Here is a 45,190-nt window from a genome sequence, read left to right as displayed (position 1 = left end):
CCCCCCCCCCCCCCCCCCCCCCCCCCCCCCACGGGGCGGCCTCGATTCACCTCAGCTCATGAGGCGCGCTGGAGCATAAACCGACCTGAAACGCAGCGTCAACTCACGTAGCTGGGAGCACGCGGCGACGTCCACCTGAGCTGCGACGATCAGTATGCTGTCGGCCATGCCCGGGGACACCGCCAAGCGGGATCTCGCCGCGAAGGTGGATCACCTCTTCCGCACGGTACGGCCGCGGGGCGGTGGCGAGTACTCCTTCGAGGACGTCGCCGAGGGCGTCCGCGCCAAGGGCGGCCCCACGATCTCCGCCACCTACCTCTGGCAGCTGCGCAAGGGCAAGCGCGACAACCCGACCAAGCGGCACCTCGAGGCACTGGCCGACTTCTTCGGCGTCCCGCCGGCGTACTTCTTCGACGACGCCGCGGCCGAGCGCATCGACGCCGAGCTGGCGCTGCTCGCCGCCCTGCGCGACGCGCCCGTCCGCCAGATCGCGCTGCGCGCCAGCGGGCTGTCCGCGAAGAGCCTGGAGACGATCGCGGAGATGGTCGACCGCGTGCGCGAGCTGGAAGGTCTGCCGACGGACGACAGCCGGTGAAAGGTGACCGGCAGCTCCGCAAGCGATGCGCCGCGATCGTCCGGGACCTGCCGATGCCGGTCCCGTTCGACGCGCGCACTCTCTGCGAGACGGTCGCCGCGCGCCGCGGCCGGCCGATCCGGCTCGTGCCGATGGACGGGCTGACCGGGGTATGCGGCCTGTGGGTGGCCACCGCGGCCACGGACCTCATCTGCTACGAGCAGGTCACCACGCCGCCGCACCAGGAGCACATCATCCTGCACGAGCTGGGCCACCTGCTCTGCGACCACAACCGCGGTGCGGCGGCGCTCGGGGCGCACGAGCTCCTGCCCGACCTCGACCCGGAGATGGTGCAGCGCGTGCTCGGCCGGGCCGGCTACACCAGCGAGGAGGAGCGCGAGGCGGAGCTGCTCGCGTCGATGATCCGCGAGCAGGCCCGGTCGTCCGGCCACGGCACGCTCACCGGCCGCCTGCACGCCGCGCTGGCGGACGACGGCGATGGGTGAGCTCCTGTACCGGTACGGGCCACCCGCCCTGGCCTGGGCGTTGTTCCTCTCCCGCCGGCCCGGGGACGACCGCGCCCGCCGGTGCGTGCGGTGGGTGCTGCTCGGCCTGGCCGTCTCGCTGACCGCGCTGACACCGCCCGTCTACGCGTTCGTCGGGAACCTGTCGGGCATCGGGCACCTGGCCCGGCCCATCGGCCACGGCGGCATGCTGTTCGCCGCGTGGGCGGCCCAGGAGTTCCTCGCCAGCATGAACGGCCTCGCCCGCGGCGCGCGGTGGCACGCCTGGTGGGTCGGTGGCGCGTTCGCCGTCATGTGCGTGCTGTTCGCCCTCGCGCCCGGCCTCTACCCCGACGAGCCGGGCGTGCTCGAGTACTGCGTCGTCTACCTGCTGGGCCAGGCCCCGGCCTTCGGCAACGTGATCCGGCTCGGGCTGCGCTACGCCCGCGCCGCGGCCGCGCCCGCCCTGCGGATCGGTATGCGCCTGGTCGTCGCCGGCGCCGCCCTCGCGCTGCTGTACCTGGTCAACAAGGTGGTGCTCACCGCGGCCGCGCGGTTCGGCTTCGCCTACCCCGCGGGTGACACGTTCGTGATCAGCAAGGTGCTGCCGGCCGCGGCGCACGTCCTCGTGCTCGTCGGCGCGACGCTGCCGGCGATCGTCGGCTGGGCCCGCCGCTACGGCCACTACCAGCGGCTCGGCCCGCTGTGGCGCGCGCTCTACCAGGCCGAACCCGCGATCGCCCTCGATCCGCCCGCCGGCCCGGACGTGCTGCGGGTCCGTGGGCTCCGGCTGCGGCTGTACCGCCGGGTGATCGAGATCCGCGACGGTCTGCTGGCGCTGCACCCCTACCGCGAGCACGACGTCGCCGCCGCCGCGCGCCGGCACGCGACCAGGGCGGGCATGCGCGGGCGCCGGCTGGAGGCCACCGTCGAGGCCGCCGCGGTCGCCGCGGCGCTCCGGGTGCGCGCGGAGGGCGGCCCACCTTCGGAGACCGCGGTGCCGGTCACGGGCGGTGGCGATCTCGACAGCGACACGGCGTTCCTGAGTGAGGTCGCCCGCGCGTACCGCAAGAACCTCGGCTGAGTGGGTACCCCGGTACCGGCACGCGGAGCATTCCGCCCTCCGCCCCCGCCCCGGGCGGCGCGTGGTCTCTAGAGTGTGGGGCGGGTCGTCGGTCGAGTCGGGGTGTGAGAGTCATGAGCAGGCGGAGGAGTTCACTACTGGCGTGCTGTCTCGCCGTCGCGATGGCGCTCGGCGCGTGCACCTCGGCCGACGAGGGCTCGCCGGTGCCCCAGAAGGGCCAGGAGCACCAGCCGAAGATCGTGCTGAAGCCCGCCGACGCGACCGAGAAGGTGTCGCCCGTCGACCCGGTCGAGGTGCGCGTGTCCGACGGCGCGCTCGACTCCGTGACCGTCACGAACCCGGACGGCAAGGAGATCAAGGGCAGCCTGTCCGAGGACAAGACCACCTGGCGGTCGGCGGAGCCGCTCGGCTACGACAAGAAGTACACGATCAAGGCGGCGGCCAGCGGGAAGGGCGGCAAGTCCACGTCCGAGGCGTCGTTCACGACCGTGGCGCCGGACCAGACCGTGTTCCCCTCCTTCTTCCCGCCACCGGGCAAGCCGGCCACCGTCGGCATCGGCCAGCCCGTCGCGGTGATCTTCGACAAGGCGCCGGCCGACCGCGCGGCCGCGGAGCGCGCGCTGAAGGTGACCGCCACCCCCGCCCAGGAGGGCGGCTGGTACTGGTGGGACGACCGGACCCTGCACTACCGGCCGAAGTCCTACTGGAAGCCGGGCACCAAGGTCACCGTCGACGCCAGCATCTACGGGGTGAACCTCGGCGGGGGGATGTACGGCGAGACCGACCGCTCGCTGAAGCTGACGATCGGGCCGGCCAAGATCGCCACCATCGACGACAAGGCCCACAAGATGGTCGTCACCGTGAACGGCAAGGCCGTGCAGACGTTCCCGGTGAGCATGGGCCGCCCGGGCTCGACCACCGGCAAGGACGGCAAGAAGATCTCGTTCGTCACGCCGAGCGGAACCTATGTGGCGCAGGAGAAGTACAAGGTCAAGCGGATGAACTCGAGTTCCTACGGCCTGCCGTCGAACGCGTCGCTCGGCTACGACGAGAAGATCCCGCTCGCCGTGCGCATCTCGAACAGCGGCATCTTCGTCCACTCGGCGCCGTGGTCGGTCGCCGACCAGGGGCACCGAAACGTCTCGCACGGTTGCATCAACCTCAGCCCCACCGCCGGCAAGTGGTTCTACGAACACTTCGGCTACGGCGACGTCGTCACGATCAAGGGCACCGGCACCCGCCTGGACCCCACCGACGGCTTCGGCGACTGGAACATCCCCTGGGCCACGTGGCTCGAGGGCAGCGCGCTCAACTGACTGCCCCGTTCCCCGCATTGCCCCTGCCGATCGGGTTAGGCCGATCGGCAGTACCGGCGGATTAATTCTCAAATGGCCCGGGGTCGTATATGCGCATGATTCTGGAACTTGAATAATTCCAGTCTGCGGTCACGGTAAACGTTTTCCAAGTCGCTGTCTGTACGCGGGTGCAAACAGTTCCCGGTTGATCTTGACATAAGAGTGGAGTTGGTTAGTCTTTGCTGCGCACGACGTCCGCCTGGTAGGCACGCGTGTCTGAGGCCGACCCCGCTGCCACGGGCCCTCAAGGAGCCGGCATCGATGAGCACCGATCGTCTACAACAGAATACCCAGCAGGACTACAGGCCGGAGACGTATCGGCAGCGACGTCCGGTCGGTTCCGTTGACGCGTTTTTCCGGCTCACCGAACGCGGCTCCACAGTCGGGCGCGAGGTTCGCGGCGGCTTCGCGACCTTCTTCGCGATGTCCTACATCGTGGTGCTCAACCCGCTCATCATCGGCACGGTCGTCGATGCGAACGACTCGCTGATCGTGGGTGGTGACGACGTCGGCGAGAGCACGATCGCGGTCGCCGGCGTCACGGCGCTCACCGCGGGTGTCCTCACCATCCTCATGGGCCTCATCGGACGGTATCCGTTCGCGCTCGCCGTCGGCCTCGGGTTCAACTCCTTCCTCGCCGTCGGCGTGGCGAGCCAGATGTCGTGGCCCGAGGCGATGGGTCTCGTCGTCGTCGAGGGCGTGCTGGTCATCCTGCTGGTGCTGACCAAGGTTCGAACCGCGGTGCTGCACGCCATTCCCGGTGATCTCAAAACCGCGATCAGTGTCGGCATCGGTCTTTTCATCGCGTTCATCGGACTTGTCGACTCCGGCATCGTGCGGCGCATTCCCGACGCCGCGGGAACAACTGTGCCGGTGACATTCGGAATCGGCGGTGAACTTCAGGGCTGGCCGACGATGGTGTTCATCTTCGGCCTCACGGTCACCACGATCCTGGTGATGCGCCGGGTGCGCGGCGCGATCATCATCGGAATCATCAGCTCGACCATTCTCGCGATCATTCTCGAAGCGGTTTTCCACCCGGGGCCCTCGATCGTCGACGGGCAGCCGTCACCGACCGGCTGGCGCCTCAACGTGCCGACGGTGCCGACGGACTGGTTCGCATTCCCCGACCTGCAGCTGCTCGGGAACTTCGACGTGGTCGGCGGCTTCACCCGGATCGGCGTGCTCGCCGCGACGATGATCGTGTTCGCGCTGCTGCTGTCGGACTTCTTCGACACGATGGGCACCGTGGTCGGCCTGAGCAGCCAGGCCGGCCTGATGGACAAGCAGGGGCACATCCCCGGGGTCGGCCGCGTCCTGTTCGTCGACTCGCTCGCCGCGACGGCCGGCGGCCTGGCGTCCAGCTCGTCGAACACGGCCTACATCGAGTCGTCCGCGGGTATCGGAGAGGGCGCGCGAACGGGAATCGCGAGCCTCGTCACCGGCGGGCTGTTCCTCGTCGCGATGTTCAGCACGCCGCTGGTGACGATCATCCCGTTCGAGGCGGCGACCCCGGCGCTGGTGGTGGTCGGCCTGGCGATGGTCTCGCAGATCCGGCGGATCAACTTCACCGACGTGGCGATCGTGGTCCCCGCACTGCTGACCGCCGTGCTGATGCCGTTCACCTACTCGATCTCGGTGGGCGTCGGCACCGGCCTGATCAGCTACGTCGTCCTGCGGACGTTCCAGGGACGGGCGCGGGAGATCCACGCGCTGCTCTGGGTCGTGTCCTTCTTGTTCCTTCTCTACTTCGCGGTGCATCCTTTGAGGGAATTGTTCGGAATCGGAGGCTGACAGAGGTCGGCCAGAGTGGGCGCCTGTGGATCTGTTCGGCATGTACGGCTCGCGATCGGACGGCGAGCCGGACGATGCTGCGGAAGCCCAGCAGCAACCACCGGCGGAGGAGGAGCGTCTGGACCACGATGACGTGCTGGAGCCGGAAGAGATCACTCAACCGATTCAGATCGTCACCGAGGTCGAGAAAGAGGACTCCCTCATCGTCCCGACCCAGCTCACCCCCTCCACGGCCGAGTCCGTGGCAGCCTACGTCGCCGAGATCGGCACGGTCATCGACGAGAGCATGCTGCTCCGCCCGTACGTGCGCACCGGCGGCCGCACCCACGCCGACGCCGACCTCGCGATGGAGGCGCTCGTGATCGGCGTGCCGATCGACACCGAGCGCACCCGCCTCTCGCCCGAGCACAAGCAGGTGCACACGCTGTCCGCCGAGCCGCGGTCGGTGGCCGAGATCGCCGCCTACACCAGGCTGCCGATCGGCAGCGCGCGCGTGATCATCGCCGACATGCTCCATCTCGGCCTGCTGGTGCAGTGTTCGAACGACGCGCCGACGGACTCGCCGTCGATGGACCTCATGGAGCGGGTCCGCAACGGCCTGCGCCACCTCTGAGCACCACGGACGACGCCGCGCCGGATTATCCGGAAACGCCGCAATGTCCGGGATCTGTCCGAACTGGAATTCCGGTCGTGGACGCTGCGTGACAACCTCCACTACGGACGGTTCGGCGCGCGGTTTCTCGTTGGAGTAAATAACTCACCCGATCGCTGTAACAATACTTCTGTTCAAAGGGCCGAACATGTAAGAATCCTCCACCGCGCGGGTTGGAGGGATGCGGACGTGAGTAACCGGTTCAGCGAGGTCGAGGACACCCGCTTATGACCGGAGCGTCCCTCGTCGTCATCGGTACCGGGTCACTGGCACACGCGACGTGCGACGCTCTCGCCACCGTCTCCCCCGAACCCCTCGACGTGGTCGTGGTCGGCCGTACCCGCGGCAAGGCGGACGGGGTCTGCTACCTGTCCGGCACCCGGGCCGCACTCGACGGCACCCGCGTCACCTTCCAGCCGGCCGTCGCCGGCACCGACGACCACCTCGCCGGCATCCTCGCCGAGACCCGGCCCGCCGGCGTCTACGTCTGCGCGTCACATCAGTCGCCGTGGGAACGGTCGGCCACGCCGTCCGCGTGGACCGACCTGCTGGCCCGCGCCGGGTTCGGCCTGGCACTGCCGCTGCACGCGGACATCGCCGCCCGCGTCGGCCGGCTGACCGAGGCACACCGTCCCGGCGCGTGGCTGGTCAACGCCTGCTTCCCCGACGCGGTCAACCCGGTGCTCGCCGCGCTCGGCATCCCCGTTCTCTGCGGCGTCGGCAACGCCGGCACGCTGGCCGCCTCCCTGCAGGCCGCGCTCGGCCTGCCCGACCAGCGCCGGTTACACCTGCTCGCCCACCACGCCCACCTGCACGCCCCCCACGAGGCGGCGAACGAGGCGCGGGCGTGGCTCGACGACACGCCGCTACCCGACGTCACCGCCCTGCTCGCGACACAGCGCGCCACCGACCGCGCCCTGCTCAACCGCGTCACCGGCCTCACCGCCGCGCTCGTCCTCTCCGCCCTGCTCACCGGCGCGGACACCGACACCCACGTGCCCGGGCCGAACGGCCTGCCCGGCGGCTACCCCGTCCGGCTCGCCGCCGGCCGGGTGTCGCTGCGGTTGCCGGCGGGCGTCACCGAGGCCGAGGCGATCGCGTTCAACGCCGCCGCCGCACGCCGCGACGGCGTGCGCGTCGAGGACGGCAAGGTCCACTTCGAACCGGCCGCCGTGGCCGCGCTGCCGCCGGCGATGGCCGGCCGCCACAGCTTCGGCGCGGCCGAGCTGTCCGGCGTCTGCCGGGACCTGCTGGCCCTTCGCGCCGAGCTCCGCACCGAACCCACCGACCCAGCGCAGACCGCCTGAACAGGGCCAATGAAGGGACACTGATGATCTCAGACCCGCCGGCAGCCGGTGGCACCGCGACGATCGAGGCGACCCCGACGACGTCCGGCAACCTGCTGACCGACTACCTGGACCTGATGCCTCGCTCGGTCGCCGCGTGCGTGGCCGACCCCGCCCCGGTGACCGGTGACCCGGCAAGGTTCTCGCCCGGGTTCGCGCTGCCGGAGCTCACCGACGCGGTGCGCGAGTACTACTCCGCGGCGACCGTCGGCTGGCGCTCGCTCGGCGAGTACGCCGGGCACCGGCTGTCCCTGCTCGACCTGGCCGGCAACCCCGGCACGCACACGACGAAGACGTTCCCCTCGCTGCTGATCGTGGCCCGCGCGGTCGAGTACATCCGCCGCACCGGCGAGCCCGTGACGATCTTCTCCCCCACGTCCGCGAACAAGGGCACGGCGCTGCGCGACGCCGTCCTGCGCGCGATCGAGGCGAAGCTGGTGGACCCGGACCAGCTGCGGGTGGTGATCCTCGCGCCCTGGTCCTGCCGGGACAAGCTGCGCGCGAGCCGCCTGTCGACCGACCCGGGGCTGCGCGAGCTGAACCCGCTGCTGCTCTACCCGGGTGCCGAGCCCGAGGCCGTCAAGCGCATCGGCCGCGAGTTCGTCGACACGCACGCCGCGGAGCTGAAGCGACGCGGCACCAACCTGTGGTTCTCCCTCGAGCTGACCAACTACCTCGTGGCCGACACGGCGCGCGCCTACTTCGAGCAGGACGCCGACCCCACCGACGCGGCGGACCGCCCGCGCTTGCACGCGCACGCCGTCTCCAGCGCGTTCGGCCTGCTCGGCTACCACCGCGGCCGCGCGGTGCTCGAGAGCGGCGGCCAGGCGAGCGCGGCGTCGCGGCCGGCGAGCCTGCTGGTCCAGCACATGGCGACCTCGGACATGGTCCTCTCGTTGCGGTACGGCTGCTTCGACCGGGACAAGCTGCCCGGCTACCGGCGCGATCCGGTGACCGGCCTGTACCACCAGGACGCCGACGCCCCCGAACCGCACTTCCCCGCGACGATCCACGACCCAGACGAGGTGCTGGACCCGACCTTCTACACCCGCCGGCCGGTCACCACGACCGAGATGAACGACATCATCGGCCGGTTCGGCGGCGACGGGATCGTGGTGTCGCTGCACGAGTGCCTCGAGCGGTACCCGGCCATCCGCGCGCGGCTTGCCGACCACGAGCGCGGGCTGCCGGCGGACTTCCGGACACTGCGGGAGTGGTCGCTGGTGATGGCCATGACCGGCGTGTGCAACGCGATCGACCGCGGGCTGGTCGAGCCCGGCGCGGACGTCGTGGTACACGGCTCCGGCTGGTACGCGACGACCGACTACCAGCCGCTGGACCTGACCACGACATCCACCGTCGAGTCCGCGGCCGACGTCGCGGCGGCGGTGCTCGGCTGAGGAACGAACGCGCGCGCGACATGACCACGATTCAGCAGAACTCCCCAGCCGAACCCGCCGACGCCGGCCCCGCTCTCGCCGAGACGATCACCGCGGGCTTCGCGGCCCAGGTCGCGGCCGTCCCGGACGACCCCGCGGTCCTCGCCGACGACGGCGTGGTGACCTACCGCGAGCTCGCCGCGAATGCCGGCGCCGTCGCCTCGCTCCTGCGGGAGGGCGGCGGGCCGGTCGCGCTCCTGTGCCGGCACGGCGTCACCATGATCAGCACGATGCTGGGCGCCCTGGCGGCCGGCCGGCCCTACGTGCCGCTCGACCCCACGTTCCCGGTCCGCAGGCTGGCCTTCCAGCTCGCGGACTCCGGCGCCACCGCACTGCTGACCGACGCGGACAACGCCGAGCTCGCCCGGTCCGTCGCGGGCGAGGCGGGACCGGCACCGGTCGACGTCGACCCGGCACTCACCGAAGTGTCCACTGTGGACCTCGCGGATCTGGCGGGCGCGGCCGGCCCGGACGACACCGCCTACCTGCTCTACACATCCGGTTCCACGGGGACACCGAAGGGCGTGCGACAGAGCCACCGCAACGTCGTGTTCGGCGCGCGCAACCACATCCGTTCGTTCGGCATCACGCCTGCCGACCGGACGAGCGTGCTCACGTCGTTCGGCTTCGACATGGCGGTGACCGACACGTTCGCCGCGCTGCTGTCCGGCGCGGCCGCCGCACCGATCGACATCCGCGCCCGGGGGCTCGCCCACCTCGCCGGCGCGCTCGGCGAGCGCGGCGTGACGATCTACCACTCGACGCCGACCGTGTACCGGTACCTCGTGGCGAGCCTCGGCGAGCGCAGGCTCGAGCGCGTGCGGGTCGTCGTGCTCGGCGGCGAGGACGTGACCGCCCGTGACGTGCGGCTGTGCCGAAGCCACATGGGATCCGGCTGCGTGTTCGTCAACGGGTACGGCGCCACCGAGGTCAGCTTCATCGCCCAGCACCACCTCCCGCCCGGCGCGCCGGTCGGGGACGGCGTCGTGCCGATCGGCCGGCCGCTGGCGGGCATCGAGGTCGTGCTGCTCGACGGCGACGGGAACGAGAGTGCCGCTGAGGGCGAGATCGTCGCGCGCAGCAGGCACGTCGCCCTCGGCTACCACGGCCGGGCCGAGCTGTCCGCCGCCCGGTTCGGCACGCTGCGCGGCGAGCGGACCTACCGCACCGGCGACCTCGCGCGCCGCTCCCCCGACGGCACGCTGACGTTTCTCGGCCGGGCCGACCGGCAGGTGAAGGTGCGCGGCTTCCGGGTCGAGCTGGGCGAGATCGAGACCTGCCTGGCCGACCTGCCTTCCGTGGCGCAGGCGGCGGTCGTCGCGCGGCGCGCGGACGCGGGCCGGGGCGAGACCGAGCTCGTCGGATATGTCGTGCCGCGGGACGGCGGGTTCGACGAGGCCGATGTCAAGGCGGCACTCGGCGAGCGGCTGCCGGAGTACATGGTGCCGCGTGCGGTCGTGGCGCTCGCGGAGCTACCGCTGACCGTCACCGGCAAGCTCGACGAGCGCGCCTTGCCGGCCCCGGCACCACCGCCGCCGACGACGACCGGCGGCGAGCTCGACGGCGTGGCGGCGGTGATCGCGAACGCCTGGTGCACGGTGCTGGGCCTGCCGGCCGTGGGTCGCGACGACAACTTCTTCGACCTCGGCGGCCACTCGCTGCTGATGGCGCTGGTGCACGAGGACCTCGAGGGCACGCTCGGCCGCCGCATCCCGATGTCGGAGCTGTTCGCATATCCCACCGTCGGCGGGCTGGCCGCGTATCTGTCCGGTGTGGACGACGACACGACCGTGGCCGACGCTGCCGAGCGGTCCGCGCGCCGGCGGCAGGCGCGGGCCCGGCGGGCGGGACGGTGACCGCCACCGTGGACGACGAGCTCGAGGACGCCATCGCGGTCGTCGGCATGGCCTGCCGGGTGCCCGGAGCGGCGGACGTGGCGACGTTCTGGCGCAACCAGCTCGACGGGGTCGACTCCGTGCACCGCGGCACCGGGCTCCGCGAGTCCGGTGTGGACGATGCGGCTGCGGCCGATTCGTACTACGTGCCGGTATACGGCCGTCTCGACGGGCTGGCCGACTTCGACGCCGAGTACTTCCACTACACCGACGAGGAGGCTGCCCGCGTCGACCCGCAGCACCGGCTGTTTCTCGAGGTGGCCGCCACCGCGCTCGCCGACGCGGGCCACGACCCGGCCGCGTCGGACGGCACGGTCGGCGTGTTCGCGGGCGCGGCGGCCAGCCGGTACTTCCTGTTCCACGTGCTCGACCACCTGCCCCGCGCGCAGTGGGAGGACGCGATCCCGGGCAGCACGCCGGACTTCATGCCGGCCCGGGTGGCCTACAAGCTCGGGCTCACGGGTCCCGCCGTGGCGGTGCAGACCGCGTGCTCGTCCTCGCTCGTCGCGGTCTGCGAGGCGGCGCAGAACCTGCTCGACTTCCGCTGCGACGTCGCGCTCGCCGGCGGGGCCGCGGTCATCGCCACCGACCAAGCCGGCTACCGGTACCGGCCGGGCGGTTCGCTGTCGCCCGACGGCGTCTGCCGCGCGTTCGACGCGGCCGCGAACGGCATGGTGTTCGGCAACGGGGCGGGCGCGGTGGTGCTCAAGCGCCTGGCCGACGCGGTCGAGGACGGCGACCACGTGGACGCCGTGCTGCGGAGCTGGGCGGTCAACAACGACGGCGCCCGCCGCGCCGGCTTCACCGCGCCGGGCCGCGACGGCCAGGCCGCGGTGGTGGTCGAGGCCCTGGCCGGCGCCGGGATCGAGCCGGAGTCGATCGGGCTGGTCGAGGCGCACGGCAGCGGGACGGCCGTCGGCGACGCCCTCGAGGCCGCCGCGCTCGCCCGCGCCTTCCGCACGCGGGCGACCGGCTTCTGCGCGCTCGGCTCGGCGAAGACCAACATCGGCAACCTCGACGCGGCCGCCGGCGTGGTGGGCCTGGTCAAAGCGGTCTGCGCGGTCCGCGAGGGCCTCATCCCGCCGCTGCTGCACTTCACCGAGCCCAACCCCGAGATCGACCTGACCGGCGGGCCGTTCTACGTCAACACCGAGCTCGCCAAGTGGCCGGCCGGGCATGCGGTGCGCCGGGCCGGGGTGAGCTCGTTCGGCCTGGGCGGCACCAACGCCCACGTGATCGTCGAGCACGTCCCCGGGCAGGGCGAGCGGCCCCGCCGGCCGCTCCCCCGGTTCCGTCGTCGGCGGCACTGGATCGACCCCGCACGCCGACCGGAGGAGCGCCCATGAGCGACGACGCACCGCACCTGACCGAGCTGCCCGGAACCGAGTGGCGGGTGTGGCGCGACGGGCTGCTGCGCTCGGCCGGCTTCCCGGTGGACGTGCTGGAGAGCTTCGCCGCGCCCGCGTGCGCGGCGGTGGCCGACGCGTACCTCGACGGGGAGGCGGACGCGGACGCGTACGCCGCGGCGTTCGACCGGGCCACCGCCGAGCTGGGCCAGGCGGTCTACGACATCTCGGCCGACCCGCGCTTCCGCGAGGCGATCGTGTGGCAGAACCCCAACGCGCTCAACGGCCCGGCCGGCGTGGTGCGCGACGGGCCGGCGGCGCGGCGGAACGAGCGCAGGCGCCGTCGCGAGGAGGTCGTCGCGAAGTACGCCCAGCGCTACAGCGGCAAGAACGACACGATCGGCTTCTTCGGTCCGATGTGCTGGGTCACCGTCGACGCGGACGCGCCGCTGGTGAGCGGCGGCCACGGGGCCGGCCTGACCCGCGTGCGGCGGGTGTTCTTCGAATGGTGGGCACTCGTTGCGGTGGCCGAGCGCATCGCGGCCGACCCGGCCGTGCGCCCATGGCTGCGCGTCACGCTGCAGCCGCACCTGTGGGTGGACGGTCGCCGGCTCGCCACCCCGAACCGGCCGCCCACCGAGCTGTCCGCGGCGCAGGCCGCCGTACTGTCCAGATGCGACGGCCGGGCCACCGCGCGGGACGTGGCGCTCGCGTGCGTGGCCGACGCGGACGCGCGCCGCGAGGCCGACGTGTACGCGACGCTCGACCAGTACGTGCAGCAGGAGATCGTGCGGTGGGAGTTCGTGCTGCCGATGAACCTGGCCGCGGAGTCCGCGCTCGCCGACCAGGTGGCGGCGATCGGCGACGAGCCGGCGCGGGAGCGAGCGCAGGAGATCCTCTCGCGGTTCCGGGCGACGAAGGACGCGCTCGCCGCCGCCGAGGGGCCCGACGCGGTGGCCGCGGCCATGACCGCCATGGAGGCGGAGTTCACCGCGATCACCGGGCTCGACACCCACCACCGAGACGGCGAGACCTACGCCGGCCGGACGCTGTGCCACCTGGAGACCACCCGCGACGCGCGGTTCACGTTCGGCCGCGAGGTGCTGGCGGCCCTCGCGCCGCTGGACCCGCTGCTGCGCTCCACCCGGTGGCTGACGAGCACGCTGTCGGACACCTACCGCGCCGAGCTGACCCGCCTCTACACGGAGCTGTCGGCGGAGCTCGGCACGGCGGAGGTGCCGTTCGCCCAGCTGTGGTACCTGGGCCTGGGCCTGTTCTTCGGCACCGACCGGCCGGCCGACGCGGTGGTCGAGGAGTTCGGCCGGCGCTGGACGAAGGTGCTCGGGCTGGACGAGATCGCGCCGGGCACCGAGCGGCTCGAGCTCACCAGCGGCGAGCTGACCGCGGCCGTCCGCAAGGAGTTCGACGCGGTCGCCCCCGGCTGGGCGACCTCGCGGCTGCAGTCACCGGACGTGCACCTGTGCGCGCCGAGCGCGGACGCGCTGGCCCGCGGCGAGTTCACGGTCGTGCTCGGCGAGGTGCACATGGGCATGCCCGCCCTGGACACCGACTTCTTCCGCGTTGGCCACGACGACGAGGCCCGGCTGCTCGCCGCGATGCGCGCCGACGTCCCGTTCAGCCGCGCGCACCCGCTGGTGCCGGCGGACTGGCCGCGGCAGTGCGCGCGCAACGCCGACTGGATGTACGGCGCCGACGACGTGCAGCTCGGCTTCACGCCCGCGCCCGGCGCCGACCCGGACCGGCTGCTGCCGATCACCGCGCTGACCGTCACCACGGACGACGACACCGACATCGACACCGACGGCGAGCTCGTGGCGCGCGCGCCCGACGGCCGGCAGTGGCCGCTGATGGAGATGTTCGCCGACTTCGTCGGCACGCACGCGTTCGACACGTGGAAGCTCGCCGGCACCGACGGGCACACGCCGCGGATCAGCGTCGACGGACTGGTGCTCGTCCGGCGGACGTGGCGCTGCACGGTCGCGGAGACCGGGCTCGCGGACGTCTCCGGCGAGCGGGACCGCTACCTCGCCGTGCGCCGGTGGGGCCGCGCGCTCGGCCTGCCGCAGCGGGTCTTCGTCCGGGTCGGCACGGAGATCAAACCGTGCTTCGTCGACCTCACGAGCCCGGTGTTCACCCGCATCCTCTGCACGCTGCTGCGCTCGGCCCGGCGCACGGGCGGCGACGACACGAGCGTCGTGGTGACCGAGATGCTGCCGACGCCGGACCAGGCCTGGCTGACGGACTCCGAGGGCCGGCGGTACTGCTCGGAGCTGCGGCTGCACATGTACGACCGGGGTGGCGCGGCCGATGGCTGACGAGTTCGTCGTCCCGGTGCCGCGCCCCGGCGCGGCCGCGATCCTGTTCTGCCTCCCCCCGGCCGGCGGCGGGCCGACCGCGTACCGGACGTGGCCCCGGCTGTTCCCGTCCACGGTGGAGGTCCGGGTGCTCGCCCTTTCCGGGCGGGAGCGGCGGATCACCGAGGTGCCGTCGATCGACATCGCGGCCATCGCCGACGCCGTGCGCGCCGCGGCCGACCGGCCGTTCGCCTTCTACGGGCACAGCCTCGGCGGGCGGATCGCGTTCGAGGTGACCCGCGAGCTGCGCCGCCGCGGCGCACAGCTGCCCGTGCGCCTCTACCTCGGCGCGTGCCGGCCGCCGCACCAGCGCGACCCGCTGTCCGCCGTCGCGCTCGCGCCGGACGACGAGCTGATCGCGGCGATCCGGGACATGGGCGGCGTGCCGCCGGAGGTGCTCACGCACCCCGAGCTGGTCGCGCTCATGCTGCCGGTGATCCGGTACGACCTCACGTGGTACCACGACTACGTCCTCATCGACGAGCCGCCGCTGGACGTCCCGCTCGTCGTGCTGGCCGGCGAGCGCGACGAGGTGACCCGCCCGGAGCTGGCCGGCGAGTGGGCGCGGCACACGACCGCGTCGTGCCGCACGCACGTGCTGGCCGGCGACCACTTCTTCTTCCAGTCGGCCGCGCCGCAGGTCACCGAGCTGGTCGCGACCGACCTCGCCGCGGCCCTCGAGCCCCCGGGCGTCGGGCTCGTGCCGCTGCCCGGCACCGAGTGGGAGGTCTGGTCGTCGGGCATGCTGCGTTCCGCCGGATTCCCCGCCGACGGGCTGGATCTGCTCGCCGTCCCGGAGTGCGCGACCGTGGCGGACGCGCACCTCGACGGCGCGGCCGGCCGGGAGGAGTTCCTGGCCGCGTTCGACGACGCCGCCCGTGCGGTTGGTGCGCGGCTCGCCGGAGTCGCGGCCGACCCCGCGTTCCGCGAGGCGGTCGCCTGGCAGAACCCCGGCGCGATGACGGCGCTGGACAAGCTGGCCGCGGCCGACCCGGGCGGGCCGAGCACGAGCAAGCGCCGGGAGCGGGAGAAGATCGTCGCCCGGTACTGGTCGCGCTACTGCGGGAAGAACGACAGCATCGGGTTCTTCGGGCCGGTCTGCTGGGTGTCGGTGACCGGCGGCCCGGAGGCGGTGCGCGGCGCGGCGGGCCCGGACCTGGTGCGCAGGCGGGTGGTGCACTTCGAGTGGTGGGCGCTGACCGCGTTCGCCGACCACTACGCTGACGATCCCGTTGTCCGCCAATGGTTCCCGCTGCACCGCCAGCCGCACCACGAGCTGCGCGACGGCGTGCTGGCGCGCCCGGGCCACCCGCCGCTACGGCTGCCGCGGGCCGACGCGGCGGTGCTCGCGCTGTGCGACGGCCGGCCCGCCAACGAGGTCGCTCGGCTGGCGGTCGCGGATCCGGACTCGGGGCTGCGCAAGGAGAACGACGTCTACCTGCTCGCCGAGCGTCTCGCCGGCCAGGGCCTGCTGCGGTGGCGGCTGGACCTGCCGTACGACCTGACCGCGGAGGCCCACCTGCGCTCCTGGGTCGCCGGGATCGGCGACGAGGTCGTGCGGCACCGTATCGACGCGGACCTCGAGCGCCTCGGCAAGGCACGCGACGCGGTGGCCGGTGCGGCGGGCGACGCGGGTGCCGTCCGCGCGGCGATCCAGCAGCTGGACGCGGAGTTCGCCGCGGTGACCGGGCTCGAACCGCGCCACCGCGCCGGCGAGACGTACGCGGGCCGCGCCCTGTGCTACGAGGACACCGAGCGGGACCTCGACCTCGTCGTCGGCGAGCCGGTGCTGGCCGCGCTCGCCGCCCCGCTCGACATCCTCCTGCGTGCCGCCCGCTGGCTCACCGGGGCGATCGTGGCCGCGTACCGGGAGGCGTTCCGCAAGCTGTACAGCGAGCTGGCCGCCGAGCTGGGCCGCGCGGACGTGCCGCTCGGCGAGTTCTGGTTCCTCGCCAACGGACTCGTGTACGGCGTCGGCGAGCGGCCGGTCGACGCGGTGATGGCCGAGTTCGTGCGCCGCTGGGCGGGGCTGCTCGGCCTCGACGACCTGCCACCGGGCACCACGCGCGTGGATCTGGCGGCGGCCGACCTCGCGGCCCCGGCGGCGGAGGCGTTCGCGGCGCAGCGGCCGGGCTGGTCGGCCGGGCGGCTGCACAGCCCCGACCTCAACCTGTGCGCGGCGAGCCTGGACGAGCTCGCGCGCGGCGAGTTCACGGCCGTGCTCGGCGAGCTGCACGCCGCGTGGCTGACGTGCACGTCGGGCTTCTTCGTCCAGTTCCACCCGGATCCCGCCGCGCTCGTCGCCGCGGCCCACCGCGACCTCGGCCGCCGCACGGTTCCCTTGTACCCCACCGACTTCCCGACGCTGACCGCGCGGCTGGCCGACATGCTCCTCGGCCCCGGCGACCACCGCGTCGGCCACGCGCCGGCCCCGGTGTGGGACCGCGAGCAGGTCGTGTCCGTCAGCGCGCTGACGGTGTCCGATGTGGATGGCGAGCTGGTCGCCCGGGACGGGGACGGCCGGAGCTGGTCGCTCGTGGAGCTGTTCGGCGAGTTCCTCGGCACGTTCGCCGCCGACGCCTACAAGCTCGTCGGCGCCACCGGGCACACCCCGCGGGTCACCATCGACCGGCTCGTCGTGGCCAGGGAGACGTGGCGCACGACGATCGGCGCCACCGGCCTCGCCGACGTGGACCGCTACGCCGACCGCTACCTGACCGCGCGGCGGCTGCGCCGCGAGCTCGGCCTGCCGGACCGGGTGTTCGCCAAGGTCGGCACCGAGATCAAGCCGTGCTATGTGGACCTCACCAGCCCGGTGTCGATCTCCGCGTTCTGCACGATGCTGCGCACCGCCCGCACCGAGCACGGCCCGGACGTGCCGGTCACGCTCACCGAGCTCCTGCCCACGCCCGGACAGGCGTGGGTGCCCGACGCCCATGGTCGCCGCTACTACTCCGAGCTGCGGCTGCATGTTCGCGACCCGCGGACCCCGGCCCGCTCATCTCATCAGGGAGGCCCCCAGTGACCGAGCTACCCGAGCCAGACGACTTCGGCGCGGTCGAGCGGATCGCGATCATCGGGATGGCCGCGCGGGTCCCCGGCGCGGCCGACGTGGCGCAGTTCTGGCAGAACCTGGTCGGCGGCGTCGAGTCGCTGACGCGGTTCAGCCGCGAACGGATGGCCGCGGCCGGGGCCACGGAGTCCGAACTGGACGATCCCGGCCTCGTGCCGGCGGGCTTCGTGCTCGAGGACACCGACATGTTCGACGCGGGCCTCTTCGGCATGACCCCGCGCGAGGCCGACGTCACCGACCCGCAGCACCGCGTGTTCCTGGAGCTGTGCCACAGCGCGCTCGAGGACGCCGGCTACGACCCCGCCCGGTACGCCGGCGACATCGGCGTCTACGCCGGCCGCGGCACCGAGCGCTACCGCTGGGAGCACGTGCACCGCAACCGCGGGCTGCTCGCCACGACGCCGTCGATGGCCGTGGGCATCGGCAACCTGTCGGACAACGTGACGACGCTGGTGTCGTACAAGCTGAACCTGCGCGGGCCCAGCGTCGGCGTGTTCACGGCGTGCTCCACGTCGCTCGTCACCGTGCACATGGCCGCCGAGGCACTGCGGGCGGGCGAGTGCGACATGGCGCTCGCCGGCGGCGTGAGCATCGAGTTCCCGCAGGACCGCGGCCACGTCCACCACGAGGGCGGCGTGGCGTCGGCCGACGGCCACGTGCGCTCGTTCGACGCGGCCGCGACCGGCACGATGTGGGGCTCGGGCGGCGGCGCGGTGCTGCTCAAGCGGCTCGCGGACGCGCAGCGGGACGGCGACCGGGTGAGCGCGGTCATCCTCGGCAACGCGATCAACAACGACGGCGCCGGCAAGGTCGGGTTCACCGCGCCCAGCGTCGACGGGCAGGCCGCGGTGATCGCCAACGCGCTGGCGCAGGCCGACGTCGACCCGCGCACGATCAGCTACGTGGAGGCGCACGGCACCGCGACCCCGCTCGGCGACCCGATCGAGATGGCCGCGCTGACCCGCGTCTACGCGCGCGGCACCGAGGACCGCGGGTGGTGCGGGGTCGGCTCGGTCAAGTCGAACGTCGGTCACCTCAGCCAGGGCGCCGGCGTCGTCGGCGTGATCAAGACCGCGCTCGCCATGGAGCACGGGCTCATCCCGCCGAGCCTGAACTACGACAGCCCCAACCCGGCGATCGACTTCGCCGCGAGCCCGTTCTACGTCAACGCCACGCTGTCCAAGTGGGAGCCGGACACCGGTCCGCGCCGGGCGGCGGTCAGCTCGTTCGGTATCGGCGGCACCAACGCGCACGTGATCCTCGAGGAGGCGCCCGCCCCCGGCGAACTCCGCGATCTCGGCGCCTCCCCCGGACCCGAGCTGCTGCGGGTGTCCGCGCGCGACGCGACCGCGCTCGCCGCGGGAGCGGAGCGGCTCGCCGAGCACCTCGCCGCGCAGCCGGACCTGCGGCTCGCCGATGTCGCGCACACGCTGCGGGTCGGCCGCGCCGAGCGCGCCCACCGCGGGTTCGTCGTCGCGTCGAGCGCCGGCGAGGCCGCGGCCGCGCTGCGGGAAGCCAAGCGCCGCAACGAGCTGACGATCCCGGACACGCCGCCGGCCGTCGTCTTCCTGTTCACCGGGCAGGGCGCGCAGTACGGCGGGATGGGCGCGCGGCTGTACGAGCGCGAGCCCGTGTTCGCCGCCGCCGTCGACGAGTGCGCGGCCGTGCTGCGCGGCGAGCTCGGGGAAGACCTCCGCACGCTGATGTTCGCCACAGGTGCGGAGGCGGACGCGCGGCTGGCCCGGACGGAGCTGACCCAGCCGGCGCTGTTCACGCTGGAGTACGCGCTCGCGCGGCTGTGGGAGTCGTGGCGGGTCCGGCCGGACGGCATGATCGGCCACTCGGTCGGCGAGTACGTCGCGGCCACGCTCGCCGGGGTGTTCGAGCTGCCCGACGCGCTGCGGCTGGTGGCGGCGCGCGGCCGGCTGATGGGCTCGCTGCCACCTGGCGCGATGGCCGCGATCTCCCGCGACGAGGCGGAGATCGCGCCGCAGCTGCCCGAGGGCCTGTCGATCGCGACCGTGAACGGCCCCGGCACGTGCGTGGTCGCCGGGCCCGAAGACCTGCTGGCGGAGTTCACCGGCGGGCTCGGCAGGAAAGTGAGCGCGAAGCGGCTGCGCACCTCCCACGCCTTCCACTCGCCGATGATGGACCCGATCCTGCCCGAGTTCGCCGACGCGGTCGCCGCCGTGCCGCGGCGCGCGCCGGCGCTCCCGTTCCTGTCCACCGTGTCCGGTGAGCCGATCACCGCCGTGCAGGCGACCGACCCCGGCTACTGGGCCAGGCAGCTGCGCGAGACGGTCCGCTTCGGCGCGTCCGTCGCGGCGCAGCTCGCCACCGGCCCGTCGCTGTTCGTCGAGTGCGGGCCGGGGCGTCAGCTCGCCGGCCTCGTGCGGATGCAGACGCGCGGCGGCGGCCTGCCGGCGGTGCCGAGCCTGCCCGGCCCGGCCGACAAGCTGGGCGACACCGAGACGCTGTACACGGCGGCCGGGAAGCTGTGGACCCACGGCGTGCCCGTCGAGATGCCGTCCGGGGGGCGGCGGGTGTCGCTGCCCGGCTACGCCTACCAGCGCAAGCGGCACTGGGTGGACGCCGACCAGGCCGAGCTTCTCGCGCAAGCAGCTCCGCGGGCGGGCGAGGACCGGCTGCCGCCGGCGCGCCGGTTCGCCGTGCCGAGCTGGCGCCAGCTGCCCCCGTCCGCGACACCCGAGCTGCCCGCCTCGTGCGTGCTGTTCGCCGCGGACGACCTGGGTTCGGCCACGGCCGGGCTGCTGCGGGCGTACGGCTGCGCGGTCACCGAGGTCGTGCCGGGCGAGGAGTACGGCCGCACGGCGGCCGGGTACACGATCCGGCCGGACGAGCCGGCGGACTACGCGGCGCTGCTGGCCGACCTCGGCGAGGTGCCCGGCCGGTTCGTGCACGCATGGTCGCTCGCGGGCGAGCCGGCCGGCGACGACGTGGCCGCCACGTGGGCCGCGCAGCAGGTCGGGCTCTTCAGCGTGGTGCGGCTGGTGCAGGCGCTCGCCGGCGCCGGCCGCACGGCCGACATCGACGTGGTCACCGCGGCGACCCAGCACGTGGCCGGCGACGACCTGCTCCGGCCGGAGCACGCGACGGTGGCCGGCGTGGTCCGCTCGGCGCCGTTCGACGTGCCGGGCATGCGGCTGCGGCACGTGGACTGCACCGCGGCCACCGGGCCGGCCGAGCTGGTCGGCGCGCTCGGCCGGCCCGCCGGCGACGCGCTGCTCGCCGTCCGGGACCGTCGGGTGTGGACCGTCGGCTTCGACCAGGTGGCGCTGCCCGAAGCCGGCCCGGATGTCCTGCGGGACGGCGGCGTCTACCTGATCACCGGCGGCCTGGGTGGGCTGGGCCTCGTGCTCGGGGAGAGCGTCGCGCACACCGGCGCGAAGCTCGTGCTGACCTCGCGATCCGGCCTGCCACCGCGCGCGGAGTGGGACGAGTACGTGCGCTCGCACGGCACCCGCGACCGCACCGGCCGGGCCATCCGGGCCGTGCGGCGGATGGAGTCGGCCGGCGCCGAGGTCCTTCCCGCCGCCGTCGACGTGTCCGATGTGGACGGGCTGCGGAGCCTGCGCGCCGAGCTGCTCGGCCGGTTCGGCCGGCTGGACGGCATCGTCCACGCGGCGGGGATCGCGGGCGGCGGCCTGGTCGAGACCCGGGACATCGCCGACATGCGGGCCGTGCTCGCGCCGAAGGTCGCCGGCGCCGTGGCGCTGCGCGCGGTGTTCGGCGCGGACGAGCTCGACTTCGTGTCGCTGTTCTCCTCGGTCACCGGCACCGCGGGCGGCCTCGCCGAGACCGACTACTGCGCCGCGAACGCCTACCTCGACGCGCACGCGTGCGCGCCCGGCTGGCGCGCGCCGGTGCGCTCGCTCGGCTGGGCGGGCTGGCTCGAGGTCGGCATGCTCGCGGACATGCTCGAGCCCGGCGCCAAGCCCGGCGACGGCGCGAGCGGACCCGCGGAGCCGCTCGCGCACCCGCTGGTCACGGAGATCCGCCGGGGCGAGGACGGCACCGTGACCGGCCACGGCACGCTCGCCGCGGCCACGCACTGGGCCCTCGACGAGCACCGCATCGACGGCGTGCCCGTGCTGCCCGGCACCGCGCAACTCGAGGCCGTCCGGGCCACGGCCGCGACCGTCGCGGACGGCCCGGTCGAGCTCACCGACGTGCTGTTCCTCGAGCCCTTCGAGGTCCCCGACGGCACGTCCGCCGACCTCCGCGTCACGATCGGCCCGCGCACGGACGGCGCCGCGCAGGCCACGCTGGCCGGCGACGGCACGACCTACTGTCGCGCGACGGTCGCCTGGCCCGCCGTGCCGCGCGGGACGCTCGAGCTGGACGCCGTCCGGGCCCGGTGTACCGCGCGGCCCGACCTCGTGGCCGGCAGCCACCAGCCACCGGGCGCGCTCGTCGGTTACGGCGCGCACTGGCACACGGTCCGCGAAGTGTGGCGCTCGGCCGGCGAGCAGCTCACGCTGCTGGAAGTGCCGGCGGACCAGCGAGGCGACCTGCCGGGCTGGGGCTTCTCCCCCGCCGTGCTCGACCAGGCGACGTTCGTGTTCGACGGCGGGGGCGGCGGCGCGTTGCCGATGGGCTACGGGCGGCTGGTCGCGCACGGCCGGCTGCCCGCGCGGGTGTGGGTGCACCGCACGCTCGGATCCGCCGATCCCACCGCGGACATCCGGACCGACAGCTTCACCGTGCACGCCGACGACGGCACCGAGCTCGTGTCGGTCACGGACTTCATGTTGCGCCGCATGGACTCGGTGCGGCCGGCGGCACGCGGGGTGCCGGCCGCACCGAGCGACGCCGGCCAGCGCTGGCTCGCGCCCGCCGAGGGCGTCGACGCGTTCCTGCGCAGCCTCAAGGCCGACATCGGCGGGCACGTGGTGATCACGCCGCGGTCGCTCGCGTGGGTGGTCGAGCAGGTCACCCGCGACGCGCGGCAGGCGCTCGGCGGCGGTCCGGCGCCGGACGAGTCGCCGGCCACGCCCGCCGCGGTCGACCCGGGCGCGAACCCGACCGAGGCGATGGTCGCCGAGATCTGGTCGTCGGTGCTCGGCGTGACCGCGGTGCACGCCGACAGCGACTTCTTCGACCTCGGCGGCAACTCGCTCGTGGCCGTGCAGCTGATCGCGCAGATCCGCGAGGCGACCGGGGTCCGGCTGCCGATGCGGGCGATCTTCGAGACGCCGACGGTCGCGGAGATGGCAGCCACGATCACCTCGATGCGCGACGGCTCGTCGGCGCAGCCGGAGGCCGCGCCGTCGATCCGCCGCCTCGCCCGCCGGGACCCGGCATGACCGAGGCGCACATCTCCCAGTCCTTCGCCGGTGCGGTGGACGAGCTCGCGAAGGCGTACGAGGCGGTGCCGTTCTACGGCCGGCACCTCGACGCGGCCGGGCTGCGGCCGTCGGACGTCCGGAGCCCGGCCGACTTCCGCCGCGTGCCGGCGACGAGCAAGGCGGACTACCGCCGGCACTTCCCCGCGGGCGTGCTCGTGCGCGGCAGCTCGATGGCCGACGACTTCGTGTTCCGCAGCCGCAGTTCCGGCACCACGGGCGAGCGGCTGGTGACGCTGGCACACACGTTCACCCTGGCGCAGCGGCAGATGCGGACGACGTCGGTCAACCGGGACATGCTGCGGGTGTTCGCCGGCGCGCGCCCGCAGCGGGTCTGCCGCTACGCCCCGCCTGCCTGCTCGGACGTCGAGTGCGCGACCCCGTTCACGACCATGGAAAGCCGCACGCTGGAGGACGGCACGCTGGTGCTGCCGGTCGCACACGACCTGCTCGCCACCCCGCCGGAGATGGTGGCGCAAGCGGCCCGGGAGCTGCAAACCCACGCTCCACAGTGGATCTATGCGGACCCGGCACACCTCGCGTTCCTGCTCGATGCGATGGCCGGCCGCGGCCTGCCGGTCCCGCCCGCCGGCGGGGTCGTGCTGGCCTACAACCTCGCCACCGGCGCGGCGTTGCGGCGGATCCGCGCGCACCTGCCCGCGGCCACGGTCGTCGTGGAGGTCGCCTCGATGTCCGAGCTGGGCTGGCTCGGCATGACCTGCCCCGAAGGCGGCCTGCACCTCAACACCGACAGCTTCTACCTCGAGCTGCTTGCCCACGGCACCGACCGGCCGGCCGAGCCGGGCGAGCTCGCGGAGCTGTACGTGACCAGCATCGGCGACCAGCTCAGCCCGCACATCCGCTACCGCACCGGCGACGGCTACGTGCTCGTCGCCGGCGACTGCCCGTGCGGGCACCGGTTTCCCCGTGCCGTCCACCATGGACGGTGCCGCGACTACCTCGTCGCGGACGGCGAGGTAGTGCTGACGCCACGCGTGCTCGACGACCTCCTCGGGCCTGCCGAATGGCTCACGTTCTACAAGCTCACCCACGCCGATGGCGGCCCGCTGCAGTTCCGGTACATCCCGGTGCCGGGCGTCGACCACGCCGGGCCCGCGACGGAGCTGGCCGCCGCGATCGCGGCGCGGACCGGCCGCGAGGTCACCGCCACGGCGGTGGGCCACATCGAGTCGGAGCGTTCGGGAAAGTTGTTCGGTTGCGTCCGGGAGGCGCCATGACCATGCGTGCGGACGTCCGCGCGGACTTCCCCGTGCTGGACCGCGAGGTCGACGGCGTGCGGGTGACCTATTTGGACAGTGCGGCCACCTCGCTCAAGCCGCGGCCCGTGATCGACGCGGTGACCCGTTACTACACCGAGGTGAGCGCGAACATCCACCGCGGCAAGCACATGCTCTCCGAGGAGGCGTCCGACGCGTACGAGGCAGCCCGCATGCGCGTGGCGGCGTTCCTCGGCGTGCGGGCCGCCGACGTCGTGTTCACCACCAACACCACGCACGGGCTGAACATCCTCGCCGCCGGCCTGGATCTCGCCCCGGACGACCTCGTCCTGGTGTCGCGGGACGCCCACCACTCGCTGCAGCTCCCGCTGCGCGAGCGGGCCCGGGTGGAGTGGCTGCCGGTGCACGCCGACGGCACGATCGACCTCGACGCGTACGCCGGCCAGCTTGCCCGGCGCCCGGCCCTGGTGGCGATCACCCACTGCTCGAACGTGACCGGACGGCACGCCCCGGTCGCGGAGATGGCCGCGCTCGCCCGCGAGAACGGCGCGCTCACCGTCGTCGACGCGGCGCAGTCGGTGCCGCACCGGCGGGTGCGGCTGGCGGAGCTGCACGCCGACGCGATCGCGTTCTCCGGACACAAGATGCTCGGCCCCACGGGGATCGGCGTGCTGGCGATGACCCCGGAGCTCGCGGGCCGGCTGCGGCCGCCGGCGCTCGGCGGCGGCGTGGTGGACTGGGTCGACGACGAGAGCTGGGTGCTCCGCCGCGCGCCGCACCGGTTCGAGGCCGGCACGCCGCACATCGCCGGCGCGTACGGCCTGCGTGCCGCGGTCGACTACCTCGCGGCGCTCGGCATGACCGCGGTCGCCGAGCACGACAGGTGGCTCGCCGACCTGCTGTACACCGAGGCCGGCAAGCGCGATTACCTCACCGTGCTCGAGCCGGGTCCGGGCGAGCGCAGCGCGACGCTCTCGGCCGCCGTGCGGGGCGTCGACGACCTGACCGAGCTCGCCCGGGCCCTGTCGGACAGCTACGGCGTGATGTGCCGCAGCGGCCACCTGTGTGCCCAGCCGCTGGTCGACGGCCTCGCGGGCGGGGCGGTGCTGCGGTTGTCCGCGTACGTCTACAACACCGCCGACGACGTGCGCCGCGCGTTCGACGCCCTCGACGAACTCCACCCGTTCCTGGCCGGTGCCTGACGCCGCGAAATTCGGTACGCGGGCATTTTGCAAAGGTTTGCTCGGGGGCGTGCGACGCCGTCAGCCGGTGTCGCTAAGGTCGAAGGGACAGGCGAACGTCTGCGGGGCGGCGAAGGGACGATGGCGACCGTGCGGAAAGGCACGTGGGCGGCATATCTGGGGGTCGGTCTCGCCGTCGTGGTCGGCTATTTCCTCGCGCTCTCGCTCGATGCGCCCGCGTTCGTGAAGGTTCTCGTATACTGCCTGGTCAGCGCCTCGTCCGCGGTCGCCGTGCTGTACGGCTGTTACCGCTACCGGCCCGAGCCGATGCTGCCGTGGCTGTTGCTGGGGCTCGGCCAGGTCGTCTACGCGGCCGCCGACACCAGTTTCTACGTCATGCATTATCTGACCGGCGACACGAGATATCCCGCGCTGGCCGACGCGTTGTACCTGGCGCATTATCCGATGGTCGTCGCCGGTCTCCTGCTGCTCATCCGGCTGCGCACGCCCGGCCGCGACCTGCCCAGCCTGCTCGACGCGGCGCTGCTCGCGGTCGTCGCCGGCATGCTCTCCTGGCTCTACATCATGACGCCGACCGCGCAGGCGCAGGTGCCGACGCTGACCAAGATCGTGTCGCTGGCGTACCCGATGATGGACCTGGCGATGTTCGCGGTGGCGCTGCGGCTGATCCTCGGCGTGGGCCGGAGGCCGGCGGCGTTCTTCCTGCTGTCCGCGAACCTGCTGGCCATCCTCGCCGCGGACAGCGTCTACGTGCTCCAGCAGCTGAGCGGCACGTACACGACGGGGAACTACCTCGACGCGATCTGGCTGACCGGCAACCTCGTGCTCGGCGCGGCCGCGCTGCATCCGACCATGTCCCGGGTCGGCGAGCCGGCGGACCTCGTGCACGACCCCGGCCCGGGGCCGCTGCGCATCGTCGCGCTGTGCGTGGGCGCGCTCGTCGCGCCGGCCACGCTGCTGGTCGAGTACGCGCGGGGCCACTACGACGACATCCCCGTGATCGCGGTGGCGTGCGGGCTGCTGTTCCTGCTCACGATCGTCCGGCTGGCGGTGCTCGTGGCCCAGCAGCGGTGGCTCGCGATCACCGACGTGCTCACCGGGCTGCGAACCAGGCGCTACTTCGAGACCCGGCTGGCCACCGAGGTGGCGCACGCCCGCCGGGCGAAGTCGTCGCTCGCCGTGCTGATCGCGGACGTCGACCACTTCAAGTCGATCAACGACTCGTTCGGCCACCCCGGCGGAGACCGCGTGCTCGTCGAGATCGCCTCGCGGCTGCGCCACGGGATCCGGCAGGACGACGTGCTGTCCCGCTACGGCGGCGAGGAGTTCGCGATCATCGTCCGCGGCGCGTCCGCGGACGACCCGCTGGTGATCGCGGAGCGGCTGCGCCGGCGGGTGAGCGGCAGCCCGGTCGCGGTCGGCGAGGGCGGCTCGGTCGAGGTGACGATCTCGGTCGGCACGGCCACGTTCCCGCTGCACGGCACCACCCCGGCCGAGCTCGTGCTGGCTGCCGACCGGGCCCTGTACGTGGCCAAGTGCCACGGGCGCAACCGCATCGACGTCGGGTCCGCCACCGCGGCACCTGACGGAACCACCGGCATGATCGCCTACTTGCAGCACATCGCCGACGTGGTCGACGCCTGGCAGTCCGGTCAGGAGCACAGCCGGGCGGTCAGCCGATGGGCGGCGCTGACCGCGATCGAGCTCGGCCTCGACGACGACCGGGTCCGGCACGCCGCACTCGGCGGCCAGCTGCACGACGTCGGCAAGATCATGGTGCCCAGGGAGATCTGGGCCAGGCCCAGCGATCTGTCCGAAGAGGACTGCCGGGAGATGCGGCGGCACCCGGAGGACGGCTACCGGATGCTCGCCGCGGTGCCCGGTCTCGCCGTCGCCGCCGACGTGGTCCGCCAGCACCACGAGCACTTCGACGGCGAGGGCTACCCCGCCCGGCTGGCCGGCGAGCAGATCCGGCTGGAGGCGCGGATCGTCTCGGTGTGCGACTCGTGGGCCACGATGCTCGCCGACCGTCCGCACCAGGCGGCCCGCACCGAGGAGCAGGCCCGCGAGGAGCTGCTCCGCCGCCGGGGCTGCCAGTTCGACCCGGACGTGGTCGACGCCTTCCTACGCCTGCACGAAGCCGGCCGCCTGGGCACGCTGGAGCGACTCCCCGCGCCGACGCCGCGCTAACAGTCCAGCTGGTCCGCGATCGTGTTCCAGAACATCAGCTCGTAGGCCTGGAACAGGCGGCCGTACCGGTGCGCGGTGCGCTCGTCGCCGCGGCCGGCGTCCATGCCGGCCTGCGCCGCGGTGATGGCTTGCTCGACGGCGTCCGGGATCGGCTCGGCGAAGAAGTCGAAGAACGCGCACGCCTCGTCGTCGAGGCCGTACTTCTCCCGCATCGCCCGGGCGACCCGACCGCAGTAGTCACCCCAGGCGCCGAAGTTCGCGACGACGCCGAGGATGACGTCGGCGGCCTCGCCGTTCATCGCGAGCCACGCGAAGTAGGCCGGGTACGCCTGGCAGCCCGCCATCGGCTCGTAGGCGCGCAGGCCGTCCTCGTCCATGCCACCGGCCGCGGCCAGCGCCGGTAGCTTGGTCAGTGCGATGCCCTCCCCGGCGGCGAGGCCGGCGAAGAACTCGCGGGCGTTGCGCTCCTCGTACCGCGAGGCCAGCAGGTGCATGCTGCGCCAGTCGCTGCGACAGATGTGCGACTCCTCGCCGGCGATCGTGGCGAACACCGAACGCGGGGCGTCGCCCTTCTCGATCAACGGCACCAGACGGTTGTCGCCCTCCAGTGGCGCCAATTCCTCGCGAATCGACTCCAGCAACTCTCGTGCGGACCCAGCCACCGCGCGAACTCCTCCCGACTCCGGCTTGGAACTACGACCGTTCCGCAGCCTAGATCAAGTCGGCGGACCGGTCGGCGGCGGACCATCGCCCACCGCCGACCGGACGAGGCTCAGCTCGGACTCTCGCCACCCGGCATCTCGTCCTGGCCGTCGTCGATCGCCGCCGTGGCACGCAGTTCCGCCATCCGCGCGCGCATCCCGGCCATCCGCCGGCGGGCGGCGTGCACCTGCCGCCGCCGCGCGACCGTACGTGTGCGATAACTCCCGAAGTGGTGCAAGCTGTGCTCGTTCATGACCCGACCCCGATCTTCGACCGACTTTGCCCATGCCGGCGAATGTTCGAGTACCCCAACGCACCCAAGATCACGCATATATGGCGGAAATTCCCGCTGTTCCTCCACTGTGGACGGATGGATCAGGCCTTGCCGAAATCCTGCGTCCAGTACATGCCGTCCTCGTCGAGACCGATGCCGACGTAGGAGAACTCGCAGTTGAGGATGTTGCTGCGGTGCTCCTCGGACGCCATCCAGCTTGCCATGACCTGCTTCGCGTCCGGCAGCCCCCGCGCGATGTTCTCGCCGGTTCCGGGGTTGGCGAAGCCCGCGGTCTGGATCCGGTCCCGGAAGGTGACGCCCTCGGGCGTGGTGTGGTCGAAGTAGTCGCGCCGGGCCATGTCGCGGCTGTGTGCCTCGGCGGCGTTGTCGAGCCGCTCGTCCACGAACAGCGGCTCGCATCCGGCCTCGGCGCGCTTGCGGTTCGCGATGTCGACGACCTCGTCCTCCATCATCGAGTGTGACTCGGCCATCGCGACCGGAGCGCCGTCGGAGATCGCCGAGTCGGTGATGCCGTACGCCACCGTCGCCGCCGCGGCGGCCACGATGCCGACCGTGGCGGCAAGGAGCGCGGGAACCAGCCGCCCGCGTGTACGCCCCGACGTCACGTTTCGAACGGTAACACGAATGGGTGACTCTCGCAGACCGAACCGATCACTTCGCGTAGCCAGCGAGGTTCACGGCTCGCTTTACCATGGCCGCACCAGCACACGGCTCGCCCGGTGCGACCTGCGGCGGAACCTTCCGGCTGCCTACGCCGGGCCTGCCCGCAGCCCCGCCAGCCGGCCGCGCTCCAGCGGCGACGGCGGTCGCCGGTCGAGCCGGGCGGAGAGCACGGCCGCCGCCTTCAGGTGCCGTCCGGCCGACGCGAGCGCGTGCACGTAGGTGTCCTCGATGACCTCGCGCTGCGCCGCGCTGCCGCCGAGCCGATCGACGTGCGGGCGCACGGACTCGAGCTCGGTCACCGCCGCATCCCAGCGCTTCGCGACCACGTTCGCCAGGCCGTCGCACAGCGGCGCCACGACCTGCCGGTACACGTCCGAGTCGTGCCCGGCCGCGTAGGCCGCGAGCGCGTGCAGCCGGTCCTCGTCCCCGGCCGCGGCCATGGCGATCGCCGCGTGCATGGCGGCGAACGACGTCGCCGGCCGCGCCAGCATGTCCTGCGGCGAGACGCCGAGGACCGCGGCGGCGCCGGCCCGGGCGTCCCAGTTCCGGGTGATCTCGCAGCGCCAGAGCAGCGACCCGGAGTCGACCAGCGCGCGGGGACCGGCTACCGCGGGCGGCGCGAGGTCGCGATCGTAGCGCCGCCGGACCGCGGCGTCGTCACCGAGCATCAGCTCGTGCAGCGCGGCGTGCCAGGTGAAGTGCACGCGGCCGTCACTCGCGTCCCCCCACCTGCCGATCCAGTCGTTGAGCCAGGTGAGGCCGGCCTTGTGCTCGGCGGTCTCGTAGAAGACATGCGTGCGGGCGTGCACGGCGTGGCCGGAGGAGGGCTCGAGCGCCAGCGCCCGGGCCGAGAGCGTTTCGGCCTCGTCCCAGCGGCCCTGGTCCTGGCGGACGAACGCGAGCTGGCTCAGGTACCACCAGTCCTCGCCGTAGTCCCGCCGCAGCCGCTCCACCAGCGCCCACGTCTCCCGGTCGCTCGTGATGCCGCCGAACGAGATCGTCGGCACCGCGACGTTCACGGCCAGCGCGTCCCGCGGGAACGCCTCGATGTGGCGCAGCAGCGCCTGGCCGCCCGCGTGCAGGTCGGCCGCGCGGGCGGCCACCGCCGCGACGAAGCTCCGCTCCCGCGCGTCACCGGCCAGGGCGTGCGCCTGCGCGTCGCACACCCGCGCCTCGACGTCGACCGGTGCGCCCCACTCGAGGCCGAGCAGGCCGACCACGGCGTGGCCGAGCGCAAACCCCGGGTCGGCGTCGGTCGCGGCGACGAGGAGGTCGAGCGCGTCCTGCTGGCCGCGCAGCACCCGGTCCATGCCGGCGGTGAACGCCTCGGCCGCCTCGCGGGTCGTGCTCAGCGGCAGGCCGTACCGGTCGCGCGGCCGTGCCGGGCGCCTGGCGCGCGCGTACTCCAGCACGGACGCCGCGACCGTGCCCGCCTGCTGGCGGATCTCCGGGAACGCCGTCGACTCCCACAACGTGCCGACCCGCGTCGCCCCGAGCGTCCACAGTGGAGCACCGGGGAGCCGGCCGTCCGGCTCGGTGGCGAAGCCGAGCCCGAGCGGGCCGGGTGTCGCGAGGCCGTCCGCGAGCAACGCCGCGACCAGCGGGTTTCCGGACCGGCGCGGGTCGAGGCTCGGGCCGGTGCAGTTGACCACCGAGCGCACCCGGAGTTCCTCGCCGGTGGACAGCTCGACGCGCAGCCCCGCGCCGTCCGGTCGCGCGGCGACGACCTCGCCGGTGTGCATCCGCAGCCGGCCGGCCCGGCGGATGCCGCGGAGGCGGTCGGCGGCCGCGGGGGCCATGCGGTGGCGGTAGCAGTTCCAGTAGCGGGCCTTCTCGGCCAGGAACCGTGCGCGCTCGGCGTCGGAAAGCTCGCCCCAGATCCGGGCGGTGGCCGGGCGCAGCCCGTCGACCGCGGCACGCCAGCCGCGCCCGCCGGACACCGCCTGCCACACCGCGTCCAGCCCGTCCGTGCCCGCCACGCCGCCGACGTCGAGCCGCGGCGGCGTCCGGCCCGGCACGTGACGGCGCGGCAGCAGCCCGGTGCGGGACACGACATGCATCGTCCGCTGTGGACGGTCGTGCTGGATGGCGAGGTCGACCATCGTCAGGCCGGAGCCGACGAACAGGACGTCGCCCTCGTCGTCGAGCTCGGCGCCGGGCGCCCACGGGTCGGCCACGAAGGCGGGTGAGCTCCGGAGCTCGCCGGGTGCCCAGCCGCAGTCCGGCGCCGCGACGCCGACGGCCAGCACCGCGGCGGCGGCGTCGATCGTGCCGCCGGCCGCCAGCCGCAGCGTCACGCCGTTTCGCGTCCGGCGGACCGAGGTCACGCGGTCGTGCACGCGGCGGCATCGCCCCGCCTCGCCCAGCAGCTCGCCGAGATAGGAGCCGAACAGGTGCCGGGGCAGGAACTCGCCGGGATCGACGGCGCGGCCGAGGTGGTCGCTCGCCCAGCGCGCGAAGTGGCCGGGGTCGGCGTCGTCCGCGCTGAGCCGGCCGGCGGGGACGTTGAGCAGGTGGGTGGGCTCGCGCGTCGAGTAGGCGACGCCGCGTCCGGTGTCCTCGGCGGGGTCGATGAGGACGACCTCGAGGTTTCGTTCGAGCATGCGGAGCGCCGTCAGCACGCCCGCGGCACCGGCACCGACCACTGCCACGCCGCACGTTCCCATCGGCCCTCCTAGCAGGTCCGCTCGTAATCTCTACTTTTCTCATAGAATTTATCGGAGTATGAGACTAACACGATGTGTGGCGCGTGTGACGGCATGATTGGGGACTAAAGTTCTCCCGAAGGGGGACCGCCGGATGAGAGTCACTGCCAAGGTCGACTACGCCCTGCGAGCGATGGCGCAACTTGCCGCCGACTCGTCGGGCGGGCCGGTCGCGGCCACCCGGCTGGCCGAGCAGCAGGCGATCCCGTTGAAGTTCCTGCACGGGGTGCTGGCGGACCTCAAGCGCGCGCGGCTGGTGCGCAGCACCCGCGGCCCGGTCGGTGGCTACGAGCTCGGCCGCCCGCCCGGCGAGATCACGATCGCGGACGTGTTCCGCGCGGTCGACGGCCCGCTGGTGACCGTGCGGGACGGCGAGTTCTCGGAGCTCGAGTACGCCGGCCCGGCGAAGACGCTGCTCGAGGTGTGGATGGCGGCGCGGGCGAGCCTGCGGTGGGTCTTCGAGCGGGTGACCCTGGCGGACCTGGTCGCCGGCGAGCTACCGCCGGCCGCGACCGAGCTCGCCGACCAGTACAAGGCCGACCAGCGCTACCGAACCTGACCCGGCGGCCGCTCTTCGCGCGCCCGGCCCCGCGCGGTGGCGGCTACGCGGCGGCCTCGTCGAGAGCGGCCCACAGTTCGTCGGCCGCGGCGGGGTGGCAGATGACGATGTCGGGCAGCCACGGGTCGGCGCGGTTGTACCGCGGCGCGGACCCGTCGAGCCGGCGGACGCGGAACCCGGCGGCCACGGCCACGGCGACGGGCGCCGCGGTGTCCCACTCGTACTGGCCGCCGCCGTGCACGTAGGCGCTCGCCCGGCCAGCGAGCACCGCCCCGGTCTTCGCGCCGGCGGACCCCATCGGCTCCGGCGTCGCCGGCCACCGCGCGAGCACGGCATCGAGCACGGCCGGCGGCCGGCTCCGGCTGACCAGCACGACCGGCTCCCGCGGCGCGACCGGCGTGGCGGGCGGCTGCCAGGTCGAGTAGGCGGCCCCGGTGGCGGGCAGGCTCACCGCCCCGGCGGCGAGGTACCCGTCCACCCAGAGCGCGACGTGCACGGCCCAGTCCGTACGCCCCGGCTCCGCGTACTCCCGCGTCCCGTCCAACGGATCGACGATCCACACCCGCTTGGCCCCGAGCCGCCGCCCGTCGTCGGCCGACTCCTCGGACAGCACGGCGTCGTCCCCGCGCTCCTCGCCGAGCCGGTCCAGCAGGAAGCGGTTGGACCGCCGATCCCCCGCCGCCCGCAGCGCGTGCCCCCGAAGCTCCCCCCGCATCCCGACGAGCAACTCCCCCGCGGCCACGGCGAGCTCGTGCGCCAGCCGGTGGTCCGCGGGATCCGGCGCCGCCCGGTATACCTGCTCACTCGCCTGCTCGGGCGGTACCGCCATCGACACTCCCCACCATCCGGACGTCCTCGTGGACGGCCAGCATATGTGCGGGCGGGTGGCTGCTCAGCGGGTGGTGAAGACCGCCACCGTGCGGGCTGGGACCGCGAAGGTGCCCGTGCCGGAGGAGTACGTGGACGTGCGGACCACCGGGTCCGTGCCGCTCGCCTGGATCGGGTGCAGGCGGTAGTGCGCGCCCGCCAGTGACGGCACCGTCTGCGACGTCGCCGTGGCCGAGGCGTTGAACACCACCACGATGCCTTCCGCGCGTGGGTCGAGGTCCGGGCCCACCCGGTCGGACAGGGACATGACGATCACGCCCGGCGTCTGGGCCGGGCCGCCTACCGGGAAGGTGACCCGGCGTTGGATCTCCGCCGCCGAGCCCAGGCGGAACAGCGGCGAGGAGAAGCGGATCCCGAGCAGGTCCAGCGCGCGCTGGTGCGCGGTGGAGATGTCGGCCGGGCGCGGCGCCAGGGCCGGATCCGACAGCAGCGGCCGCATGTACGGCCACTTGGACTCGTTGTCGCCGCGCGGGGGCAGGCCCGAGCCCCAGGTGGACTCGGTGCGGGTCCAGTCGATCCGGTTGAACCAGTCGCCCGAGTTGAAACTGTTGCGGTCCAGCGACTTCGACCGCAGCAGGTCGTTGCCCGCGTGCCAGAACGACGGGCCCTGCGCGAGCGCGGTCGTCGCCAGCGACACCGTGTTCATCCGCACGCGGTCGGCCATCGACGTCGCCTGGGGCAGCTTGTACTGCTCCACGTCGAACAGCGTCTCGTTGTCGTGCGCGTCCACATAGGTGATCGTCTCGCTGGGGTCGCCCGCGTAGCCCGCCGGCTGGCCGTTGTAGTCCACACCGGACCCCGGCACGACGTCGCCGTTGCGGTCGGTGAACCGGTAGTCGCGCAGGTTGCCGGCCAGGCCCACCTTGATCTGGTCCTGGTAGAGCAGCAACCGCGCCCGCTGATCGGCGGGCGTGCCGTTCACCGCCGCGCCGTTCGGGTCGGTGAACAGGCCCGTGCCGAAGCCCTGGATACGCGGGTCCTCGTCGAACGGGCCGCCACCGCGCACGGCGTCGCGCAGCCGGTCGGAGAACGTGCCGATGCCGGTGTTCGCCATGTTCAGCTGCGTTGCCTGCACGAACCGCGCGTCGTTGGCGACCTCGCCGAAGTTCCAGCCCTCGCCGTACAGGTAGATCCGCTTGCCGTCCACGCCGTCGCGCGCCGGGGTCAGCTTGTCCAGCGCGGCTCGGACGGCCAGCATGTTCGCCTTGGAGTGGTGGCCCATGAGGTCGAACCGGAAACCGTCCACCTTGTACTCCCGCGCCCACGTGACGACGGAGTCCACCATGAGCTTGCCCATCATCAGGTGCTCGGTGGCCGTGTTCGCGCAACACGTGGAGTTCTCCACCGCGCCGGTGGCCGACAGCCGGTGGTAATAGCCGGGCACGACCCGGTCCAGGATGGAGTGCGGATCCTGGCCGGACGCCGGCGTGTGGTTGTACACCACATCCATGACCACGCGCAGGCCGGTGTCGTTGAGCGCGCCGACCATCCGGCGGAACTCGCGAGTGCGTGTCGTGCCGTCCGGGTTCGTGCTGTACGAGCCCTCGGGCGTCGTGTAGTGCAGCGGGTCGTAGCCCCAGTTGAAGCCGTCGGTGTCCCGGATCGGGTCGAGGCATGCCTGCTGGTCCTCGGCGGCCGGGCCGAACGAGGAGAGGTCGCACGACGGCGTCTGCTGCGCGTCGCGGCGCTCCTCGACGCTCGCGATGTCGTTGGTGGGCAACAGGTGCACGGTGTTCAGCCCGGCGCGGGCGAGGTCGCGCAGCTGCCGCATGCCGGCGCTGTTCCTGTCGGTGAACGCGAGGTACGTGCCCCGGTGGGCCGCCGGCACCGACTCGTCGGTGATCGAGAAGTCGCGCACGTGCAGCTCGTAGATCGTCGAGTCCTCGGGCCGGGCCAGCCCCGGCTTGCGCTGCCGGTCCCAGCCGCCCGGCTTCAGCGCCGGGCCGTCGAGGTCGGCGAGGACCGATCGCGCCGAGTTCGTCGTGAGCCCCAGCGAGTACGGGTCGGTCACGACGTTCGTGACGACCTCGTCGAGCGCCGGCACGTAGACGCCGACCTCGAACGCGTACCGGGCGTCGCGCCAGCCGCGGTCACCCCGCGCGTGCCAGACGCCGTAGGCGTCGCGGGTCATCGCGACCCGCCGCTCGCCGGCCGGTCCGGCGGGGTCGAGCAGCAGGCCGACGCTCTTGGCGGTCGGCGCCCACAACGCGAGCGACGGAGTGCCGTGTGCCCACGCCGGGCCAAGGTGCTCGCCCGCCGCGCCCGCGTAGACGTCGTCGAGCACGCCGGGAACCTGCACGCCGGTGGCGTCGACGAGCCTGCCGTCCGCGTCGTAGGCGGCGACCGCGAGCTGGCCGGTGAGCAGTCCGGCGACGTCGGCCGCGGGCACCCGGAGCGCGTCGTACGCGGCCAGGTGCGGGTACTGCGTGCGAAGTTCGGCCGGCAGCCCGGCCGGGTCGAGCGTCAGCGGCAGCGAGTCGCCGCCGGACACGCCCTCGCCGGTGGCGACCAGCCCCCCGTCGGGCGCGTGGTAGAGCCGGAACGACGCGGCGTTCGCCGGCGCGTCGAAGGCGACCACGTCGTGGCGCAGCCACTGCGCCCGCGCGGAGCGCAGGTCCGGCGGTGCGATGCCGGCGGAGACGGTCAGCACGTGGGTGGCGAGCTCGTAGGAGAACGAGGTGCGGTCGCCGTCCGCGGTCACGGTGAACGGGATGTTCGCGCCGTCGCGCGCGCCGCCCGCGCCGTAGTTCTCCGTCCACGACAGGCCGTGTGCGACCTTGACCTCGTACTGCCCGGCCGGGATCGCGGTGGTCGAGAACGTGAAGACGCCGTCGCCGTCCGGGTCCTGCAGCCACGAGCGCATGCAGTCGGGCGCCCAGTCACTGGAGCAGCCGAGCTCGCTGGTGAAGCTGCCGGGCGCGGTGACGATCGGGCCCTGGGCGTCGCTGGTGACCCAGTGGGTGGCGTGGTCGTAGTAGAAAGAGACCGACCCGTCGGACTCGTAGGCGATGTTCGCGCCGCCGGCGACGCCACCCGCGCCGTAGTTCTCGTCCCACGCGTTGTTGATCGCGGCCTTGTACTCGTAGCTGCCGGCCGGCACCTGGAAGGTGCCCTTCCACACGCCGTCGTTCGGGTCCTGGGTGAGCTGGGCCTGCGCGCAGTCCGGCTGCCAGTCGCCGGGGCAGCCCATCTCGGTGTTGTGCGAGCCGGGCACGGAGACCGCGTTCGGCGGTGGGGTGTGGTCGGCGCCGGCGGGCACGGCCGGGCTGAGCGCGACCACGGCGGCCGCGGTGGCGATGCCGGCCAGGGCCCGGCGGCTGATCGAAGACACGGCGGCTCCCGACGCTGGGCCCGTGGGCGGAGCAGGTCAGCTCACACTCTGCCCGGGGATTCGCGCGCGTCAATCGGGCGTTCGGGCTACCCGTTGCGGGGCTTCTCGCGGACGACGAGCACCGGGCAGGTGGCGTGCTCCATCACCGCGCGGGTGGTCGTGCCGAAGAGGACCTCGCTGACGCGCCCGTGCGAGTGGGTGCCCACGACGATGGCGCGCGCGTCGCGCTCGACGGCCAGGTTCAAGAGCGTCTCGGCGACCGTGCCCGCGTCGGCGACCGCCAGCCCCTCGGCCTTCAGCCCGGCGTTGGTCGCGAACTGCGCCCCGCGCTCGGCGATGCGCACGGCCGCCTCGTACGCGGCCTGGTCGGCCGCGAACGCCCCGCTGAGGTCGAGGCTCTGGACGGGGTGGTCGAACCCGGTGGAGGGGTTCTCGGCGAGGTCGATCGCCTTGCCCGCCTCCCACACCATGACGACGAGCACCTGCTGCCCGAGCAGCAACGGCGCGGTCTCGTCCAGCGCGTGCAGCGCCGCGCGCGTCCCGTCGAACCCGATGATGACCGGTCCACCATGCATAGCTGTCAGACGCTACGCCTCGGCGGCGACCTGCGCAGGGGTGCGGCTGAAACGCATCGAGCCGTCGTCCAGCCGGCCATGGCGGAGGGTGACGACGTCGTGGGCGTAGCTCATGCCGAGCTGCCACGGCGCACGCGAGCCGGCCCGCGGGAACTCGTCGATCGAGCGCAGCACGTAGCCCGCGGCGAAGTCGAGCAGCGGGCGTTCGGTCACCGTCGGGTCGTCGTTCGCCGGGACGCACCGGGTGTAGCCGTGGGCGTCCATGTGCCGCAGCAGGCGCATCACGTACTCGCTCACCAGGTCCGCCTTCAGCGTCCACGACGCGTTCGTGTAGCCGATCGTGAAGGCGAGGTTCGGCACGTCCGACAGCATCATTCCCTTGTAGGCCATGGTCTTCGGCAGCTCGACCGCCCGGCCGTCGACCGACAGCTCGATGCCGCCGAACGCCAGCAGGCGCAGGCCGGTCGCGGTCACGACGACGTCCGCCTCGATGTCGAGACCGGACCGCAGGCGGATGCCGGACGGCGTGAACGTCTCGACCTCGTCGGTCGCCACGCTCGCCCGGCCCGAGCGGATCGCGGCGAACAGGTCGCCGTCGGGCACGAGGCACAGGCGCTGGTCCCACGGCTGGTAGCGCGGCCGGAAGTGGGTGTCCACGTCGTAGCCCGCCGGCAGCTGCTGGACCGTCAGCTTGCGGATCAGCTTCTTCACCACAGCCGGCCGGCGCCTGCTCAGCTGGTAGATCAGCGTGCCCATCAGCACGTTCTTCCACCGCGTGAGGAAGTAGCCGCGCCGCATGCCGAGCACGCGCTTCAGCCGGTTCGCGAGCTTGTCCACGGCGGGCAGCGCGAGGATGTACGTCGGCGAGCGCTGCAGCATCGTCACGTGCTCGGCCGTCTCCGCGAGGGCCGGCACGAGCGTCACCGCGGTCGCACCGCTGCCGACGACGACGATCCGCTTGCCCGCGTGGTCGAGGTCGGCCGGCCAGTGTTGCGGGTGGACGATCGTGCCCGCGAACTCCTCACTGCGGGGGAAGTCCGGCGCGTGCCCGGCGTCGTAGTGGTAGTAGCCGCTGCACAGGTACAGGAAACGCGCGGTGAACGTGACCGGACGACCCTCGTGCACCGCCTCTACGGTCCACAGCGAGTCCGGTGTGGACCAGCTGGCACGCACGACCCGGTGGCCGAAGCGGATGTGCCGGTCGATGCCTGCCTCGGTGGCGGTGTCGCGGACATAGCGCAGGATCGACGGCCCGTCCGCGATCGCCTTCGCGTCCGTCCACGGGCGGAACCGGTAGCCGAGCGTGTGCATGTCCGAGTCCGACCGCACGCCCGGATACCGGAACAGGTCCCACGTCCCGCCGATCGCGTCGCGTGCCTCGAGGATCGTGTACGTCCGGTGCGGGAACGCCGCCTGGAGGTGGTGTGCCGCGCCGATGCCGGACAGCCCCGCGCCGACGATCAGCACGTCCACGTCCACGTCCGCGGGCCGGGCCGTCACACGGTCTCCTTCGCCCGCTCGCGCAGCCGCGACTGCAGGGCCGCGATCACCGAGTAGTACCGGGTCGGGGCGATGCGGGCGAGCGCGTCGAACACGTACGCGTCGGGGCCGACCAGGATGCGTGCCTTGCCGCGCTCGACTCCGCTGTGGATGATCGCGGCCGCCTTCTCCGGCGAGGTCATCGTGACCGCCTCGAACTGGGCAGCCATCTGCTCCTTGGTCCGGCCCAGGCCCTCGGGGTCCTTGCGCATGCGCGCGTTGCGGGCGATGTTCGTGGTGATGCCGCCCGGGTGGACCGTCACCGCGCGCACGCCCGTGCCGCGAAGCTCCTGGCGCAGCGAGTCGGTGAACCCGCGGACGGCGAACTTCGCCGCGCAGTACGCACTCTGGTGCGGCATGCCCACGAGGCCGAAGACGCTCGAGGTGTTCACGATGACGCCGGAGTCCTGTGCCACCAGCATCGGCAGGAACGCCCGCGTCCCGTTGACCACGCCGTGGAAGTTGATGTCGTGCAGCCACTGGTCGTCCTCGGGCACGGCGTCGAGGACGGTCGAGGTCACCGCGACGCCGGCGTTGTTGAACACCGCCGCCAGCGGTGCGGGCAGCCAGTCGCGCACCTCGCCGGCGAACCGGCGCTGGTCGGCCGCGTCGCGGACGTCGAGGACGCGCGTCAGCACGCGGCCGGTCAGCAACGCGGCGGTGTCCTTCAGGCCGGCCTCGTCGATGTCGGCGATGGCGACCGGCGAGCCGAACCCGTTGAGCCGGCGGGCGAGCGCGCGGCCGATGCCGGACGCGGCACCGGTGATCATCACCGGGTTGCCGGCGAGCCTAGGACGTGGGGGCATCGGTGCTCCTTGCCGTGACGGGGCGGGCGTGGGTGTCGATGAGATCCAGCAGGGTCGGCCACGCGCCTCGCGGGAGGTCGTGGCCGAGGCCGACGACGGTCTCCAGGCGGGCGCCGGTGATCGCCCGGACCGTGGCCGCGCCTCCGGTCGGGTGGACCATCCGGTCGCGGTCGCCGTGGATCACGAGCGTGGGCGCGGTGATCGCACGCAGCCGCCTGGTCCGGTTGCCGGACTTGAAGATCGCGCCGAGCTGGCGGCCGATCCCGGCGAGCGACGAGTCGCGGTCCCAGCTCGACCCGGCGAGCTCACGCACCCATTCCTCGTCGGGCGGGAAGCCGTGCGAGCCGACGTGCCGGAACATCAGCGCCGCACGGTCCATCGCCTCGTCGCGGCTGCGGGGTGGCGGCGCCATCATCCGCCGCCACGTGGACAGTGCCGGCCGCCCAACCCAGCGCGACCCGGTCGTCGACATGATCGACGTCAGGCTCCGCACGCGCGCCGGGTACACCGCGGCGACCATCTGCGCGATCATGCCGCCCATCGAGATCCCGACGACGTCCGCGGTCTCGACCCCGATCGCGTCGAGGAGCCCCGCGGCGTCGGCGGCCATGTCCGCGAGGTCGTACTGCTCGGGCGAGAAGCGTTGCAGGAACATGTCCTTTGGCCGCGGCGGGCGGAAGGACATGTGTGTGGACCGGCCGACATCGCGGTTGTCGAAGCGGATCACCCGCCGGCCACGGGCGGCGAGCTCGTCGCAGAACGCGTCCGGCCAGCTGTGCAGCTGCTGGCCGAGGCCGGCGACGAGCACGATCGGGTACGCGTCGCGGTCGCCGATCTCCTCGTACGCAAGGGAGATCCCGCGACCGACGTCCACTGTCCGCTCGGTCACGAGCGCGCTCCCCCCGCCGACGCCTCGGCCGCCGGCGGCGCGTGGACCGTGCGGCGGTGCACGACCGCGACGCCGCCCTTGCCCGGCGCGTACGCCACGCCGCGGGAATGCCAGCGCTCGTCCGGCTCGGTCGTCGGCACGAGCGTGTAGTCACGCAACATCGTGGCGAGCACCACGTTCATCTCCATGTTCGCGAATGCCGCGCCCAGGCAGCGCCGCGTGCCGCCGCCGAACGGGATCCACTGGTAGAGGTCCGGCCGCGAGCCGACGAACCGGCTCGGGTCGAACGCGCCGGCGTTGGGGAACACCGCGTCATCATCGTGGATCAGCGCGATGCTGACGAGCACCGCGTGGCCCTTGGGCACCGTCCACCGGCCCAGTCGCAGGCTCTCCGCGCGGACCTGCCGGCCTACCATGTCGATCACCGGGCGAGTGCGCTGCACTTCGAGGACGGTCGCCTCGCGCAACGTCTTTCCGCCGGCGTCGACCTCCTCGACGAGCGCGCGCAGCACGTCCGGGTGCCGGCGCAGCCGTTCGACCGCCCACGCGAGCGTCGTCGCGGTCGTCTCGTGCCCGGCGGCGAGCAGCGTCAGCAGCTGGTCGGCGATCTCGCCGCGGGTCATCGGGGCGCCGTCGTCGTAGCGGGCCTGCAACATCATCGAGAGCACGTCGTCGCGGCCCTCCGGACCCGTGTCACCGTGGCCGGCCTTCGCCACGAGCCGGTCGATCACCGCGTCGTACCGGCGGCGCAACTCGCGGAACCGGCCCCACGGACCCCACCGGCCGAACCGGTCCGGCACCGGCAGCACCGCCAGGCGCGAGCCGACGGTCACCAGGCGCGGCAGGAGCTCGCGCAGCTCGGCGAACTCCGCGCCCTCGGCGCCGAACACCGCGCGCAGGATGACGTTGAGCGTGATCCGCATCGTCGACGGCAGCGTCGGGAACGGCTTGCCGTGCGGCCACGACGCCATCTCCCGCACGGTCTCGTCCTCGACGATCCGCTCGTACGCGGCGAGCCGGCGGCCGTGGAACGGCGGCACGAGGAGCTTGCGCTGGGCGCGGTGCTCCTCGCCCGACAGCGCGAACATCGAGCCCGGGCCGAGCACGCGGCCGAGGTTGCGCTCGAGGTTGTCCGCGACCTCCGGGTTGGTCTGGAACAGCTGCTTGATCTCCGCCGGATCGCTGATCACCAGCGCGCGGCCGAAGATCGGCACGTCGACGGTGAAGGCGTCGCCGTAGCGTTCGCGCAGACGGTGCATCCCGCGCATCGGCATCAGCAGCGCGCGGGCGCCCTGGACGAACCGGGGCGCCGTCGGACCGGGCGGAAGCGTCACAGTCGTCATCGAGGGAACACCTTCCCGTGGCGTTGCCGTGGTACGCGGCCGTACCATCGGCACGGTACGCCGATGTACCATTCAGCACAAGGGCGCTGCCGACGAGAGGTATAGCGTGATGCCAGTGACGACGGCGAACGTGGAGACGACGACGAGCTTCCGCCAGCGGCTGCTCGACGGTCTCGCCGAGTCGATCATCGAGGACGGCTACCGCAACACGACGGTGGCCGGCATCGTGCGGCGCGCACGCACTTCCCGGCGGACCTTCTACGAGCACTTCGCCGACAAGGAGGCGTGTTTCGTCGAGCTGCTGACCGAGGCGAACGCCGAGATGATCCGGCAGATCTCCGCCGCCGTGGACCCGAAAGCGCCGTGGGCGACGCAGGTCGGGCAGGCGGTCGAGGCCTGGATCACCTGTGCGGAGGCGCAACCGGGCATCACGCTCAGCTGGATCCGCGACGTGCCCTCGCTCGGCGAGCGGGCCCGCACGCTCCAGCGCGAGGTCATGGAAGCGTTCGTCACGATGATCCAGACGTTGTGCGACACGGAGGAATGGCGCTCGATCGGCGTCGGCCCGGTTCCCCGGCAGCTGGCGATCATGCTGCTCGGCGGGCTGCGCGAGCTGATCGCGACCACTGTGGAGGATGGCGGTCGCGCGCGGGACATGAGCGAGGTGGCGGTCCGCGCGTCGATCGCGCTGCTCGGCCCGCGCAACGTCCACTGAGGACAGCCGCATACCGGGTCAGTCCCAGGCGCCCAGCCACTTCGGCACGGCGAGGTCCACCTCGGCGGCGAGGTCGCGGGCGTCCTGGCGGAGCTTGGCCAGCTCGTCCTCCGGGTCCGTCGCCGCGCGGACCGTGTGCAGGACCTCCGCCAGGGCCAGCGAGTCGTGCTCGCGGGCGGCCGCGCGGATGTCGGCCGGCACGGTCGTGTCGTAGGCGACGTCGAAGCGCTGCAGGCCCGATCCCGCCCGCGCGCACGCCGCGCACCCGCAGTCGGTCAGCCCGGCCTTCAGGTCGATCCCCCGCTGCCAGTGCAGCAGCCGCGGCACGAAGACCTGCGGGCTGCGCTTGGGCCGCACGCCGTCCGCCCGCCGCGCCACCGGGCCGCCGAGGTGGCGGGTCGACGAGGAGAGTCCGATCGCGGCGAGCGAGGCGCCGGTCGCGATCGCGGGGATGCCGATCGGCCCGGTGCGCAGCAGCTCCAGCGAGCGGCCGGTCCGCGCGCTCCATCGCAGCAGCCGCCGCAGCCCGAGGACCTTGTACGACGAGTCCACCGGGTCGAACGGCGCGCCGAGCACCAGCGACACGTCGCGGTCGGCCGCCCGCAGCTGCTCGGCGAGCACCCCGCTGTGCTTCGACCCCAGCCAGCCGCCGTCCAGGGCCAGCGTCACGGAGACGGGCACCGGGTACTCGCGGTCGAGCTCCGCCTTCAGCTCGTCGAGCTGCCCCACCCGAAGCCGCGGGCCCGAGGTCCGCACGACCGGCAGCCCCAGCTCCGCCTGCGCCTCCACCCAGTCGAACGCCGGCAGGTCGAGGTCGAGCCCGAGCTGGCCCGCGACGACCGGCGGCCGCGCCTTGCCGCGCGTGAGGTAGGCCGCCGGGTCGAGGTCGACGCCGGTCAGCTCCCCCGCCCGGGCCAGCACGCGCGCGACCCGCAGCCCGGACACGCCCTGCAGCGTCACGCCACCGAACCGGTCCCGGTTGGCGACCGCCTCGCCCGTGCCGCACCGCCCGAGATAGGCCTGCACGCGGCCGAGCGAGGCCCGCCCACCGCGTACCCGCCGACTCGCCATGGGACAACGGTAGCCGCTTGACAGAATACTTAGCGGCGAGGCTAAATATCGGCCATGTCCGAACCGATCACCGCAATCGCCCACTACCGCGTCCGCGACGGCCACGTCGACGAGTTCCTGGACCTGGTCGGCAGGCACGGGCCCATCCTGCGCAAGCTCGGCCTGGTCACCGACGAGCCGACCCGCGTGTACCTGGGCCACGAGAAGGAGTCGGCCGATCCACTCGTGATCGAGATCTTCGAGTGGATCGACGACGACGCGGCGGGCCGCGCGCACACCCATCCCGAGGTCAGCGAGGTGTGGGAGGCCATGGATCCGTTGTGCGAGGAACGCGCCGGCCGCCCGTCGATGGAGTTCCCGCACCTGCGAGCGGTGAGCGTCTCCTGACCGAGCGCCGCCCGCAGGGCCTGACCGATCTCGACGACCTCGACGCGATGTTCACCGCCCTGGCCCACCCGGTCCGCCGGCACGTGCTGCAGGTGCTGCACGCCCGGGGTGGCACGCTCACCGCGGGCGAGCTCGCCGCGCGGTTCTCGCATTCCTGGCCCACCACCACCCGGCACCTGCGCGTCCTGGAGGATGCCGGGCTGGTGGTGATCGCGTCGGTGGGCCGCGAGCGGCACGTCTCGGTCGAGCGCAAGCGGCTGCTCGTGCTGCTCGACCTGTGGTGCACCGGCGTCGGGCTCACCGTGTCGGAACGGAAGGGCAAGGAAGGCTGACATGTCGAACATGGACCGTCTCGAACAGATCGTGGCCCGCCTGCCCGAGGCGGCCCGGGTCGACATCGAGGCCTGGGACGGCGAACCGACGTTCCGCGTGCGCGGCAAGAACTTCGTGTTCACCGCGCCCGACGGCACCGGCATCAGCGTGAAGCTGCCGAAGGCGGAGGCCGACGCGCTGGTCGCCACGGACCCGGCCGCGGAGCCGACCGGCTACGGGCTGGGCCGGCACGGCTGGGTCTCGATCAAGCTCGGGAAGCGGTTGAGCAAGGAGCGCTGGCGGGAGGTCGAGGAGTGGATCCGCACCTCCTACACGCTGATCGCACCCAAGCGGCTCGCCCGCACCGTGCTCGATCAGGACGGCACACCCGTGTGAAGATGACCGGGTGGCGGACGATCATCGGCGGCGGCGGTGGCGCCCGGTCGTCGTCCTGATCGTCCTTTTGGGACTGGGCGGGCTCGTCGCCTGGCAGGTGAACGACGCGCTCGGGCTGAGCGTCCGGCCCGCCGACGTCCCGGCCGAGCACCTGACCGCCGCGCCCGCGCGCGACGATGTCGCGCCACCCCGGATCACCGCCATCGACGTCCCGCCGCACCCCCGGCTGCGGCTCGCGGCCCGCGCCGTCGCCGGTGCGCTGGCGGCGAGAGGCGCGCCGCAGCCCGCGAGCTACGCCGGCGCGACCGGGGCCGTGCTGCGGGTCCGGCTCGACCCGCGGTTCGCCGGCGGCCCGGAGGCGTACCGGATCTCGCGCGCCGGCCCCGGCCTGTCGGTCGACGCGGGTGCGCTCGCCGGCGCGGCCGCCGGGCTGTACGCGATCGCCGACCGGATCTCGGCCGGCGCCGTGGTGCCGGCCGACGGGCGGGTCGTGACGCCCCGGCTCGGGCTGCGGCTGACCGACCTCGGCGCGGTCGGCCTGCCGGACGACCCGGCGGCGTACGCGCGCGACAACTACACGCT

General features: G+C 73.2%; 34 protein-coding genes (1 of these 34 only partly in view). 22 read left to right on the top strand and 12 right to left on the bottom strand.

Features of this window, described 5'->3' with window-relative positions; translation table 11 throughout:
* Positions 1-166: 166 nt before the first annotated feature.
* From VH969_RS27085 to VH969_RS27010, 16 genes are all read left to right on the top strand, one after another.
* The gene (locus VH969_RS27085; protein WP_331979193.1) at positions 167-595 is read left to right on the top strand and encodes a helix-turn-helix domain-containing protein; all 429 of its coding nucleotides are present in this window, start codon (positions 167-169) and stop codon (positions 593-595) included.
* A complete protein-coding gene (locus VH969_RS27080) occupies positions 592-1,080 on the top strand; it encodes a hypothetical protein (RefSeq protein WP_331979191.1) in 489 nt (162 codons plus the stop codon). Before VH969_RS27085 ends, VH969_RS27080 begins: the two co-directional genes overlap by 4 nt.
* Positions 1,073-2,161, top strand: a complete 1,089-nt coding sequence (locus VH969_RS27075) for an MAB_1171c family putative transporter (RefSeq protein WP_331979187.1) — start codon at positions 1,073-1,075, stop codon at positions 2,159-2,161. Before VH969_RS27080 ends, VH969_RS27075 begins: the two co-directional genes overlap by 8 nt.
* A 113-nt stretch (positions 2,162-2,274) precedes the next feature.
* Complete coding sequence (locus VH969_RS27070) at positions 2,275-3,477, top strand: L,D-transpeptidase (protein ID WP_331979185.1); 1,203 nt, start codon at positions 2,275-2,277, stop codon at positions 3,475-3,477.
* Between the two features lie 300 nt (positions 3,478-3,777).
* Positions 3,778-5,310 (top strand): NCS2 family permease, encoded by a 1,533-nt coding sequence (locus VH969_RS27065; RefSeq protein ID WP_331979183.1) that lies wholly within the window; start codon positions 3,778-3,780, stop codon positions 5,308-5,310.
* A gap of 25 nt (positions 5,311-5,335) precedes the next feature.
* The gene (locus VH969_RS27060) at positions 5,336-5,923 is read left to right on the top strand and encodes a DUF742 domain-containing protein (protein ID WP_331979181.1); all 588 of its coding nucleotides are present in this window, start codon (positions 5,336-5,338) and stop codon (positions 5,921-5,923) included.
* Between the two features lie 266 nt (positions 5,924-6,189).
* Positions 6,190-7,269 carry a hypothetical protein gene (locus VH969_RS27055; RefSeq protein WP_331979179.1) on the top strand — a complete coding sequence of 360 codons (1,080 nt, stop codon included), beginning with the start codon at positions 6,190-6,192 and terminating at the stop codon, positions 7,267-7,269.
* 23 nt (positions 7,270-7,292) lie between these two features.
* Positions 7,293-8,708, top strand: a complete 1,416-nt coding sequence (locus VH969_RS27050; RefSeq protein ID WP_331979177.1) for a DUF6002 family protein — start codon at positions 7,293-7,295, stop codon at positions 8,706-8,708.
* Between the two features lie 20 nt (positions 8,709-8,728).
* Positions 8,729-10,603 carry a non-ribosomal peptide synthetase gene (locus VH969_RS27045; protein WP_331979175.1) on the top strand — a complete coding sequence of 625 codons (1,875 nt, stop codon included), beginning with the start codon at positions 8,729-8,731 and terminating at the stop codon, positions 10,601-10,603.
* Positions 10,600-11,988: a beta-ketoacyl [acyl carrier protein] synthase domain-containing protein gene (locus VH969_RS27040; protein ID WP_331979173.1), complete on the top strand. Its 1,389-nt coding sequence runs from the start codon at positions 10,600-10,602 to the stop codon at positions 11,986-11,988. Before VH969_RS27045 ends, VH969_RS27040 begins: the two co-directional genes overlap by 4 nt.
* Entirely contained in the window at positions 11,985-14,324 is a 2,340-nt protein-coding gene (locus VH969_RS27035) for a lantibiotic dehydratase (RefSeq protein ID WP_331979171.1), read from the top strand. The genes VH969_RS27040 and VH969_RS27035 overlap by 4 nt, the downstream gene beginning before the upstream one ends.
* A complete protein-coding gene (locus VH969_RS27030; RefSeq protein WP_331979168.1) occupies positions 14,317-17,388 on the top strand; it encodes a thioesterase domain-containing protein in 3,072 nt (1,023 codons plus the stop codon). The genes VH969_RS27035 and VH969_RS27030 overlap by 8 nt, the downstream gene beginning before the upstream one ends.
* A complete protein-coding gene (locus tag VH969_RS27025) occupies positions 17,385-22,763 on the top strand; it encodes a type I polyketide synthase (RefSeq protein ID WP_331979166.1) in 5,379 nt (1,792 codons plus the stop codon). Before VH969_RS27030 ends, VH969_RS27025 begins: the two co-directional genes overlap by 4 nt.
* Positions 22,760-24,040 carry a phenylacetate--CoA ligase family protein gene (locus VH969_RS27020; RefSeq protein ID WP_331979164.1) on the top strand — a complete coding sequence of 427 codons (1,281 nt, stop codon included), beginning with the start codon at positions 22,760-22,762 and terminating at the stop codon, positions 24,038-24,040. Before VH969_RS27025 ends, VH969_RS27020 begins: the two co-directional genes overlap by 4 nt.
* Positions 24,037-25,242, top strand: a complete 1,206-nt coding sequence (locus VH969_RS27015) for an aminotransferase class V-fold PLP-dependent enzyme (RefSeq protein ID WP_331979162.1) — start codon at positions 24,037-24,039, stop codon at positions 25,240-25,242. Before VH969_RS27020 ends, VH969_RS27015 begins: the two co-directional genes overlap by 4 nt.
* A gap of 129 nt (positions 25,243-25,371) precedes the next feature.
* On the top strand, positions 25,372-27,432 hold the full coding sequence (locus VH969_RS27010; protein WP_331979160.1) for a diguanylate cyclase: 2,061 nt from the start codon (positions 25,372-25,374) through the stop codon (positions 27,430-27,432).
* On the opposite strand, the gene VH969_RS27005 is transcribed toward VH969_RS27010, so the two are convergent.
* From VH969_RS27005 to VH969_RS26990, 4 genes are all read right to left on the bottom strand, one after another.
* A complete protein-coding gene (locus VH969_RS27005; RefSeq protein WP_331979158.1) occupies positions 27,429-28,094 on the bottom strand; it encodes a thiaminase II/PqqC family protein in 666 nt (221 codons plus the stop codon). The genes VH969_RS27010 and VH969_RS27005 overlap by 4 nt on opposite strands.
* A 110-nt stretch (positions 28,095-28,204) precedes the next feature.
* Positions 28,205-28,387 carry a hypothetical protein gene (locus VH969_RS27000; RefSeq protein ID WP_331979156.1) on the bottom strand — a complete coding sequence of 61 codons (183 nt, stop codon included), beginning with the start codon at positions 28,385-28,387 and terminating at the stop codon, positions 28,205-28,207.
* A gap of 122 nt (positions 28,388-28,509) precedes the next feature.
* A complete protein-coding gene (locus VH969_RS26995; protein ID WP_331979154.1) occupies positions 28,510-29,034 on the bottom strand; it encodes a CAP domain-containing protein in 525 nt (174 codons plus the stop codon).
* A gap of 144 nt (positions 29,035-29,178) precedes the next feature.
* Complete coding sequence (locus tag VH969_RS26990; RefSeq protein WP_331979152.1) at positions 29,179-31,758, bottom strand: FAD/NAD(P)-binding protein; 2,580 nt, start codon at positions 31,756-31,758, stop codon at positions 29,179-29,181.
* A 133-nt stretch (positions 31,759-31,891) separates the two neighbouring features.
* Between VH969_RS26990 and VH969_RS26985 the strand changes: the two genes are divergently transcribed.
* The gene (locus VH969_RS26985) at positions 31,892-32,356 is read left to right on the top strand and encodes an RrF2 family transcriptional regulator (protein WP_331979150.1); all 465 of its coding nucleotides are present in this window, start codon (positions 31,892-31,894) and stop codon (positions 32,354-32,356) included.
* Between the two features lie 43 nt (positions 32,357-32,399).
* On the opposite strand, the gene VH969_RS26980 is transcribed toward VH969_RS26985, so the two are convergent.
* From VH969_RS26980 to VH969_RS26950, 7 genes are all read right to left on the bottom strand, one after another.
* Complete coding sequence (locus VH969_RS26980) at positions 32,400-33,185, bottom strand: 3'(2'),5'-bisphosphate nucleotidase CysQ (RefSeq protein ID WP_331979148.1); 786 nt, start codon at positions 33,183-33,185, stop codon at positions 32,400-32,402.
* Between the two features lie 63 nt (positions 33,186-33,248).
* Positions 33,249-36,575: a pullulanase-type alpha-1,6-glucosidase gene (gene pulA, locus VH969_RS26975; RefSeq protein ID WP_331979146.1), complete on the bottom strand. Its 3,327-nt coding sequence runs from the start codon at positions 36,573-36,575 to the stop codon at positions 33,249-33,251.
* A gap of 86 nt (positions 36,576-36,661) precedes the next feature.
* On the bottom strand, positions 36,662-37,150 hold the full coding sequence (locus VH969_RS26970) for a universal stress protein (protein ID WP_331979144.1): 489 nt from the start codon (positions 37,148-37,150) through the stop codon (positions 36,662-36,664).
* Between the two features lie 12 nt (positions 37,151-37,162).
* On the bottom strand, positions 37,163-38,650 hold the full coding sequence (locus VH969_RS26965) for a flavin-containing monooxygenase (RefSeq protein WP_331979142.1): 1,488 nt from the start codon (positions 38,648-38,650) through the stop codon (positions 37,163-37,165).
* Positions 38,647-39,495, bottom strand: a complete 849-nt coding sequence (locus tag VH969_RS26960) for an SDR family NAD(P)-dependent oxidoreductase (protein ID WP_331979140.1) — start codon at positions 39,493-39,495, stop codon at positions 38,647-38,649. Before VH969_RS26960 ends, VH969_RS26965 begins: the two co-directional genes overlap by 4 nt.
* Positions 39,479-40,384, bottom strand: a complete 906-nt coding sequence (locus VH969_RS26955) for an alpha/beta fold hydrolase (RefSeq protein WP_331979138.1) — start codon at positions 40,382-40,384, stop codon at positions 39,479-39,481. The genes VH969_RS26960 and VH969_RS26955 overlap by 17 nt, the downstream gene beginning before the upstream one ends.
* Positions 40,381-41,727, bottom strand: a complete 1,347-nt coding sequence (locus VH969_RS26950; protein WP_331979136.1) for a cytochrome P450 — start codon at positions 41,725-41,727, stop codon at positions 40,381-40,383. The genes VH969_RS26955 and VH969_RS26950 overlap by 4 nt, the downstream gene beginning before the upstream one ends.
* Positions 41,728-41,836: 109 nt before the next feature.
* Between VH969_RS26950 and VH969_RS26945 the strand changes: the two genes are divergently transcribed.
* Entirely contained in the window at positions 41,837-42,442 is a 606-nt protein-coding gene (locus VH969_RS26945; protein ID WP_414638625.1) for a TetR/AcrR family transcriptional regulator, read from the top strand.
* 18 nt (positions 42,443-42,460) lie between these two features.
* Here the strand turns inward: VH969_RS26945 and VH969_RS26940 are convergent, their stop codons facing one another.
* Entirely contained in the window at positions 42,461-43,513 is a 1,053-nt protein-coding gene (locus tag VH969_RS26940; RefSeq protein ID WP_331979132.1) for a hypothetical protein, read from the bottom strand.
* A gap of 54 nt (positions 43,514-43,567) precedes the next feature.
* Between VH969_RS26940 and VH969_RS26935 the strand changes: the two genes are divergently transcribed.
* The 4 genes in view from VH969_RS26935 to VH969_RS26920 are tightly spaced (at most 10 nt apart) and all read left to right on the top strand, a layout consistent with a single transcriptional unit that may run on beyond the window.
* Positions 43,568-43,900, top strand: a complete 333-nt coding sequence (locus VH969_RS26935) for a putative quinol monooxygenase (RefSeq protein ID WP_331979130.1) — start codon at positions 43,568-43,570, stop codon at positions 43,898-43,900.
* Positions 43,834-44,232, top strand: a complete 399-nt coding sequence (locus VH969_RS26930; protein ID WP_331979128.1) for an ArsR/SmtB family transcription factor — start codon at positions 43,834-43,836, stop codon at positions 44,230-44,232. The genes VH969_RS26935 and VH969_RS26930 overlap by 67 nt, the downstream gene beginning before the upstream one ends.
* 1 nt (position 44,233) lies before the next feature.
* A complete protein-coding gene (locus tag VH969_RS26925) occupies positions 44,234-44,608 on the top strand; it encodes an MmcQ/YjbR family DNA-binding protein (protein ID WP_331979126.1) in 375 nt (124 codons plus the stop codon).
* Positions 44,609-44,618: 10 nt separating this feature from the next.
* Positions 44,619-45,190, top strand: partial view of a hypothetical protein gene (locus VH969_RS26920; protein ID WP_331979124.1) — the beginning only. It continues 2,425 nt past the right edge of the window; 572 of the gene's 2,997 nt are visible here — the first part of the coding sequence; the start codon lies at positions 44,619-44,621; its stop codon lies off the right edge, out of view.

It is taken from the genome of Actinophytocola sp. (genome assembly GCF_036555685.1).
Taxonomy (GTDB): domain Bacteria; phylum Actinomycetota; class Actinomycetes; order Mycobacteriales; family Pseudonocardiaceae; genus Actinophytocola.
This window is presented reverse-complemented; position numbering and strand designations above follow the sequence as displayed.

What these genes read in the sequence shown, in the direction of transcription:
- VH969_RS27085 (WP_331979193.1), top strand. Translation starts at nt 167, where the DNA reads ATGCCCGGGGACACCGCCAAGCGGGATCTCGCCGCGAAGGTGGATCAC.
- VH969_RS27075 (WP_331979187.1), top strand. Translation starts at nt 1,073, where the DNA reads ATGGGTGAGCTCCTGTACCGGTACGGGCCACCCGCCCTGGCCTGGGCG.
- VH969_RS27070 (WP_331979185.1), top strand. Translation starts at nt 2,275, where the DNA reads ATGAGCAGGCGGAGGAGTTCACTACTGGCGTGCTGTCTCGCCGTCGCG.
- VH969_RS27065 (WP_331979183.1), top strand. Translation starts at nt 3,778, where the DNA reads ATGAGCACCGATCGTCTACAACAGAATACCCAGCAGGACTACAGGCCG.
- VH969_RS27055 (WP_331979179.1), top strand. Translation starts at nt 6,190, where the DNA reads ATGACCGGAGCGTCCCTCGTCGTCATCGGTACCGGGTCACTGGCACAC.
- VH969_RS27050 (WP_331979177.1), top strand. Translation starts at nt 7,293, where the DNA reads ATGATCTCAGACCCGCCGGCAGCCGGTGGCACCGCGACGATCGAGGCG.
- VH969_RS27045 (WP_331979175.1), top strand. Translation starts at nt 8,729, where the DNA reads ATGACCACGATTCAGCAGAACTCCCCAGCCGAACCCGCCGACGCCGGC.
- VH969_RS27035 (WP_331979171.1), top strand. Translation starts at nt 11,985, where the DNA reads ATGAGCGACGACGCACCGCACCTGACCGAGCTGCCCGGAACCGAGTGG.
- VH969_RS27030 (WP_331979168.1), top strand. Translation starts at nt 14,317, where the DNA reads ATGGCTGACGAGTTCGTCGTCCCGGTGCCGCGCCCCGGCGCGGCCGCG.
- VH969_RS27020 (WP_331979164.1), top strand. Translation starts at nt 22,760, where the DNA reads ATGACCGAGGCGCACATCTCCCAGTCCTTCGCCGGTGCGGTGGACGAG.
- VH969_RS27015 (WP_331979162.1), top strand. Translation starts at nt 24,037, where the DNA reads ATGACCATGCGTGCGGACGTCCGCGCGGACTTCCCCGTGCTGGACCGC.
- VH969_RS27000 (WP_331979156.1), bottom strand. Translation starts at nt 28,387, where the DNA reads ATGAACGAGCACAGCTTGCACCACTTCGGGAGTTATCGCACACGTACG.
- VH969_RS26990 (WP_331979152.1), bottom strand. Translation starts at nt 31,758, where the DNA reads ATGGGAACGTGCGGCGTGGCAGTGGTCGGTGCCGGTGCCGCGGGCGTG.
- VH969_RS26985 (WP_331979150.1), top strand. Translation starts at nt 31,892, where the DNA reads ATGAGAGTCACTGCCAAGGTCGACTACGCCCTGCGAGCGATGGCGCAA.
- VH969_RS26980 (WP_331979148.1), bottom strand. Translation starts at nt 33,185, where the DNA reads ATGGCGGTACCGCCCGAGCAGGCGAGTGAGCAGGTATACCGGGCGGCG.
- VH969_RS26970 (WP_331979144.1), bottom strand. Translation starts at nt 37,150, where the DNA reads ATGCATGGTGGACCGGTCATCATCGGGTTCGACGGGACGCGCGCGGCG.
- VH969_RS26960 (WP_331979140.1), bottom strand. Translation starts at nt 39,495, where the DNA reads ATGCCCCCACGTCCTAGGCTCGCCGGCAACCCGGTGATGATCACCGGT.
- VH969_RS26950 (WP_331979136.1), bottom strand. Translation starts at nt 41,727, where the DNA reads ATGACGACTGTGACGCTTCCGCCCGGTCCGACGGCGCCCCGGTTCGTC.
- VH969_RS26945 (WP_414638625.1), top strand. Translation starts at nt 41,837, where the DNA reads ATGCCAGTGACGACGGCGAACGTGGAGACGACGACGAGCTTCCGCCAG.
- VH969_RS26940 (WP_331979132.1), bottom strand. Translation starts at nt 43,513, where the DNA reads ATGGCGAGTCGGCGGGTACGCGGTGGGCGGGCCTCGCTCGGCCGCGTG.
- VH969_RS26935 (WP_331979130.1), top strand. Translation starts at nt 43,568, where the DNA reads ATGTCCGAACCGATCACCGCAATCGCCCACTACCGCGTCCGCGACGGC.
- VH969_RS26925 (WP_331979126.1), top strand. Translation starts at nt 44,234, where the DNA reads ATGTCGAACATGGACCGTCTCGAACAGATCGTGGCCCGCCTGCCCGAG.